The organism is Sphingomonas soli NBRC 100801 (assembly GCF_001591025.1).
GTDB lineage: Bacteria > Pseudomonadota > Alphaproteobacteria > Sphingomonadales > Sphingomonadaceae > Sphingomonas > Sphingomonas soli.
The window spans coordinates 1-56,607 of the sequence record NZ_BCTZ01000012.1; the positions used below are offsets into that span (position 1 = coordinate 1).

Here is a 56,607-nt window from a genome sequence, read left to right on the forward strand (position 1 = left end):
CGCAGCTAATCCCGGATACAGCCGAAACCCCGACCGGCGGGTCGCAGACCCGACCGACGGCGCGGCTTCGCCGCGACGGACCAGCGAAATGAAAAGCCGGGGCAGATGCTCCGGCTTTTTCGCACTGGAAATCGAGGACCGCTCCGCGACGTGGAATAGCGCCACTATTCCCCTGACCGGCCCGCGACGCTGAATAGCGTGGCTATTCCGCTGACCGGTCCGCTGGCCGACCCTTAAACCCCTGCGCGACCACGAACCACTCGACCGAGCCCTTGCGGCTCGAAGGCGGCTTGGCGTGCTTCACCGTGGCGAAATTCCGCTTCAGCTCGGCGACCATCGCCGAATCAGCGCCGCCGGCGAACACCTTGGAGACGAAGGTCCCGCCCTTATCCAGATTGTTCACCGCGAAATCGAGCGCGAGCTCGACCAGCCCCATGGTGCGCAGAGCGTCGGTCTGCGGATGGCCGACGGTGTTCGCGGCCATGTCGGAGATCACCAGATCGGGCGTGCCGCCCAATGCCTCCAGCAGCAGATCGGGCGCGCGATCATCCATGAAATCCATCTGGAAGATGGTGACGCCGTCGATCGGATCGACCGGCAGCAGATCGATGCCGACGATCGCTGCCTTGGGCAGCTTGCGGCGGATCACCTGGCTCCATCCGCCCGGCGCGAGTCCCAGATCGACGACGCGCTTCGAGCCTTTCAGAAAGCCGAACTTCTCGTCGAGCTCGATCAGCTTGTACGCTGCGCGGCTGCGATACCCCTCGGCCTTGGCCTTTTTGACATAGGGATCGTTGAGCTGCCGTTCGAGCCAGCGGTTCGATTGCGGCGTGCGCCCGCGCGAAGTCTTGACGCGCGTATGGCTTCTCGCTCCGCCCCTGCTCACAACATTCTTCCATTCATCAAACGGCGAAGGATGCCCTCGCGGATACCGCGATCGGCGATGCCAAGGCGCGCCGCAGGCCAAAGATCGAGGATCGTTTCGAGGATCGCGCAGCCCGCCACCACCAGATCGGCGCGCTCGGCCCCGATGCACGGCACCTGGCTGCGCTCGGCAAGCGTCATGCCTGAAAGGCGCGTGCTCACATCGCGCATCGCCGCAGTCGGCACGATCAGCCCGTCGATCACCGATCGGTCATAGGCGGCTAGCTCCAGATGGACGCTAGCCAGCGTCGTCACCGTGCCGCTGGTCCCCAAAAGCCGCGGCGTGCCCGCCGGTGCCTGCAACCGGTCGCGGAACGGCGCGAAGCTCGCCTCCACGCGCGCGCGCATATCCGCATAGAGCGCCGCAAGCCCCTCGGAGCCCGGCCCGGGCCGCCCCACCGCCTCGGTGAGCGAGACAACGCCCCACGGCGCGCTGTGCCAGTCGAGGATGCGCGGCACCGGCACTTGCGAATCGACCAGCACCAATTCGGTCGATCCGCCGCCGATATCGAAGACGATCGCGGGGCCGTCGCCGGGCTCTAGCAGGGCATGGCAGCCGAGAACCGCGAGCCGGGCTTCCTCCTCGGCCGTGATGACATCCAGCGCGATGCCGGTCTCGCGATAGACGCGCTCGATAAACTCCGCGCCGTTCGTCGCCTGGCGGCACGCCTCGGTCGCAACCGACCGGGCGAGCGTCACGTTGCGGCGCTTGAGCTTGTCGGCGCACACCTTGAGCGCGACGAGCGTCCGCTCGATCGCGGCATCGGAAAGCCGTCCGGTGGAAGCCAGCCCCTCGCCAAGCCGCACGATTCGCGAAAAGGCGTCGACCACGGCAAACCCGCCGCCCTGGGGCCGGGCGATCAGCAGGCGGCAATTATTGGTTCCCAGATCAAGCGCGGCATAATGGCGCGATTCTGGCCAGCGCGGTCGCGGCTGGCGGTCGTGCGGCGGCGCGGTGGGGCCGTTCGCAGTGCCCGGGCCGCGGGGTATAGTGGCGGAGCCATCCCCCATATATGTCACTCACTCATTCTGGTCGGGTCGCGGACCAAAACGGGCCGTCCCATGCTTGGGGCGAGAGGTAGCGAAGAGTTGCGCCTGCGGCAAGAACGGCTCCCAAAGCGGCGTTGACACGCCGGGCACCCCGCCCTATTTCGCGCGGCCTGCCACCTGCGCACAAGCGCGCTGGCCGATGCCCCGTCGTCTAATGGTAAGACTACGGACTCTGACTCCGTCTATTGAGGTTCGAATCCTCACGGGGCATCCAATCTTCCCGCTGCACTCAGGCCGTTGGCGCGAGATAGTCCGCCGCGTTCGCCATCCAGCCCTTTGCGATGAAGTCGCCGCGCGGCGGGGCGAAGATGTCGAGCAGCAAGTGGCGTCCCGGGCCAACGCCTTCCGTGGTGTGGATCAGATGCGGTGGGATCAGCAACAGGCTGTGCGGCCCCGCTTCAAGATGCGCGTCGTCGACCCAAGCGCTCGCATCCAGACCCCAGGGCGTGCGGAGATGGTGGACATAGTCGCCATGGATCGCGAGCGAGCCCTGCTCGATATCGTCATGCGCATGCGGGCTGAGCGCCTTCTTGCCGCGCGGGCCATCGTACAGGACGATATTGATGCTCATCGTCGCGGTCTGCAGGAAGCGGATGCGCGGGTTTCCCGGCGGCGTCGGTATGCTCTCGACCGGCAGCAGGAGCGGCGCATCGAGCGGCGTGATGCGGGCAAAGGGCTCACCCGGCAGCGCGATCCGTTCATCGCGCGGCGCACCCGCGTTGAGGCCCTCGCCGGGGGCGATATCGCGCCGCCGGGTGGCGATAATCAGCCCGCCGCGCGCCGCGCCGGCGCTGATCGCATGCACGCCGGGCGGAAGGATCGCCACGGTCATTTCCGGCACCGCGACCGAGCCATAGGCCCCGGAGACCTCCCCGCCGGAATCGGCAAAGAGCGCGATGATCTCGTCGGCGCTGTTCACCCCATGCGCATGCCCCGGATGCGCAAGCCATTCGACCGAGAAATTGCCGCCATGCGCGATATCGCGCTGGTCCGCCTGCCCCGCCGGCTCGATCAGCCGCGCGCCGTTTTCCAGTTTCGTGACCGGCATCTTCCAGCTCCCTTGATTGCCCTGCGGGTCTAATCGGAGCGCGGTGCCAGGCGTCCCGCTCCGCCCGGGCGTTTCACGATACGAAACGGCGCACCCGCGCCTGCGCACGCCACCCCCGGCTATCCTAGCGTACCGGCACAACAGGCCGGAGTGACCCGTTCGATGATGAACCTGAATGTGCGCGACCGGCTCGATGCCGGACGGCCGGTGCTCGGTACCTTCGTCAAGGTGGATTCGCCCGCGGTCGTCGAACTGATCGGGCTGGCCGGCTTCGATTTCGTCATCATCGACACCGAACATGGCAATTTCACCCACGCACAGGTCGAAAACCTGATCCGCGCGGCCGAGACGACGGGGATGAGCGCGATCGTCCGAACGCCCAGCGGCGAAGAGAGCCCGATCCTCCACGCGCTCGATAGCGGCGCGGCCGGCGTCCAGGTGCCCGGGCTAAGCAGCGGCGGCGAGGCCGCGCGCGCGGTGCGGCATGCGCGCTATCATCCGCTTGGTCAGCGCGGCTTTGCGCGGGCGAACCGCGCCGCTGACTATGGCGCCGCGCCGCTCGATGCATATTTCGCCCAGGCCGCGCGCACGTTGCTGATCGTCCATGTCGAGAATCGCGAGATGGTGGAGGATATAGAAGCGCTGTGCGCGCTCGACGGGATCGACATGATCTTTCTGGGCGCGGCGGACCTCAGCCAATCCTATGGCGCGCCGGGCGCGCAGGACGATTTGAAGGTGCGCACCGCGCTCGACCGCGTCACCGCCACCGCGCTGGCGGCGGGACGGCATGTCGGCGCGGTCGCGAGCAGCACGGCGGAAATGGACGCCCTGATCGAAAAGGGCGTGCGCTACATCGTGTGGCAATCCGATATCGCGATGCTGCGCGGCGCGCTGCAGACGCCCAGCCGCCATTTCGCGCAGCTTCGCGGCTGATACCCATCTCGACCCAATAGCCGTCATCCCCCGAGAAAGGGGATGACGATTCAAGTTTTCCGGATCCCGCGACGGCCGGCTTTAAGCAAAGCCAGCCCGTCTAACGGAAAGCGGCCCTATTCGCCCTTCCATGCCGATGCGGCCTTGAAGAAGGCATTGGATTCGGCGTTGGCTTCCCGGGCATCGCCCGGCGTGTAGCTGGCCTTCACGATCACGGTGCGGGTCGCGGGATCGATATAGATATATTGCCCGCCTACGCCGTTCGCGCCGTAGGCTGCGGCACCGGGCACGGTCCACCAGGAATGCTGGTATCCGGTCGAAGCATTGGGTACGAGCGGATGGTGCGGCTCGGCGGTCGATTCCTGCACCCAGCGCGCGGACACGATCTGCCGCCCGTTATACTTGCCGTTGTTGAGCATCATCAGGCCGATGCGGGCATAATCGCGCAGCGTCGCGTTGAAGCCGATGCCGGTGAGCGGCCGCTCCTTCCCGCGCTGGCCATCGGTCATCCAGAAGGCCGGACGCTCGGTGCCTAGCGGCTGCCACAGCATCTCGCTGGTATATTCCGTGATCGGCGTCTTGGTCGCGCGCTCGATCACCCAGCCTAGCACCGTGGTGTTGAGCGTCGAATAGTCGAAGCGCTTGCCCGGCGCTTCCTTGCGCCCGACCAGAAAGGCCTCGTCCACCGCCGGCCGCGCGTTGCGGACCAATATGTCCTCCCGCCGCGCGGCACCCGGGCTTCCCGGCTTCTGCTGATCGCCGTCCGACCGATCGACGCCGCTCTTCATGTCCACCAGATCGCGGACCGTGACGCCTTCATAGGCCGATCCCTTTAGCTCCGGCACATAGTCGGTCGCCAGATCGTCGAGCGACCGGATCGACCCCTTGTCGATCGCGATGCCGAGCAGGATTGCCGTGATCGACTTTGACACCGACATCGCCATGAAGCGCGAGTCCGGGCGGGTCAGATTGCGATAGCGCTCATAGACGATGCGGCCGTCCTTGATGATCAGCAGCGCGTTGGTGAAGGTCCGCTCCAGCACCTCCTCGGCCGGCCGCGTCTCGCCCGCGAATGTGTAGCTGAAATTCAGCGGGCGCTCCGCCCTGGGAATCGCCGTCACCGGCCCGCCGCGCGCGATTTCCTGTGTCGGGAACACGCTGTCCATATGATGATACATCAGCGGCATGATCGTCTTGTTGAGCAGGTTGCGGCGCAGTTCGAGCAAGGCGGGCTGATCCGCGTCGGGGCCGGGCACGCCGAGCGGGGGCACGGGTTCGCGGCCCTGCGCCAGTGCCGATCCCGTCGCCAGGGCAGCCAGCGCGATCGCGGCCGACAGTTTCACGGATGCTCGCTTCATCATTGATCCCCTCCTGTTATGGTTATGGGTTGCGGTACGGCGGGGTGCCGGTTCAGGCCGTCTCCCGTTGCCGCACCGTCCGCTGCTCGATGCGCTTCTCGTTGATCGTGCTCAGGACGATCCGGTCGACATAGATGCCGGGCGTGTGGATGTGATCGGGATCGAACGTGCCCAGCGGCACGATCTCCTCGGCCTCGACCACGGTCACCCGTGCCGCCGTCGCCATCACCGGATTGAAGTTGCGCGCCGTCTTGCGGAACATCAGATTGCCCGCAGGATCCGCGCGCCACGCCTTGATGATCGCCAGGTCCGCGCGGAGCCAGGTTTCGCGGATATATTCGTGGCCGTCGAAGGTTTCGCTGGGCTTTCCCTCCGCCACCAGCGTGCCCACGCCGGTCTTGGTGTAAAAGGCCGGGATGCCCGCTCCGCCCGCGCGGACGCGCTCGGCGAGCGTTCCCTGCGGGTTGAGTTCAAGCTCCAGCTCGCCCGCCAGATAGAGCTGCTCGAACAGCTTGTTCTCGCCGACATAGGACGAGACCATCTTCCGGATGCGGCCCGCTTCGAGCAGGAGGTACAGCCCGAAGCCCGTCGCGCCGCAATTGTTCGAGATGACGGTCAGCTCGCGCACGCCCTCGTCGCGGATGGCGGGAATCAGGCTTTCGGGATTGCCGGTCAGCCCGAACCCGCCCGACATGATCGTCATCCCGTCGAACAGCACGCCTTGCAGCGCCGCTTCGGGACTGTCGTAAATCTTGTTCGCCATGCGTCTTGCCTGTCAGAATCTGCGGGCTGGTTCAGGCGACGGCGCGGCGGCGGCCGAAGCTGACCCATGCCGCCCAGACCCCGATCACCGCCATGCCGATGCTGGGGACCCAGAGCGCGGCCGAGGGCGATCCCGAATAAGCGGCGAGCGCGGGCATCAGGTTGAGCGTCGCGACACCCCCCATGTTGCCGATCATGCTGATTGCGCCGATCGAGGCCGCTGCCTTCGCGCCCGAGAAGTAGCGCACCGGAATCGTCCAGTAGCAGGCGATACCGATCGAGAGCGCGGGGATGCCGATCAGCAGCGCCGCGCCCTTCAGCGCCAGCCCGCCCCATGACGCCGCCGCGCCAAAGGCCAGGATCGCCACCACCGCGAGAGCGATCAGCGCCAGCATGATCGCGCGCTGCGAGCGGAGCCGCGGCATGATGATCATCAGCAGGATCGCGTCGAGCGCCCAGGGAATGCCGATGATGAGGCCATTGACGCTGCCGCTCACGCCGAAATCGCGCAGCACCGTGGGCATCCAGTAACTGATCCCGTACACCGAGCCGAGGAAGATGCCGTACATCAGCCCGAAGCCGATCACGCGCGGATCGAGCAAGGATGCCAGCGCGCCGCCGCGATGCCCGGCCTCTGGCCGGTCGCCGAGCAAGGTCTTGATCCGCTGCTTTTCCTCTACGTTCAGGAAGCGCGCGTCGTCCGGGCTGTTCGGCAGATACATCAGGACGAGCACCGTCGTGACCACCGGCATCAGCCCCGTCACGATGAAGATCCATTGCCATCCGGCCAGGTTGAGCACCCCATCCAGATCGAGCAGCGCGCCGCTGATCAGCGCGCTGAAGCCGTTGCCGAACGCGCTGCCCAGCGTCAGCACGCCCATCGCGCGCGGCCGCTCGCTCTCGGGGAACCACAGGGTCAGGTAGAAGATCAGGGCGGGATAGAGTCCCGCCTCGGCCGCGCCAAGGAGGAAGCGCAGCGTGTAGAAGACGGCGGGCGACTGGGTGAAGGTGAGCAGCAACGTGGTGATCGCCCAGGTCACCATGATCCGCGCGAACCAGATCCGCGCGCCATATTTGTAATTGGCCATGGCGCTCGGGATTTCGAACAGCACATAGCCGACGAAGAACAGCGACGCGCCGAACGCGAACACCGCTTCGGTGAACCCCAGATCCTCCAGCATCCCGAGCTTTGCGAAGCCGACATTGGACTTGTCGATCGTCGAGACGACCAGCGACAGCACCAGCAGCGGCATCAGCCGCCACAAAACGCGGGTCATCAGGGCCTTGTCGGCCTTTGTCGTCTCAATCTGCGTCACGATGGGTCCCCGGCCAGCAGCATCAATAAGAGGTCTCGCTTGCGCGGGTGAATTGCCGCGCGAGTTCGAATGACGGCGCCGAGACGGCATATTGGACCCCGCCCAGACGCGCCACCGGCTGCGCTTCCGCAGTGCGGAAATATCCGTCTCCGTCGACGAAGCGCTCCTTGATATGGACGCCGACCACGCGCCCGAAGGTGACGTGCGTGGGGATCTCGTCCGCGCCGTCGCCGAAGCGCACGATCTTGAGGACGCGGCATTCGAGGCTGACCGGCGATGCCGCGACGCGCGGCGGCGACACGTTGATGCAGGGCGCCTTTTCGAGGCCGGCGAAGACGAATTCGTCGGTGCCCGCTGGAAGTGGCGTCGAGGTCGCGTTCACCTGCTCGATCAGGTCGAGGCTGGCCATGTTATAAACGAACTCGCCGGTGGCGCGCGCATTGGCCAGCGTATCCTTGGCCTCGCGATCCTCCGGGCTGTTGCACGAAAAGGCGATGATCGGGGGCAGGCTGGAGAAGAGGTTGAAATAGGAGAAGGGCGCCAGATTGGCGACGCCATTGCCGTCGATCGTGCTGATCCAGCCTATCGGGCGCGGCGCAATGATCGCGTTGAAGATGCCGCGTTTGAAATCCGAGTTAACCGTGAGGTCGATAAACAGGCTGCTATCGTCACTCGCCATCTTTCTCCCCTACCCATGGTCCCGGCCTCAACGCGCCGGGTTGGTCGTCGTGGGGCCATGTTGCGGGAAGGACGGCGGATTCATCCCGGCAATCGCCGACGTTTCGCGTGGCGGAACAAGGGCCGCGCCGCCGTCTCCGGAAAAGTAAAAGGCCATGCCGGTCCGGTCGATCGCGGCGCGCAGCTTTTCGTCGGGCAACAGCGCGCAATAGGATTGCAGCGCCCGGGCATAGGTCATGCCTTGCTCGAATCCGGCAAAGGGCCAGTCGCTTCCCCATAGCAGCCGCTCCGTCCCGCCCGCCGCGAGCAGCCGCGCCATCGCAGCGCGCGCCACTGCCGGCGAGGGCAGGCGGAAATCGGCCGAGACCTTGACCCAGGTGCGCCCGCGCCCGATCGAATCGAGCACGGCGCCAAAGGCCGGCCCGTCGAGCGCCGCCATATCCTCGGGCCGGGCGAAATGATCGATCACCAGCTTAGCCCCCGCATGCTCGACCGCCGCGATCACCGGCGGCAGGCGACCGAGATCGTCGTGAAGCTGCACATGCCACCCAAGATCCGCGACCAGCCCGAGCAGGCGGCTCCACGCCGGATCTCCCAGATCCGGGATCGCCCGGTTGCGCAGTTGCAAGCGTATGCCGACCGCGCCGTCCCCCGCCATCGCCTCCACCGCCGCACGCCCGATATCGGGGTCGACGATCACGGTGGTGCGCAGCGCCGGGGAGCCGCGCGTCGCCGCGAGCGAGTAATCGTTATAGGTGCCATAGAGGCTGGCGGCGGCGAGCACGCCATGGCCGACCCCCGCCGCCTCCAGCTCCGCGAGGAACTGCGCCGCCGTCGCCTCGCCCGGCGGCCGGTGCCACGCATCGGGAGCAAGCGGCATGTCGGCCGTGTAGATATGCGCATGGCAGTCTATCCGGGGGGCGGCGATCGGCGGTTCGGCAGTGTCGGACATGCCCCTGGCATAAGCCTTACCCGGCCGCGGAATAAGCGCTCCGCGTTCCGCATCGTGAAACGGCCGGGATATGCAAGCCGGCGCGCCCTGCCGCCCGGCTAGTCTTGCGGAGCAATAGGGGAGAGGGAGAGGGATGGGCATGCTGGCCGAGGATCTTGCGACCGCGGGCTTCACGCTGCCCGCAGGAAGCTGCGACTCGCATTGCCATGTGTTCGGCCCGCCCGAGATCTTCCCTTATTCCCCCACGCGCAAGTATGAGCCGGCGACGTCGCCCAAAGAGACGCTTGCGGCGCTGCACGCGAGGCTGGGCATCGAGCGCGCGGTGATCGTCCAGGCGAGCGCGCATGGCACGGACAATCGCGCGATGCTCGATGCGATTCGCTGGCGGCCAAAGGCATGGCGCGGCGTGGCGGTGATCGATGACGGGATCAGCGACGCCGAGCTTGAGGCCATGGCGGAAGCCGGGGTTCGCGGCATCCGCTTCAACTTCGTCAAGACGCTGGGCGGCTATCCCGATCCAGATCTGTTCGCGCGATCGGTGGCGCGCGTCGCGCCGCTCGGCTGGCATGTCGTGCTGCACGTGATGGGTGAGGATGTGCTCAACCTGCGCGGCACGATCCGCGCGCTGCGCCTGCCCTTCGTAATCGATCATATGGGCCGCATCGATACCGCGCTCGGCCTGGCGCAACCCGCTTTCGAAACGCTGCTCGAGCTCGTCCGGCTCGACGGCGCATGGGTCAAGCTTTCGGGTGCCGAGCGGATCAGCGATGCGCCCTATGACGGCGCCCTGCCCTTTGCCCGCAGGATCGCCGCCACCCGGCCCGACCGGATCCTGTGGGGCACCGATTTCCCGCATCCCAACCTGCCGGCGCATGTCGAGGAACGCGATCTGGTGGACCTGATCCCATCCTATCTCGGCGATGCCGCCATCCGGCAGGCGATGCTGGTCGACAATCCTGCCCGCCTCTACGGGTTCGACGAAGGCGGAACGGACTGATGGCGAACGGCGCCGCCCGCCGCCTCGTACCTTTCGGGGCCAGGACCGCATGACCGGGATGCAGCCGCTCTCCGGCCGCTTGCAGAGCAGCCACCCAGCGCTTAGCCTTGGCGGCGTGACCAATATTCCGGGCGGGACGGGCACCGCGCAACCCGCCTCCTCGTCTAACATTCAGGCCGTGTCGCGGGCCTTTGCCGTCCTCGAGGCGCTCAACCGCCGGGCGTGGAGCACGATCGGCCAGCTCCATCAGGATACCGGGCTGCCCAAGCCTACTTTGGTCCGCATGCTGCACACGCTGATCCAGTCGGGCTATGCGGCGAAGGATCCGCGGCAGAACGGCTATTGCGTCACGGTTCGCGTGCAGTCGCTGAGTTGCGGCTTCCATGGCGATCCGCTGGTGGTGGAGGCCGCGCGTCCCGGAGCCATCGCGCTCACCCGCGACCTTCATTGGCCGTCGGGCGTGGCGATTCTCGATGGCGATGCCGTGCGCATCCGCTTCAGCACCATCTATGACAGCTCGAACTCGCCCTTTCACGCGACGCTTAACATGCGTCTCAGCCTGTTCTCGAGCGCGCTCGGAATGGCCTATTATGCCTTTTGCCCCGAATCCGAGCGCCGAATGCTGCGCAAGATGGTGGGCGACACGGAGGATGCGCTGCTAAAGGGGCGCGAAAAAGGCTGGCTCGAATGGCGCGTCCAGCGCGCGCGCGAACAGGGCTATGCCGAGCGCGATCCCGGCACCGAGCCGCGCAACTCTGGAACGATCGCGGTTCCGATCATGAAGGGCGATCGGGTCGCCGCGACCATCGGGCTCACCTTCTTTCGCCGGGGCGTTCAGGAAGACGATACGGTGCGCTACGTCGCCGCGCTCCGCCGCACCGCGCTCGCGATCGAGCACCAGATGGCCTCCTTCGAAGCGGTCGGCGCGAGCTAGCATCTGATCCGTCCGGATCGAACCGACGCAAGATGCCCGGAGCCAGCCCTTGCTCCCGCCGGGCTGGCCCCGATTCACCTTTGCTGAAAGTGTCCGCGGCATTCCGGGGAGCCTCACTTGGCCTCCCCGCTTCTCGCTCAGAGGCGCAGCGCCTCGCGATAGACACTGGTATCGATCAACCGCGAAAGCTCCTCGCGTGAGCGGGCCGCTCGGCCCTCGTGCTTCGCCAGCCAGACATCCTCCTCGACCAGCACGTCGAGCATGTCCTCGGCAAAGTTTGCGACATAGGCGTGGTGCTTCCACGAATTCTGGACCTCTTCCAGCGTGAAGTTCCCGCTCTTCGCCATCGCCGCCTGCGCCGCGCTCGGATCGCGATTGAGCGCCGCAGTCGCATCGATGATGCCGCGCACGAACCGGACGATGCTCGCGCGCTTCACCGGATCGTTCAGCGCGCCCGCCGTGGTGTTGAGATTGAACAGCTCGCGATAGATTCCACGGCCGCTGAACTCGATCGCATCGGCGCCGAGCACGCGCGCGGCATTCTCGCTGTGCGGTTCCCAGATCGCAATGGCATCGACCTCCTTGCGGTCGATCGCCTCCACCATCTTCCCAAGCGGATTAAGCTCGACGACGGTAACGTCCTCGATGGTCAGCCCCGCCGTGCGCAACATCTTTTCGAGGAAATAGCCCGACGAGGCGAGCTTCCACGTAGCGACGCGCTTGCCCTTCAGGTCGGCGATCGAATTGATCCCGGCCGATTTGCGCGCGACGACGCGGTACAGGCCCTCGGCGACGGTCATGATGATCCGCACATCGGGATTCTTGACCGAGACGCGCAGCGCCTGGGTCTCGGCATTGGTGGCGATGTCGGCGGGCGGGTTCCAGTACAGGCTGGCCACGCCGCCCATCTTGATCGCCTGATCGGGATATAGCGCCTGCATCGTCATCAGCACCGGCGCGAGTTCCACCACGGTGAGCGCGCCGGAAACGGCGAGCGGCGCGGCCGGGGCGGCGACGGGCGCCACCGGCTGCTCCGCGGTTTTCGCGCATCCGGCGAGCGTGGTCAAAGCGAGCATCAGGCCGATCAGGCCTCGCATCGGGTTTCTCATGCTGCCGTCTCCTGGATGGCGGGTTTCAAATCAAAAAATGTCCGCCGGCGCGCAACCGCGCCAGCGGACAGCAGGGGTACTCAATCAGAACTTGATGCGCACGCCAGCCTTGTACCGGGGGCCGAACGTATCGTGATAGGTCGGGTTGGTCGGGTAGAAGGAACCCAGGTTGAACCCGCCGCCGCCCGGCGCGATCGCCGGATCCTTGGCGAAGATATTGTCGAACACGCCGAACAGCTCGATCCCGTCCTTCCGGTCGAACGCCGGCAGACGATAGGTGAGGCCGAGCGAGAAATAGGCGGCGCTCTTCACGCGGTTGGTCGAAATGCTGTTCACCAGCGAGGTGCTGTAACCGGGATCCTCCGGCCCGATCTTGCCCACATCGAGCTTGCCGCCGCCCACATAGGTCATCCGAAGCGCCGCGGTGAACGGCTCGGTGCTATAGGTGACGAAGCCGTTCCACAGCCATTTCGGCGAGCTCGAGAAATCGCCCGTATCGCGCAGCTGCGCCGCCTGGCCCGCATAGTTGATGGCGGGTACGTCCGGCGCGGCCTGAATCAGGAAATCATATTGGTTCGTGCCCAGAAGCCGCACGTTGAGCTTGCCCGCCCAGTCCGCAACGATGCTGCTCAGCGACATGTCGTAGCTGACTTCGATGTCGAACCCGCGCGATACGAAGCGGCCGAGATTGACGCGGCGAGCATCGATGAACGTGATGTCCGTCGGGCTGTTCGAGGTGATACGATCGCAGAACGTGTTGTTCTTGAAGCAGAAATCTACGATGCGCTGGCCGTTCAGATTGGTCACCGCGTCGCGGATCTGGATCTGGTACCAGTCGACGCCGATGCGCAGGCCGGGGATGAAGCTGGGCGAGAAGACCGCGCCGAGCGTCGTCGTATCCGCCTTTTCCGCGCCCAGCGCGAAGCTGCCGCCGCTCAGGATCGGCGTCGGATCGTCGCCAAGCTGCGGCGAGCCGGGGATATTGGGATTGTCCACCGTGCCTGCCGCCGATCCGGTTTCCGAAGGCACCATCTCGAGGAACAGCTCGCGGAAACCGGCGATGCGGATGTCGCGCGAACGGGTGGCGCGGAAACGCAGCATGTCGAAGGGCTCATAGATCGCACCGGCTTTCCAGCTCAGCGCGGTGGTGACCTTGGTTTCCTTCGTCACGTCGTTGGTACTGCGATTGCGCGTCCACCGAACGGCGCCGTTGAGTTCCAGCCCCTTGCCGAGCACCCAATCCTTGAACACCGGCACATTGGCCTCGCCAAAGCCTTCGAGCACCTGGATCGAGCCTGCATAATCGAGACCGAAGTTCGAGTTGTAATCGGCGTAATCGGTGATGTTGCCATGGACGACATTACCGCCCTCTGAGCGCCAGTCGATGCCCGCCGCGACGCCGATCCCGCCTGCGGAGCGGCCGCTGAACAGCTCGCCGCGGATGTTGGCCGAGGCAGCATGCTGCTTGAAGAAAAAGTCCTCCATCACCGGGCGGTAGACATAGTCGATCGCCGCCTGGCTGAGATTGTTGAGGCCGAACATGTTCATCGGCTCGCAGCCCTTGGAGCGCGGATCGGGGTTCGCCTTCAGCGTTTCCGCGCAGACGATCTTGCCCCCCGGCCCGACGACCGCATCGAGCGCGAAGACGAACGGCGTGTTCACGCGCGAGCGCGACGCGGTCTGGTGGCGGCGGTTCTCGCCATATTGGTAATAGGCTTCGACAACCCAGCTCGAGCCGATCTCACCCTTCAGGCCGGCCATCCCGCGAAACACCTTCGCGTCGACCGTGTTGAGCGACTTGATCTGACCGTCCAGATCCTTGCCGAGGCTGAACTCGGTGCCGTTGAGCAACGCGCGCAGATCGGCAGGGACGAACGGGTTGGTGGGCTTCACGAAATAGGTCGAGCGCGGTCCGGCCGTCGATCCCACCGAAGACGCGTCGCGCGTGGCATAGGTGAACTCGCCGGAGAGTTCCCAGCTCGGCGTCAGCTCGTAATGGCCGAACGCATAGGCGACCTTGCGGGTGACCGGGGTGCGCAGCAGCGAATCGGCATAGGTCGATGCGCCGTCACCGCCCTGCCGCGCGCCCAGTCCTGCGTTCGAAACGTACAGGCCGGGATCGAAATCGAGCACGCCGGTGCCGGCGTCGTTGAAGCGCTTGTTGCGGGCGGCCAGCGCCGCGGGCGCGCGGTTGCGCACCACGCCGCGCGGATCGTTGAACGCCTGGCGCGAGTTCGGGCCGACGATGAAGTTGGGCAGGCCATAGCCCGGCGATCCGGGGATATTATATCCCGAAAGCGTGCCGTTGGGCAGGATCGTCTGGGCGTTGGTGTAGAAATCCCAGCCTTCCGCGCACCATGGGCGCACATCGGAGCAGGCACCGATGCCTTCCTGCTTCTGATATTCGAACGCCGCCGCGATATGGCCGCGATCGCCCGCGAAGCGCGTCCCCCATGCTACCGAGCCGTGATAGTTCTTGCCGTCGCCATAGGTGGTCTGCCCATAGTCGATCTCGGCCTTGAAGCCGGTGAACTTGCGGTTGAGGATGACGTTGACGACGCCCGCCACCGCGTCCGAGCCATAGGCGGCCGATGCGCCGCCGGTGACCGTCTCGACCCGCTCGATCAGCGCCGAGGGGATGACGTTGAGATCGACCGAGCCGCCATCCGAGCTGGGGATGAACCGGCGAGTGTTGACCAGCGTCAGCGTGCGGGTGCCTGAGGTCGGATTGAGTCCACGAAGGTTGACGAAGGAGGAGCCGACATTGGCGCTCGCGCCATAGCCGACATTGGCATCCGACTGGGAGGCGATGTTCTGCGGCACGAAGCGGATCGCTTCGGCGATATTGGACTGGCCCAGGCTTTCCAGAAGGTCCGAACCGACCACGGTGCGCGGGGTGGGGGCGTCCATGCCGGTGCGCGCCACGCGCGATCCGGTGACCAGGATCTCCTGGCTGTCCATCTGCGGCTCTTCGGCGGTCGCGGTCTGCGGTACGGTGGCGGGTTCCTCTGCAACCTGCGCCTGCGCGGCCAGCGGGAACGCGAAAATCGTGAGAGCGGAGCTCAGCAAAATTGCACGGATTTCAGGCTTGCGCATTCTAGTCCTCCCCATTCGTTCTTATCAATTGCCTTTGGGGTAGCCGCGACCCGCCACGTTGCTCCCGCCTTATTTGGCGCAGTTTCACATCGTGGAATATCCTGAGAGCCATGAGCCTCAATCGATTGCATAAATCGCCGATCGATGCTTTCTTCGTGTCGGCCGAGACGCGCCACGAGAGGAGTCCCATGCATTTGAAAGCGATCCCGCGCTCCGGCGCGTTCCTGTTTGCCATTCTGACGATCGCCGCCGCACCGGCCGCCGCCGCGCAGGATCGCTGGGTCGGCGCATGGGGTACCGCGCAGCAGCTTGCCCCCATGCCCGCGCCGCCGCCGATGCCGCGCCCCGCCGGTGCGGACAAGCCCGCGCCGTCCCCGCCCTCTGCCCCCTCGCCGATCGTGCCCACGCCCGCCAGCCTCAAGGATCAGACGGTGCGGATGGTCATCCGCCCGACCATCGGCGGCAGCGTGGTGCGCGCGCAATTCTCCAACGCCTCGGGCGGCGCACCGGTCACGATCGGGCGCGCGCGACTGGCCAAGAGCGTGAGCGGGGGCGGCATCGCCCCCGGCAGCGACCGCGCGCTCAGCTTCTCCGGCGCGGCATCGGTCACCATCCCCGCAGGCGCGGTAGCGGTCAGCGATCCCGTCGCGCTGGAAGTCGCGCCTTTCGAGCTGCTCGCGGTCTCGATCCACCTGCCCGAGGAGACCGCGGTGAATACGCTTCACCCGCTCGGCCTGCGCACCACCTATATCGCCGCGGGCGACCGCACGGCAGACGCGGCGCTGCCCGGCGCGGAGACCAACCGCTCCTATTTCTGGCTGACCGGGGTGGAAGTGCAGGCACCCGAGACCGCCGGCGCGATCGTCACCTTCGGCGATTCGATCACCGACGGCTATGGCACCACCCCCGATACCGGCCGCGCCTGGCCCGATCTGCTCGCCGGGCGGCTGCAGGCCGACCCGCGCACCCGGGGGCTCTCGGTCCTCAACATGGGCATTTCGGGCAACCGCGTGCGCCGCGACGGCGCGGGGCTGTCCGCGCTCGCCCGCTTCGACCGCGACGTGCTGGCGCGCCCGGGCGTGCGCTGGGTGGTACTGCTCGAAGGGATCAACGACATCAACATCGCGGCGATCCCCGGCATCCCCGCGACCGAGGCGGTGACGGCAGAGCAGCTCATCGCCGCTTATTCGCAATTCGTCGATCGCGCGCATCTGCACGGCATCAAGGTGGCGGGCGCGACGATCACGCCGACCGAAGGCCTGTGGCTCTACAGCGACAAGACCGAGGCGATCCGCCAGGCGGTCAATGCGTGGATCCGCACCGGCGGCGAGTTCGACGCCGTAATCGATTTCGACGCGGCGGTCCGCGATCCCGCACAGCCCACGCGGATGAAGCCCGCCTTCGATCCCGGCGACCATGTCCACCCCAATGACGCAGGCAATGCGGCAATGGCTGCGGCGATCGACATCGGCATCTTCGCCCGCTGATCCACCTGAACGACACCGGCTGCAACTCGCCGATCGGCTGGTTGCAATGCAGTTGCAGCCGACTTACCTCGTGACGCGCTTGGGGGAGAGAGCGGTTGGCCGGAAAGATTCGCACCATTTATGATCTGGCCGAGCTCGCCGGGGTTTCGGCGGCGACGGTCTCGCGTGCGCTGGCCGGCAAGAACATCGTCAATTCCAAGACGTCCGAGCGCATCCGCAAGCTCGCCGAGCAGCATGATTTCCGCCCGAGCGCGCTGGCGCGCAACCTGCGCACCCGCCAGCGCGGTGCGATCGGCGTTGTCGTGCCGCTGGGCCATGATCGCGGCCAGCACCTGTCCGATCCATTTTTCATGACGTTGATCGGCTATCTGGCCGACGAGCTTACCGAGCGCGGCTTCGATCTGATGCTGTCGCGCGTCATTCCCAATCAGGACAATTGGCTTTCCAAGCTGATCGATGCCGATCGCGTCGACGGCTTCATCGTCGTCGGCCAGTCCGATCAGTCGGAGGTGCTCGATCGGATCGCGGCGGATTATCTGCCGCTGGTCGCCTGGGGCGGGTTCGTCCAGGGCCAGGTCCATTGCTCGGTCGGCACCGACAATTTTCTCGGCGGCAAGATCGCCACCCAGCATCTGATCGACCGCGGATGCCGCCGGATCGCGTTTCTTGGCAACACCCAGGCGATCGAGCCGTCGCTGCGCCTCGAAGGGGCAAAGGCCGCGATCCGCGCCCGCGACGATATCGTGCTGGTCGATGCCACCGCGCATTTCGATTCCGAAGTCAGCGGCTCCGATATCGACGATTTCCTGAGCGCATCGGAACTGCCGCCCGACGGGATCTTCGCAGCCTCGGATCTGATCGCGCTCACCGTGATCCAGGTGCTCGCGGCGCGCGGACTATCGGTGCCCGGCGACGTCAAGGTGGTCGGCTATGACGATCTCTATCTCGCGCAGACCAGCGTCCCGCCGCTCACCACGGTGCGCCAGAACATCGCCGCAGGCGCATCGCATCTGGTGGACAGCCTGATGCAGCGCATCGCCGGCAAGCCCACCGGATCGGTGATCCTCAATCCCGAACTGATCGTCCGCGGCACCAGTTGACCCCGGCAGCGGGGAAGACTTGGCGCCAAGCGATCCCGGTTGACTTGCAATCGATTGCTAATACGGTGCCGTGCACCAGCCAGGGGATGGCGCCGCGGCCCTGCCGACTGCGCACAGGGGAGGACACGCATTTTGACCGAGCGCGAAGCCGATGAACGCCTGCACCGGATCGCGGAGGACCCGCGCTATCAATCGCTGGTCCGGCGCCGGAACCGGACCTCGTGGATCCTCAGCGCCATCATGGTGACGATCTTCATCGGCTATATGCTGCTCGTCGCCTTCGCGGGCCCATTGCTGGCAACCCCGATCGGCGCGATGACCACGACGATCGGCATCCCCATCGGGCTGTTCGTGATCCTTTCGGGGATCGCCCTGACGGGCATCTATGTCGCCATCGCCAATCGCCGCTTCGATGCGGAAGCCGCCGCATTGCTCAAGGACCATCAGGCATGAGCCGCGCCCCTGCCCGCGCCGCCATGCTGCTGGCCGCAATCGGATCGCCGGGGATCGCGCACGCCGCCGATGGCGCGCATTCGGCCGCGAACTGGCCCGCGATCATCACCTTCGGCATCTTCATCGCGATCACGCTCGGTATCACCTGGTGGGCCGCGCGGCGCACGCGCACCACTTCCGATTTCTATTCGGCGGGCGGCGGGATCACCGGGCGTCAGAACGGGCTGGCGATCGCAGGCGACTATATGTCGGCGGCATCGTTCCTCGGCATCTCCGCGCTGATCTTCGCGGATGGCTATGACGGGTTGATCTATTCCACCGGCTTCCTGGTCGGCTGGCCGATCATCCTGTTCCTGCTGGCCGAGCGGTTGCGCAATCTCGGCCGCTACACCTTCGCCGATGCCGCCGCCTTCCGCTTCGGCCAGGCGCCGGTGCGGCTCTCCTCGACCTTCAGTTCGCTCACCGTGATCCTCTTCTATCTGATCGCGCAGATGGTCGGGGCGGGGCAGCTCATCCAGTTGCTGTTCGGCATTCCCTACACCTATGCGGTGGGCTCGGTCGGGCTGGCGATGACGATCTATGTGCTGTTCGGCGGGATGATCGCGACCACTTGGGTCCAGATCATCAAGGCGGTGATGCTGCTCGGCTGCGCCACCTTCATGAGCCTCGCCGTGCTCTATCATGTCGGCTTCCCGTTCGACGCTTTGTTCTCGCAGGCTGTGGCGGTCAAGGAATCGCTCGCGCTGAAAGGCGGGGCGAGCGAGGCGGCGGCGGCGGAGTCCGCGCTCTCGATCCTCGCGCCCGGCGGCTTCATCAAGGATCCGGCCTCGGCCGTGTCGCTCGGCATGGCGCTGATGTTCGGCACGGCGGGACTGCCGCATATCCTGATGCGCTTCTTCACCGTGCCCGACGCGCGAACCGCGCGCACCTCGGTTTTGTGGGCAACCGGCTGGATCGGCTATTTCTACCTGCTCACCTTCGTGATCGGATTCGGCGCGATCATCCTGGTCGGTGCCAACCCCGCTTTCTTCGATTCCGCAACGGGCGCGATGCTGGGCGGCAACAACATGGCGGCGATCCATCTGGCCGAAGCCGTGGGCGGCGACATGTTCATGGGGTTCGTCTCGGCGGTGGCCTTCGCCACGATCCTCGCGGTCGTCTCCGGGCTCACGCTTTCGGGCGCGTCGACGATCAGCCACGATCTCTATGCGTCGGTGCTGCGCAAGGGGAATCCCGATCCCGCCGCCGAACTGCGACTGTCCCGGATCACCGTGCTCGCGCTGGCCATCCTCGCCGTCGCGCTGGGAATCGCGTTCGAAAAGCAGAATGTGGCGTTCATGGTCAGCCTGGCCTTCGCCGTCGCCGCGTCCAGCAACTTCCCGGCGCTGTTGCTGTCGATGCTTTGGAAGGGTTGCGCGACGCGCGGCGTCGCCTGGGGCGCTGCGATCGGCGCGGTCACGGCGTTGGTGCTCACCGTGCTGTCGCCCACCATCTGGGTGGCCCAATTGGGCGCGGCGGAGCCGATCTTCCCGCTGGGATCACCCACGCTCGTCTCGATGCCGTTGGGCTTCCTCGCGATCTGGCTGATCTCGCGGTTCGACCGGAGCCCGCGCGCCGCGCTCGATCGCGCCGGCTATGTCGCGCAGCGCGTGCGCTCCGAAACCGGCATCGGCGCCAGCAAGGCATCGAACCACTAAGATGAATCCAAGCAGGAGAAACCTATGACACGCAAGATGATTGCCCTGGCCGGGGCGGCGCTGCTCGCGCTCGCGCCCGCTCCCGCCGCTTATGCCCAGGGCCAGCCGCCCGCCCAGGCCCCTGCAATGCCCGCGCTCACTGCCGAGGACGAAGCCAAGCTCGCCCCGATCGCCCCTGAGCTGCACGAGGCCGCACGCAAGGCGATGGGCTTCTCCAAGATGATGGGCACGATCGACGAAGCCAGGGTGCTTGCGTCGCGCAAGCGCGGTGGCGGCCCCACGCCGGCCCCGCGCCATGCCGATATTCCGGTCACCGAGCAGATGATCCCCGGCGCGAAGGGCGCGCCCAATGTGAAGCTGTTCGTGATCAACGCAAAGGCGGGCACGAGCCGTCCCGGCATCCTGCACACGCATGGCGGCGGCTTCATCCTCGGCACTGCGGCCACCGATGTCCGCCGCCTTCAGGAGATGGCGCGCGAGCTGGATTGCGTGATTGTGTCGGTCGAGTACCGCCTTGCCCCGGAGACCGATTATACCGGCTCGATCGAGGATAATTATGCCGGCCTGAGCTGGATGTACCGCAACGCCGCCGGGCTGGGGCTCGATCGCAGCCGGATCGCAGTGACCGGCGAGAGCGCGGGCGGCGGCCACGCCGCCTTGCTCGCGATCACCGCGCGCGATCGCGGCGAGATCCCGATCCTGTTCCAGGCATTGGTCTACCCGATGCTCGACGATCGCACCGGCGGCGTGGTCCAGGTGCCCCCGCACATCGCCACCGTCGGCTGGAGCGCGTCGGAAAACCAATATGGCTGGCAGGCATTCCTGCGCCAGAAGCCCGGCACCGATGCGGTCCCGGCGCGTGCGGTCCCCGCACGCACCAAGGATCTTGCCGGCCTGCCGCCCGCCTTCATCGAAGTCGGCGGGATCGATTTGTTCGCCAGCGAAGACATCGAATATGCGCGCCGCCTGAACGATGCGGGGGTTCCCACCGAGCTGCTCGTGATCCCCGGTGCCTTTCATGGCTTCGATCAGCTCGCGCCCGAAAGCCCCCAGGCGCGGCAGTTCACCGGAGCGAAGATCGAGGCGCTGCGCCGCGCCTTCGCGCGCGGCAGCAAGTAGCGCCGGCTCGGAGCAGAACTGAAGCGGCCCGGCCCGCTCCCCTCCCGTCGCGCATGTTCTCACCCATCGCGCGGCACGGCAGGGGAGCGGGCTGCCCCAACCGTCATCCCAGCGAAAGCGGGCACCCCGGGGGCTGCACACCGGTAACAGCCCCCTTCCCCCGTCATCCCCGCGAAAGCGGGGACCCAGGGCCAAACGGCGTCACCGCGCAACCCCGGATCCCCGCGTTCGCACGAACGACGATTCGACGTACCGGATAGCGCGCTGCCCCCGCGCCGCACCCGCCCGTCTTGCCGCGGGCGGGCACCACCGCAGCAATGCCGCTACGGCATCGAGGATCTGCACGCTTCTTGATGACAACCGATTGCAGCGCATTGCGCCGATAAACGATCACCAGGCGGAACAAGTCCTTACTTTGCTTGACGAGCGAATATCAAAACTTTATGCAATCGATTGAAATCATAACCTCAGGGGAGGCCAAATTGAAAAAATTCTATAGCGGTGCCGCTGCGTTCGCGATCGCTGCGGCCATGGTCCCGTCGGCAGCCTGGGCGCAGACCCAGGCCGGGCAATCCGATCCGGTCGCCGCCGAGCCGGCTTCCGCCGAAGACGATATCGTCGTCACCGCGCAAAAGGGCGGCGCGCAGGCGTTGCAGCAGGTGCCGCTCGCGATCCAGGCATTCGACGGCGAAGATCTGAAAGAACGCAACATCACCTCGATCGGCGATCTGGTCTCGAGCGTGCCCGGCGCATTCGAAGGCTTCCGCCAGTCGAACGGTTCGCGCTTCTACAATCTGCGCGGCAGCGTGACGCAGAACGGCGATTCGCCGATCGGCTATTATCTCGACGACGCGCCCTTCATCGTCACCAATTTCGGCATCGCGCCGCCGGTCCGCTTCCTCGACATCGACCGCGTCGAAGTGCTTCGCGGGCCCCAGGGCACGCTGTACGGCCAGGGCTCGTCGGGCGGCGTCTTCATCTTCCGCACCCGCGATCCGAACCTCAAGGAAATCGACTATGCCTTTGAGGCCGAGGCGTCGCAGACGCGCGGCGCGGAGGGCCTGAACTATGGCGCCGCGGCTGCCTTCTCGGTCCCGATCGTCAAGGACGTGCTCGGCGTTCGCGTCAGCGGCGGCTTCTCGCGCGATGCGGGCTGGGCCGATGCCTATTTCGGCGCCTATGACGGCACCCCGGATCAAAAGGGCGTCAACAAGGCCAAGAATGACGACATCCGCGTCGTCGCGCTGTTCAAGCCGGCCGACAACGTCAACATCCGCGCCCAATATTGGAATTTCCGGCCGCGGCAGGACTTCACCGGCTTCACCGCGTCGGTAAAGCCGCCCTATTTCGAGAACACCGCCGGGCAGAAGGGCTTCTCGAACGGCGATTTCACGCTCTACAGCCTCACCGCGAGCGTCGATTTCGACGCCTTCACCGTGACCAGCGCGACGAGCCATCTGGAAGGCGTGTTCGGGATCAACATCCCGCTTTCGCCGTCCGGCTCCTTCTCGAGCCAGTTCCTGCCCAAGATGTTCGCGCAGGAACTTCGCGCGAACTCAAACGGTCCGGGGCCGCTGCACTGGGTTATCGGTGCTTCCTATCAGGACGGCTCGGGCCCGCAGGTGAACGCGCTGACGCTGCCGGGCGTGCTGATCAATGCGGACAATGATACGCTGACTGAGAATTACGCGTTCTTCGGCGAGGTCAGCTATGATCTGTTCGGCGGCAAGCTCGTGCCGTTGGTAGGTCTGCGCACCTATCATGACGACCGCGCCTTTGCGGACAGCACGGGCAAGGTGCCGACCACCGAGAACGTCACCACCTGGCGTCTCAACCTGTCCTATCTGCCGACCGACGACCTCACCATGTTCGTCTCGGCATCGACCGGCTTCCGCCCCGGAATCGTCCAGTCGCGCGTCCAGGTTCAGTCGCTTGAACTCGCCGGCGTGCCCGCTCAGGTCGCTCTCAGCCCCGAATCCTCCAAGAATTATGAATTCGGCCTCAAATGGCGCAGCCCGAGCCGAGCTGTGACCGTCGGCCTGAACCTTTACCAGCTCGAATATACCAATCTGCAGACTTCCGTCACCGGCGCCATCACCAGCGTCAATGGCTTCGCCAACTTCGGCGACGCAACGACCAAGGGCGTCGACATCGAACTGCACTGGCGCACCCCGGTCAAGGGCCTGAACCTTGGCTTTGTCGGCAACTTCAACGACAGCAAGTACGACAAGATCAACCCGGTGGTGGGCGCGGCGCAGCCGCTGCTCAAGCCCGGCGCCCGCCTGACCAACACGCTGTCGAACAACTACCGCATCGACGCGAACTACAACCGCGACATCGGTTCGGACATGAACCTGTTCGGCAACGTCTCGTTCAGCCACAGCGGCGATCGTCTGCAGGGCAACGGCATCACGGCGCGGCCGTATAACGTGGTCGCTCTGACGGCGGGCATCCGCCGCGGTGACTATGAGCTCGCGTTGATCGCCAACAACCTCACCGACGAGCGCGGGCCGACCTTTGTCGGCACCAATGGCCCGCTTTCGGGCTCGGGCCCGACCCCGCGGACGATCGGCCTGCGGTTCCGCGTCACCCCCCGGTAAGACGCGGCCAGTCCGAACAAAAAAGGGGCGGAAGCGCAGATGCGCTTCCGCCCCTTTCATTTGACCATGGCTCAGCGCTTGGGGACGCGGCACTCGAAGCTTCCGGCGCGCGCCGTGTCGCCGCCCACGTAATGGGCATAGCTTGGATGCGGGCACATAGGACGCTCGGCCTTTGCGGGCGTCTGACGCCATGCAGGAATCGTCTCAGGCGCCTTCCCCTTCTCCACCCAGTCCATCACCGGGCCGAGCAGATCGAAATTGTCGAACGCGTTGCCGCCGGCGCAATGCGCCATTCCCGGCACCATGTAGAAGCGGCTGGCGTCATCCCATGCAGCGCCGTTCGCGGTGCGGGCGCGCTGCCAATAGTCCCACGTCGCCTCGGACGAGAACCACGCGTCGCTGACGCCGTGATAGAAGAGGATCTTGCCGCCACGCCCCAGGAAGGTGTTGAGGTTGGTCCAGACATGGGTGTCGGTCAGCCGCTGGACCGCATCGGCGCGAACCGCCTGCACCTGCGCGTCGAGATCCATCGTCAGCTCGCGCGGCGCCGGGCCGAATATCCCCGGCGCGCCGGTGGGCAAATAGCCCGGCACCGGGGCACCCGTATAGACGATGCCGGTGTCATAGGGCACGGGCGCATAAACCGGATAGCCCGCCGCATCCTTCGGCCCGGCAAAGGCGCGGTCGAGCGCGGTGACCTGGGCCTTGCTCAGGCATCCGTCGGCCTTGCCCGACTTACACTGCAGCTTGGCGGGCTGAAAATTGCACTGCGCACGGTTCATGATCATCCCGTCGGCCAGGCCGTCCAGCGCGTCGCACTGATCGAGCATGCCCTTGAGGATCAGCTTGCGATCAGACGCGGAGAAGATCTGCGAGACAATCGCCAACCCGTCCTTGTCGCGCGGCGCGGCCTGGTTGAACTGCACCTGCGCCCAGTGGATGGCGAGGTTGGAATCGCCGGTGCGCATCGCAGGCGCGCCGACGACAATGCCGTCGAACAGCTCCGGGTAACGCTGCGAGGCGAGCATGCCCTCGCGCCCGCCGGTCGAGCAGCCGGTCATATAGCTGTGGGCGATCGGCTTGCCGTAAAAGCTGGTGGTGATCGCCTTGCCGGCCAGCGCGACGGTACGCACCGATGCCTCGGCGAAATCGAGCGCGGCGCGCTGGTCCGCCATGAAGCTGCTGTCGAACACCGCGCCCTTATGGCCGCTGTCATGGGCGATGACCGCGAAGCCGCGCGCGATCGCAGGCAGATCGCCCGCCGCGACATTGCCGAGCGGCACCGGCACGCTGCCGTTCAGCCCGCCGCCGCCCTGCAGCAGGAAGCGGCCGTTCCAGTCATCGGGCAGCGCGATCGCGAAGCCGATGCCATAGGGCTTGCCGTCCGCCCCCTTGCGCGCGTCGATCATGCCCTCGACCCGGCAATGCGCAGGAACGCCGGACGCGATGAAGCCGCCAAACCCGTTAGACACCGTCCCGGGTGCTGCGGCCCCGACATGCGCGGCGCCACGAATCTCGATCCCGTCGCCCAGGCGCTGCCCGGCCAGCGCAGCGCAGCGGCCGGCGGGTCCAGCCTGCGCCGCTTGCGGCCGCGCGCCGAACGCGTCGGGCATCGCGGCGGATGTCAGCAGCAGCGCCGCCAAGCTCAACATCTTCATCGACATTTTGATCTCCCTGTCCGATCGGCATTTGCCCGGCTTCGGTCTGACCGTTCCAGTGATAAATCGCAATCGATTGCGTTTATCCGCGCGTCCCGCAATAAGAGTTGTTCGCCGGTTCGGCCAATACGATAGGGGAGAGCGTGATGGAAACCCAAGTCCGATCGGCGGCAGCAGGCGGAACGACGCTGCTGAAGGCGCTGGTCTTTCTGATGTTCGCGATGTTCGCGATGACCACCGATTCGGTCGGCACCGTCATTCCCGAGGTGATCCGCGAGTTCGAGCTCGGCCTCACTGCGGGGGGCTCGTTCCAATACGCCACCATGTCCGGCATCGGCATTTCCGCGATTGCGCTGGGCTTTCTTGCGGACCGGATCGGGCGCAAGGCGACGATCCTGATCGGCCTCCTTCTCTTCGGCATCAGCTCAGCCTTGTTCGCCGCCGGCCATTCCTTCCTGTTCTTCGTCGCGCTGCTTTTCGTCTCGGGCCTTGGCATCGGCATCTTCAAGGCAGGCGCGCTGGCGCTGATCGGCGATCTCTCACGCTCGACCCAGGAACATGCCCGCACGATGAACCTGATCGAGGGCTTTTTCGGTATCGGCGCGATCGTCGGTCCAGCGATCGTCGCCTATATGCTCCACACCGGCGCGAGCTGGAAATGGGTGTATCTGATCGCGGCGGTGCTGTGCGGCCTGCTCGTGCTCGGCTCGGCTATCGCCCGCTTCCCCAAGCCGATCGTCGCGCGCGAGGAACCCGCCCATGCCAGCGAGGCGATCCGCATGGCCGGCGATCCCGCCGCGCTGTTCTTCGGCAGCGCCCTGATGCTGTATGTCGGCGCGGAAGCGGCGATCTATGTCTGGGCGCCGACCTATCTGGCCGGATATTCGGGCTCGTGGCTGTGGCTGGCCGCCTATGTCGTCTCGATCTTCTTCGTCCTGCGCGCGGTCGGGCGGTTCCTCGGCGTATGGCTGCTGTCGCGCTTCGAATGGAGCACGGTGCTGCTCGCATGCAGCGGCGGCATGGCGCTGCTCTTCTGGATCGCCGTGATCGGCGGGCGCGAGGCGGCGATCTTCGCGCTCCCCGCGACCGGCCTGTTCATGTCGGTGCTCTATCCCACAATCAACTCCACCGGCATCAGCTGCTATGACAAGGGCCGCCACGGCTCGATCGCCGGGCTGCTGCTCTTCTTCACCTGCGTCAGCGCGGTACTCGCGCCGATGGCGATGGGCGCGCTCGGCGAATGGCTGAACAACAGCGCCTATAGCATCGTGCTCGGCGCGGTGTTCGCGACGATGCTGACCATTTTGTGCGGATGGAATGTCGCGCGCCAGCCCTTCGCGGCGATGCTCGCGAAGCGGAATCTCGATGATTACAGCCACGAAAGCGAGACGGCGGCCATAGCGAGCTGACCGGCAGCGAAAAGCGGCCGGCGCAGCGCGCGCCGGCCGCAGCGCTCAGCCCTTGCCGGTCATGTGCCGATCGAGCCAGGCAGCGAACAGCGCGGGCCACTGGCCGCACGGCTTGTCCTTGGGCCCCACGCCGAAGCCGTGCCCGCCTTCCTCGAACAGATGTATCTCAAGCGGGCGCTTCGCGGCCTGCAACGCGCGCATCATGATCAGGCTGTTCTCGACGGGCACAGCCTTGTCGTCGAGCGCATGGACGATGAACACCGGCGGAGTCTGCGCGGTAACATGAAACTCAGGCGAGCGGCGGGCGATGCTCTCCGCTGAGGGATTTTCTCCGAGCAGCCGCAACGCCGATTCGCCGTGGGTGATCGGTGCGGTGAATCTGATCACCGGATAGATCAGCGCCATGGCCGCGGGGCGCGCATCGAGCGCGTCGATCGCGTCGCGGGCGGGATAGACGCGCTCGGCAAAGTCCGTTGCCAGCGTCGCGCCCAGGTGTCCGCCGGCCGAGAATCCAACTGCGGCGACCAGATCGGGATCATAGCCATAGCGCTTTGCATTGGCGCGGATGACGCGCACCGCGCGCTGCGCATCCTGCAGCGGAACATCGGCGCGCCCCGCCCAGCCTTCATCGGGTAGGCGATAGGTCAATACGAAGACGGTATAGCCCTGCGCCGTCATCGCACGCGCAACATCGACACCCTCATTGAGGATCGAGACGAAGGTATAGGCACCGCCTGGGATCGACAACAATGCGCGGCCATTGGACTTTTCCGGCCGGAACACGCGCAGCAACGGGCGGTCGATGTTGCGAACCATGATGTCGGGCCAATTCGCGGGCAGCGGCTTGGCGGCGAAGCCGCCCGTCGGGGTGCCATTGGGCCACAAGGCGATCTGCTCGGCATCGATCCACGCTTTGGGCATGGGCGGCAGCTTTGGGAAATCCTGTGCCTGCGCCGTCAGGCTAAGGGTCGCCAGACCGGCGGTACCGGCCAGAAACGACCTGCGCCCGATCCGCCTGGCGAAACGATCCATATTCGAACTCATCCAACCTCTCCCGGCGTGCGATCAGCCGATATGGCGGCCGTCAGTCCGCGAGATAAGAGCCGTTGCATGGCCGTAACTCAAGCGTAATCTACAATCGATTGCGTCAAGCGTTGCGGACCAGCGGGACCAAGGGGAGAGGCAAATGGATCGACTTTCCATCGTGAGTGCGCCAAGCCGCCGCAATATGCTCAAGGGCGCGGCGCTCGCGCTGGGCGGGGCCACGCTTCCGCTGCTGCCCGAGGCGTCTGCAGGCGAGAGTCCGGCTCCGGCCGCCGATGCCCTGACCGCCGGCGCTGGCAAGGCCGAAGCGCAAACCCGCGCCGGCAGGGTCGCCGGCTACCGGCGTGGCGACGTCTTCACCTTCAAGGGCATCCCCTACGGCGACACGACGGCGGGTGCCAACCGATTCCTCCCGCCGCGCCCTCCCAAGGCCTGGTCCGGCGTGCGCAGTTCGCGGAGCTACGGACCGGTCGCACCGCAGGACAAGGGCACCGGGCGCCTCAATGACGAGGAAGCCTTCCTCTTCCAATGGAACGACAGCGTTGAGGGCGAAGACTGCCTGCGCGTCAATGTGTGGACCCGGGGGATAGCCGATGGCGGCAAACGCCCGGTAATGGTCTGGCTCCACGGGGGCGGGTTCGCGGCGGGATCAGGCAATGATCTCCCGGCGTTTGACGGGCACAATCTCGCAAAGCGCGGCGATGTCGTCGTCGTGACGCTCAATCACCGGCTAAACCTGCTCGGCTTCCTCGATCTTTCAGCGCACGATCCGGCCTTTGCGCGCTCGGGCAATGTCGGCATGCTCGATATCGTCGCCGCGCTCGAATGGGTACGCGACAATATCGCCGCTTTCGGTGGCGATCCGGATTGCGTCACGATCTTCGGCCAGTCGGGCGGCGGCGCGAAGGTCAGCACGCTGATGGGCATGCCGGCAGCGAAGGGGTTGTTCCACCGCGCGATCGTGCAGAGCGGGTCGTTCCGGCTTTCCAACACAAGCGAGCGGTCGCAGCAACTGGCCGGACTGCTGCTGAAGGAGCTTGGGCTCACGGGTGCCGACATCGCGCGGCTCCAGGCGCTTCCCTATGCCGAGCTGCGCCGCGCCAGCGAAGCGGTTCTGGCACGCGTGAACACGCCCATGGGCCCGATTTTCGACACGCGCCGCCTGAGCCGGAATCTGGGCTTCGGACCGGTGCTGGACGGTGACGTCCTGCCCGCCGCGCCCTTCGCTCCCGATGCGCCCGGCGTCACCGCGGACGTACCGATGCTGATCGGGACGACGCTCAACGAGTTCGCGACCGGGATCAACCATCCCGAATATGAGGCGATGACGATCGACGAGGTGCGCGCCCGGCTTGCCAGCGCGCTGCCGGGCAAGGCCGACGCCGTCCTCGCCGCGTTCCGCAAGCGCACGCCCGATATCAGCCCCTTCGATCTATGGTCGCGCATCGCCAGCGCCCGCGTGCGGATCGGGGCGATCGAGCAGGCCACGTCCAAGGCCGCACAGCGGCGGGCGCCCGCCTATCTATACTGGTTCACCTGGCAGACGCGGGTTCTCGACGGCCGCCCGCGCGCATTCCATTGCGCCGAAATCCCATTTATCTTCGCCAATGCGGAAATCTGCGAGAACATGACCGGGGGAGGCAAGCGCGCGGCGGCGCTGGAGGCCCGGATTGCAGACGCCTGGATCGCATTTGCGCGCACCGGCAGCCCCAATCATCGCGGCCTTCCCGAATGGCGGCCCTTTCAGGGAGATTCGCGCGCGACGATGCTGCTCGACGATAATTGCAGCCTCGTCGAGAACTTGGATAGCGAGGAGTTGGCCAGCCTTGCCTGAGCGCGCTGCGTTCCATCATGCGGAGCGCAGACAAAAAAGTGGTGCAATCGATTGTGAACGGAGCTGCGGCGCGATAGAAGTTGGCCAAACACAGGAGGATCGATTGGGCCCGGATACGCGCGCACGCGCCACTGGAAAGCAGGTTACCGGGATCACGGTCATCTTCGCATCGCTGGGGCGGGCGGCAGCTTGACCCAACCGCATCTTTTTACCGACCGCATCGTCGCGGCGACGGCTCCGAGTGTCTGGACGGCGGCGCAGCTTCGCGGAATTGCCGGCGGGCATGACAGCGCCCCGCTGATCGGCGCGCAGCACGTCGTACGGGTATCACCCGATCTCGATATCTGGGATGCCTGGCCGATCCAGGATGCCGATGGCGCGCCGTCCGCGCTGCCGAGCGGCGAGGCTTTGTGGATGGCGCTGGGAGCACCCCGGTTCCCCGATCCCGACGAGCGCCACGGACATGCACGGATTCATCTGCTCTCGCATGGCCCGCATGGATGGCAGCATCTCGGTCCGGCGCTGGCGGACGGCTTCTCCCCCGGCAGCCGCGAATGGTCCGGCTCGGCGGTGCTGGGCAAAGATCGCACGTCTTTGACGCTGTTCTTCACCGCAACCGGGCGACGTGGCGAGGCGACGCTCACGTTCGAGCAGCGGCTCTTCCGCGCCGAGGCGAACCTGGTGCAAACCGGAAGCGGGTACCGACTCGTCAACTGGCGGGCGCTCAGCGAGATCGCACGGCGCGATCCCGCGCATTACATGGCCAGCGATGCGGGCTCCGGCGCGGTCGGGACGATCAAGGCCTACCGCGATCCCGCTTATTTCCGCGATCCCAGGGATGGCAGCCATCACATCTTCTTCGCCGCGTCGCTGGCCGGATCGGATTCGGCGTTCAACGGCGTGGTCGGCACCGCAGTCGCGCGCGACCCCAGCCTCGAGAAGTGGGAAATCCGTCCGCCCGTGATCAGCGCGGACACGCTCAACAACGAGCTTGAGCGGCCCCACGCCATCTTCCATCAGGGCCTATATTATTTGTTCTGGTCGACGCAGAGCCATGTCTTCAATCCCGGGGGCCCGATCGGCCCCACCGGACTGTATGGTATGGTCGCGGAAGCGTTGGAGGGGCCCTGGCGGCCGCTGAACGGCACCGGGCTGGTCTTCGCCAATCCGGCCGCCGCGCCGAAGCAGGCATATAGCTGGCTGGTGCTGCCCGATCTGCAGGTCACCAGCTTCATCGACGCTTGGGGAAGCGACGGGGCCGACGCAAATGCGAAGCGTTTCGGCGCAACCTTCGCCCCGATGCTGCGCCTCCGCCTGGACGGCGACAGCGCCGGCCTGGCGCAGTAAAGCGTGACCCAGCGTTTCGCCGGCATCGAGCTTGGCGGCACCAAGGCGATCGCGGTGCTGGCGCAGGGCGACCAGATCGTCGATCGCAGCGTGATCGCCACCGGCGCTCCCGGCGCCACCCTCCCGGCGCTGCGCGAGCGCCTGGATGCATGGGCCAGCCAGGCCCCGCTTGCCGGGTTGGGCATCGCGTCGTTCGGACCGGTCCAGCTCAATCCCGCGCACCCGGATTTCGGAAGCATCCTGGCCACGCCCAAGCCCGGCTGGAGCGGCGCGCAGGTCGCCTCGACGCTGACCGATGGCCTTGCCTGCCCGTGGCGGATCGACACCGACGTCAACGGCGCGGCGCTGGCGGAGTATCGCTGGGGCGCAGGCGCAGGGTGCGACAGCCTCTGCTACGTCACCATCGGCACCGGGCTTGGCGGCGGCGTGCTGGTCAATGGCGAGCCGGTGCACGGAGCGATGCATCCCGAGATCGGCCATCTTCGCTTGCGCCGCGCCCCCGGCGATAGCTTCGCCGGGGCTTGCCGCTTCCACGGCGACTGTATCGAGGGGCTGGTGTCGGGGCCCGCGCTCGCCGCGCGCTTCGGCATGGACGCCGCCGCGGCGCCCGATTCGCATCCCGTCTGGCAGGATGCCGCAGCCGACATCGCCGAACTGTGCGGCGCGATCCTGCTCACCACTTCGGCGCAGCGCATCCTGTTCGGCGGCAGCGTCGCTTTGTCGCGTGCCTTTCTCCTGCCCCGGGTCCGCGCGCTGGCGGTCGAGCGGATGGGGGCATATCTGCCGTTCCTCGACATCGGTTCCGCAGACGCGATCATCCGGCCCGCATCGCTGGGATCGGAGGCGGGGCCGCTGGGCGCGATCGCGCTCGCGCAGGCCGCGTATCGCGCTGCGCAGGCCACCGGTTGAGGCGCCGCACCGGGCGACCCCGATGCGGCGCGTTCACCTGAGCCAAGAAGGCGCAGCCGCTTACTTGGCGTCCGCCTTTTCGATCAGGTCGAGCAAACCATCGACGATCGCGGCCTCGGCGCATCCGGGCTTGAGCCGCGACGAGACCACCTCGAACGTGTGATAGCCGAAAGCGGCTTCGTTCGGGATATAGCCCGAATTGGCGATGCCGTTGGTCAGCGTCGTCATCATCGTGTGCTTGAACGGCGACTCGCGCTTGAAGCGCTGGGCGATCGTCGTGAACACTTCGGCGTCCACCCCGCCGATCACCGTGTCGCCGAGCTTGAGCAGGCTGAGCCGGATGTTGACCGGATCGGAATCCTCATAGGTGCCGGCATAGCCCGCGCGGCCCTTGTCGAGCCGCTTGCGGCCCGGGCACACCACCGTCGACTGCGCGCCCTGGATCCGCGCGTCGGTCACCGGACGCTCCAGGCTCGCGCGCCCGACATGCAGCACCTCTTCGCCCAGCATCTGGCCCATCGAAAGGATCATCTGCGCCTGCTGCTTCATCAGCTTGGCGACCTGCGGATTCTTGCGGTCCATGCCCGTGCCGCCCGGGGGCATGGCGTTGCTGATATCCTCGCCGCGCTTGGCATAGTCGGCGGTGCGGATCGCGCGCAGGTCGTAGGTCTGCTGGAAATAGATCGGGTTCTGGTCGCCCGCCGCGCCGTTCGAATAGACCGCTACGGCATCGTTGCCGAGCGACTCCTCGATATAGTTGGACGCAGCACCCGGAAGGTCGGCGCTGACCAGGTCGAGATTGCCGGTCAGCACGGCATGGACACCATAATTATAATAGACCGCGATCGGCGCGCCGCCGAGCGTGTCGAAGCGCACCACCGCGACCGTCTTGTCCGAAACGCCCTCATAATTCGGGCCTTCCCACCAGCGATTGGTCTTGCGATCGATGATGTTGCGGTTGACGTTGATGTACGAAACGCCGGTGCCATAGGCCATCCGCGCGGGCTGCACTGCGGCGGCCGCCTTGCGGATCGCGCCGAATATCTGCGCCTCATAGGCTTCGCCGCGCATCCAGGGCGCGCTGTGGGTATGGGTGGCGGTAAGCAGCAGCTGCGAGGCGGGGATTCCCAGTTCGCGCTCGGCGCGCGCGCTCACCTTTTGCCAGGTCTCCGTTGCTATCGCCCCCGCGTCGACCGTCACCATCGCCGCGCGCGTCTTGCCATCCTCGATGACGATCGCGCGAACGTTGAGAGGATCGAGCACGCCCAGCATGTTCTTGGGGAGATCCTTGGCCGCGGGGGTGACGTCGACTTTCGCGGCACCGACCTTCAGCGCCTGCGCCGACGCCGGCACAGCGGCAAAGGCAAGACAGGCTGCGGTCACGGAATAAGCGTGCAACTTCATACGCATTCTGTTTCCTCTCCGATGCAATCGATTGCTGCTCGATACCGGGCCGCGCTTTCGAGCACAACCACTATTAGGCGCGGGAAGGGCCTCGGGGGTTCAGCTCGATCGCGTCGGATCGGTCACGGGGTCGAGCTGGCGCGCATCCGGGCTGCGCATCGTCGGCAGCGAGCCGGTCTGCCGTTCGATCCGGCGATGCACCACGGGTTCGGCGGCATCGATCCGCAACCGGCCAAGCGCTTCGCTGTTCGCGTCGTCGGCATGTGTGCGCCGCTGGTTGTGGCGCACATAATCGAGCCAGGTCGAGACATGGTAGCGCTCGATCCAGAGCAGGGGATCGCCCAGATCGCGCAACAGCGCCCATTCGCGCGCGCCATCGCGCATGCGGATCCGCCGCCGCTCGCTCATCACCGCCAGAAAGGCGCTGATATTCTCCTCCGCGATGCGATGCTCAATCGTGATCACGATCGGACCGCTGCGTGGCTCGATCGGCACGGCGGTCTCCGGCTCGTGCCACGTCTCGCGCAGGTCCAGGTTGAGGTGGTTGATCGCGGGAACGCGCCATATCAGGCCGGCGGCGACGCTCAGCAACTGGCAGCATCCGGCGGCGATCAGCGCCGTTTCCACGCCATGCCCGCTCGCGACCGCGCCGAAGACCCAGCTCCCCGCCGCCATGCCGCCGAATGCGGACATCTGGTAGAGCGACAGCGCGCGGGCAACGACCCATCGCGGCGACGCCATCTGGACGCCCACGTTGAAAGTGGAGAGCGCCAGCACCCAGCCGGCGCCGCACAGCCCCAGCGCAACCAGCGTGAGCGGCAGCCATCCGGTTGCCGCAGACGCCGCCCCGCCGATCGCGAGTCCGATCGCGGACCATCGCACCAGCCATTCGGTGGAAAGGCGGTCGCGGAGCCGCCCGCTGCTAAAGGCGCCGCTGACCGCCCCCACGCCGAATCCGCCCAGCAAAAGGCCGTAGGTGAGCGGACCGCCGCCGATGATATCGCGCGCGATCAGCGGCATCAGCGCGGGCACCGCGCTGGCGGCGAACCCGAACAAGGCGGCGCGGATCAGCACGATGCGAATAGCCGGTGACAGCGCGACATAGCGAACGCCCGCCGCCATCGCGACGCCGATGCGTTCGCGCGGCAGCCGCGACGCGGGTATATCGGGCTTCCAGCGCAGCAACACCACGATAAGCCCGACATAGCTGACCGCGTTGACGAGGAACGCCGCCGCCGCGCCTGCGGCCGCAACGATCGCCCCGCCGATCGCAGGGCCCGCGCTGCGCGCCACGTTGAAGCCCATGCTGTTCACCGCCACCGCATCGGGCAGCATCGCGCGCGGGACCATATCGCCCACCGACGCCTGCCAGGCGGGGCCGTTGATCGCGGTGCCGCAGCCGATCAGGAAGGTGAAGACCAGCAGCAGCCACGGCGTGAGAAGCCCCGCCCAGGTGCCCAGCGCCAGCAGGGCCGAGATGATCAGCATGAAGGTCTGCGCGGCGAGCATCACGCGGCGGCGATCGAGATTATCGGCAACCGCGCCCGCCCACAGCGACAGCAGCATGATCGGCAGGCTGGTCGATGCCTGCACCAGAGCGATCATCTGCGGCGAGCTGCTGAGGCTCGTCATCATCCAGGACGCGCCCACCGCCTGGATCAGCCCGCCGAAATTGGAGAAGAGGCTCGCTGCCCAGACGCCGCGAAACAGCGGTATGCGAAGCGGCGAGGGGGATTGGGAGGAAGCGTTCATTATCGGCTCAATCCCTGGTCCCGCCGGGCGATCCACCGCAGGAGCGATTATCCCCGATTATTGCGCTTCCGCTACCAGCGCCGCCGCCTTGGCGCCCATCCAGTCCATGTCGCCCGCGACGCGCCAGATCTCCTTGCCGTCCTTGCCGTAGAGAATCGTCATCGGCAGGTTGGCCCCCAGCGTCATGCTCCACGCGATATCGGGATCGAGATAGGGCTGGAGCTTCTTGAACTTCGCCTTGTCGAAGAATGGCGTGACGATCTCCGCGCCTTTCAGGTCCTGGCTGATCGTGATCACCTGCAGCGCGTCGCCCTTCGCCACCGCGAGCGCATCGAGCGTGGGCATTTCATGGACGCACGGTGCGCACCAGGTGGCCCAGAGGTTGAGCAGCACCGGCTTGCCCGCGAAATCGGCGAGCGTGACCTGTTTCCCCGAGGGGTCGGTGAAGGGAATGGCGGGCGCGGCCTCTCCCTTGTGGCTGCGGTCAAGCGTGCCCTTGTCGGCGGACGCGGCGGCATTGGAGGCGGGCAAGCTTTCGTTTGCTTGTCCCGGCGCGCCGGATTGCCTATCGCAGCCGCCGATTGCGAGTGCTGCAGACAGGAGAATTACGATAGTCGGGCGCAAGGACAGCTCCAATGCCATGTGGGGTGGGCGCTTCGCGGAGGGCCCTTCTGCAGTGATGCGTGAGATAAACGCGTCCATCCCCTTCGACAAGCGGATGTGGCGACAGGATCTTGCTGGCTCGCAGGCGCATGTCGCGATGCTCGGCAAGCAGGGCATCATTCCCGCCGAGGACGCGGCCCGGATTTCGGCCGGGCTGGACGATGTGGCGGCGCAGTTCGAAGCCGATGGCGTGCCCGACGATCTGGCGCTCGAGGACATCCATATGCTCGCCGAGGCTCGGCTGGCCGACGGGATCGGGCCGAGCGCCGGGCGTCTCCACACAGCACGCTCGCGCAACGATCAGGTCGCGACCGATTTCCGCCTCTGGGTGCGCGATGCGATCGACCAGGCCGAAGCTGCATTGGGCGCGCTCCAGGATGCATTGCTGACGCGCGCCGAAGAGCATGCCGATAGCGTGATGCCGGGCTTCACGCATCTGCAGGTCGCCCAGCCGGTGACGCTGGGGCATCATCTGATGGCCTATTTCGAGATGTTCGCGCGCGATCGTTCGCGGCTGCGCGATGCGCGGGCGCGGATGAACCTGTGCCCGCTGGGCTCGGCGGCGCTTGCGGGCACCGGCTTCAACCTCGATCGCGAGGCGACGGCTGCGGCGCTCGGCTTCGACGGGCCAACCCGCAATTCGCTCGACTCGGTATCGGACCGCGATTTCGCGATCGAATATCTCACCTGCGCCGCGCAGACCGCTTTGCATCTCAGCCGGCTGGCCGAGGAATTCGTGATCTGGGCAAGCCAGCCCTTCGGCTTCGTGTCATTGAGCGATCAATGGTCCACCGGGTCGTCGATCATGCCGCAGAAGCGCAACCCCGACGCGGCGGAGCTGGTGCGCGGCCATTCGGGGCGGATCACCGGCGCGCTTGTCAGCCTGATGATCACGATGAAGGGGCTGCCGCTCGCTTATTCGAAAGACATGCAGGACGATAAGCCGCCCGTGTTCGAGGCGCATGACCTGCTCGGACTGAGCATCGCCGCGATGACCGGCATGGTCGAAAGCGCGTCATTCCGCCTCGATCGCATGCGCGCGGCGGCCGAAACCGGCTTCTCCACCGCCACCGACCTCGCCGACTGGCTGGTGCGCGAAGCGGGCGTGCCATTTCGGGAGGCGCATCATATCACCGGGCGCACGGTGGCGGCGGCGGAAGCGGCGGGCATCCGGCTCGATCAGCTCGATATCGCGCAGCTCAAGGCAATTGACGACAGGATCGATGCGCGGGTGTACGACGTTCTGAGTGTCGACGCGTCGGTATCGAGCCGTACCAGCTTTGGCGGTACTGCGCCCGCCCGGGTGCGCGAAAGCGTGGCGGCGGCGCGTCGGGCGCGCGAGGAGGAAGGGCGATGAAGCGATTTGCGATAGGCGCTCTGGCCGCGCTTGGCCTGGCTTTGGCGCTGGCGGGCTGCGGCGCGCGCGAAGAGCTGAAACCCGTGCAGGGCGCGTCGCTGCCCCCCGCGCCTTATGGCGCGACGGCGACACCCACGGCAGACGACCTGCTCAAGGCGCCCGTGCAGACCCGCCCCGCCCGCAGCGACGATCTGATCGAAAGCTCTGATAAACGGCGCACCGACGAATTCGATCTGCCGCCTCCCAACTGACGCAAAGACACTCTCTCCATGAACCATTTCGAAGTCATCGGTGGCGAACTGCACGCCGAGCAAGTACCGCTTTCCGCAATCGCCGAAGCTGTCGGCACACCCGTCTATGTTTATTCGACCGCGGCGCTCCAGCAGCGCGCCCGCGCGTATAAGGCCGGCGTCGCGAAGGTCGGCGGACGCACGCATGTCGCCTTCGCGGTGAAGGCCAATCCCAACCTCGCCGTGCTCCGCGTGCTCGCCAATGAAGGCTTTGGCGCCGACGTGGTCTCGGGCGGCGAGATGACCCGCGCGATGGCGGGCGGGATCGCCGCCAGGGACATCGTCTTCTCCGGCGTGGGCAAGACCCGCGCCGAGCTGGCGCAGGGGCTCGAGGCCGGGATCGGCCAGTTCAATCTCGAGCTGGAGGAAGAGGGCGTCGTGCTGGCTGAGATCGCTGCGGCGAAGGGCCTGCGCGCGCCCGCCGTGCTGCGCGTGAACCCCGATGTCGATGCCGGAACGCATGACAAGATTTCGACCGGCAAGGCCGAGAACAAGTTCGGCCTGCCGATCGATCAGGCGCCCGCCATCTTCGATCGGCTCGCCCCGCTCGAAGGGCTGAACCTGCGCGGCGTGGCGGTACATATCGGCAGCCAGCTGAGCAGCCTCGCGCCGCTCGAAGCCGCGTTCGAGCGCATCGGACGGCTGGTGGCCGAGCTGCGCGCGAACGGGCACGTGATCACCCATGTCGATCTGGGCGGCGGTCTGGGCGTCCCCTATCGCAAGGGCGAAGTTATGCCCTCGCCCGAGGCGTTCGGCGAGATGGTCGCGCGGGTAACGCAGGGCTGGGACGTCGAACTCCAGTTCGAGCCGGGCCGCGCCATCGCCGCCAATGCCGGGGTGCTGGTCACCGAAGTCCTGTGGGTGAAGCCCGGCGTCACCAATCCCTGGGTGATCGTCGACGCCGCGATGAACGACCTCGCCCGCGTCGCCCTGTACGACGCGCACCACGATTTCTCCGCGGTGAAGCCAAGCGGCGAGACCTTCGTCGCCAATGTCGCGGGGCCGGTCTGCGAAAGCAGCGACGTCTTCGCCAAGGGGCGCGAGATCGATCTGGTCAAGGCCGGCGATCTGGCCGTGCTCCATTCGGCGGGCGCCTATGGCGCGACGATGGCGAGCATGTACAACAGCCGCCCGCTGGTGCCCGAAGTGCTCGTCTCGGGAGACCGGTTCGAAGTGGTCGCCCGGCGCGTCTCGGCCGAGGCGATCATGGGCGAAGAACAAGTGCCGGACTGGCTCGGATGAGCCTCGCTGCCCTGCCGGTCTATCTGCGGCTGGAGGGACGGCCGGTGATCCTGATCGGCAGCGGCGATGCGGCGGACGCCAAGCGGCGGCTGCTGACGCGTGCCGGTGCCCGGATCGCCGGTGAGGACGCGGACGCCGCGCTGGCGATCGTGATCGATGACGATGCCGCGGTCGAGCGGCTCAGGGCGCGCGGCGTGCTGGTCAACGCCGTCGACAAGCCCGATCTGTGCGATTTCACGCTCCCGGCAATCGTCGATCGCGATCCCGTGCTGATCGCGATCGGCACCGGCGGCATATCGGCCGGGCTGGCAGCGTCGCTCCGGCAGAAGCTCGAAACGATGCTGCCCGGTGATCTGGGACGGATCGCGCGCGACCTCCACGCCGCGCGCCCCGCGATCCGCGAACGCTGGCCCGACATGGCCGATCGGCGGCAAGCCATCGGCGCGGCGCTCGAAAGCCTTGAGGGCGATGTCATCGCCCGCATCCTCGCACCCGGCGAGCCCGCGCCCGAACTGCTGCGCTTCACCCTCGCCTCGCCCGATCCCGACGATCTCACCCTGCGCCAGGCGCGCGCGCTGGCCTCCGCCGAGCGCATCTATCATCGCGCGAACGTGCCCGCCGCGATCCTCGATCGCTCCCGCGCCGATGCCCGGCGGATCTGCGCCATCCCCCCCGCCGATCCGGGCGCGGGGCTTTCGATCGATCTGGAAATGGCGTCATGAGCGGGTTTGCCTATGTGGTGCGCGGCGGCAAGGCGGAGGAGACGTCGCTCAAGCAGGCGCTGGGGCTAAAGGCCGATCTGTGCTGGGTTCACCTCAACACCAATGACGAACGCGCCAAGGCCTGGCTCGAGGGGGCGGCCGGGCTCTCGCCCTATGTCATCGAGGCGCTGACCGCGGCCGAGACGCGTCCGCGGTGCGACGCCGCCGCCGCCGGCGCGGTAATCAACCTGCGCGGGCTTTCCTCCGAACAGATGGCCGCCTCCGATCCGCTCGCCTCGATCCGGATATATGCGCTGGAGGGCCGCGTCTTTTCCGTCACCCGCAAGCGGCTGAACGCCATTCCCGTGGTGCAGGACCAGATCAAGGCCAGCGCCATCCTCGACCCCGGCGATCTGATCGCGGCGCTCGCTTTGGCGATCACTGAGGAGCTCGATCCGGTCGTTGCCGATCTCGGCGATTCACTCGACGATTGCGAGGAGCAGATCGTGACCAGCCGGGCTTTCGCCCTGCGCCGCCTCGTCAATCAGGCGCGCGTCCAGGCGATCGGCTTTCGCCGCTTCCTCGCGCCACAGCGGGCCGCTTTGGAAAAGCTCGCCAATCTCGGCGTTCCCTGGCTGGGCGGTGACGACCGCCTGCACCTGAACGCCGCCGCAGACCGCGCCGCGCGGATGGCCGAGGAACTGGAGAGCATTCGCGAGCGCGCCGCGCTGGTGCACGAAACGCTGACCGATCTTCGCGCCGAGCAGATCGACCAGCGCTCGCTGATGATCGCCGTCGTCGCGATGGTCTTCCTGCCGCTCACCTTCATCACCGGGCTGCTGGGAATGAATGTCGCGGGCATCCCCTTCGCGCACGAGCCTTGGGCGTTCTGGGGCGTTTTCTGGCTATGTGCGGGGATCGGCGTGGGGGTGACGGGTTATTTCGTGATGCGACACTGGTTCGAGCGCTAGGGTCGGATCCTGGCCGCTTCGGTGGGGAGCGCGCTGGTGCCGTCCAACGGAAAGCGGCGCTAGATGCCCAGGCGCGCGCACTCCGCTTTGGCGATGGCGAGTTCGGTGCGGACTTCGCCCAGTTCGATCGCGCGCGCGGCGATGCGGCCGTCCAGCGCAAGGTTCGATCGCTTGAGCTCCTCGATCCGGTCCGAACGGGCGAGCACGCGTTGGATCCGCGCGGCCAGCACTTCAAACTCGAAGGGGCGCGTAACATAATCGTCCGCGCCGGCGGTGAACGCATCGACCGCCCCCAGCGGATCGGTCTGCGCGGTCAGCAGGATCACCGGCAGATCGGCGGTGCCCCGCGCGCTGCGGATTTCCTGAAGAACATGGATTCCGGAAAGCTCGGGCATCACCTTGTCGAGCAGGACCAGATCAAAGCCTCGCGCTGAAATCAGCTCCAGCGCCTGCGCCCCGCTATCCGCAAGCACCACAAGATAGCCGAGATTTCCCAGCCGGTGCGCAAGGACGTTCAGATTGGTGCGGCTGTCGTCCACGGCCAATATGGTCCGCACCGCGCGGCGGCGAAGGGCGATATTGGAGGGCGACGCCTGATCCATCCTGCAAGATTAGACCGGATGCGTCACGAAATGGTAAATGGCCGGATCAGGATGCCTGGCGAACGCTCGACCATGCCCCGGCCACATCCTGAAGCGAATCCGCGGCGTCGCGAAGCGGTGCCGGATCGGAGCCCAGGCTTGCATTGAGGATCTGCTGGCGCAGGCCATGATAGAAGGTCGCGAGCGTGCGAGAGACTTCGCCGCCAAGTTCGAAATCGAGTCCCGCCTCCAGCGCGAAAAGCACAGCGGTGGCGCGGGCGATACGTTCGCTCTTGATGCTCGGCTGCCCGCGTTCAAGCGCGCAGGCAGCGGCGCGCAGCGCGGACACGGCTTCCTGATAGAGCAGGTCGACCAGGCCATGCGAATCCTGGCCGCTGGTGCGTCCCGCAACGTCGATCTGGCGATAGGTCGCGGCGGGATCGCGGGCGAGGGCAGTGGCGTAACGCATCACGAACTCTTGTTCCATGCAGCAATCTGGTTGGTCAGGAAGCTTTGGGTGCTCTTGTAGGCGGCGACGCGCGAATCCATCGCGGCGAACTGGCGCGTCATCCGCAGGCGCAATTTCTCGGCGGCGGCGGCAGCGTCCTCGCGGTCGATGTCGATATCGGTCTGCTGCTTGCTGTAGGTCGCCTCGCTCGCGCCCAGGCCGGTGACCCTGCTCACCGCCTTGTCCGAAATCGCCGACATCACGCGGGTCAGCCCCGCATTGGCGGCGAACATGGCTTCGAGCTGCGCGGGATAATTGGTGAGCACGCTCGTCAATCGCGCTGTATCCACGCTCAGCGTGCCGTCGCGCTGGGTCGCCACGCCGATGCCGGACAAAGTGGAGGGCACGCCCTCTGCCGGATTGTCGATCAGCTGGCCCATCGTGATCGCCTTTAGCGAGCGGAGCAGCTCCTTTGCCGCCGCATCGCCGCGCAGCGGGCCGGTGGTCGGATCCACCGCGGCCTTCACCACCTTGTAGACCTCGTTATAGGTCTCGACGAAATTGGCGACGGTCTGCTTGATCGCTTCGGTCGGCGCCTTGGTGCCGATATTGACCGTGGTTCCGGGCGACGCCGAAACCAGATCGATCTTCACGCCTTCGATCAGGCCATAGATGCTGTTGGTCGGCCGCGTGGTCTGCACGCCGTCGAGCGCGACGATCGCGTCCTGCGCCTTTGTGTTGATCGTGGAGCCGGACGCGGCCGGGCCGATATCGAGATCGCCAAGCGATCCCCCGCTTCCCTGCAGCGTGAACGCCTGGGTTGCGCCGGTCGCGCCCTTGACGACCAGGCGGGAGCCCGAACTATCGGTCATCACCGACGCGGTCACCCCGGCATTGGCGGCGTTGATTGCCTGCGCGACACCGGCGAGCGTACTGTTCGACGAATCGATCGTGATCTCGACCGGCGCCGCGCCGCCTGCGGTAAAGCCGATCATGTCGCCGTCGGCGACCGTCGCCGTGCCAAAGGTCAGCGTCAGGGTGCCCGTTCCGAAATCATGCGCCGGGCCATCGATGAACGGATCGGTGCTGGCGACCTGCGACTGAGCGAGCTGGCGCACTTCCAGATTCGCGCTGAAGCCGTTGAGCTTGGCGCCGGCGAGTCCGGTGACGTTCAGGATGCCGGTGTTCGAGCTGCTGGGCTGGGTGCTGAGCGACGTGCCGCTGGTCAGCGACGCGAGCGCGCGGGCGAATTCGGTGAGGTTGCTCTTCACTTCGGCCGCCGTGGAGATCTTTGCGGCGAGCGCATCGGCTTTCTCGGTCAATGCGGCGTTCTTCACCGCATATTGCGCTTCGACGAGCTGGGTCACGAGCGCCGAAATATCGATGCCCGATCCCGTCCCCAACGTCTTTGCAATCGACTCGATGGCCATGAAATCCCCCTGTCCCGATAAGCGGCAGAAGCGTCGCGGAATTTAGGTCGCGCGCGCCATTTTCTGCCCGTGTTCGTCGAAAAGCGCGGTCTCGGGCACGGTGACCGGCGGCAGGCTTCCGCCCGCCTGCTTGTTGACCTGGAAAACGAAGGCCAGGACGATCGCGATCGCCTGATACAGGTCGTCGCGGACCTCCTGCCCCTCGCGGCTGGTGAAATAGACGGCGCGGGCGAGGCTCGGATATTCGAGCATCGGCACGTCCATCTCGGCGGCCAGCTCGCGGATCGCCAATGCGGTCTGGCCGCGCCCCTTGGCGACGACCACCGGCACCTGGTCCTTGCCCGAATCATAGCGCAGCGCGACCGAGAAGTGCGTCGGATTGGTGAGCACGACGTGCGCGGTCGCAACCGATTTGCGAAAGCCGCCCTTCAATATCTCGCGCTGGCGCTGGCGTTGCGCGCCCTTCAGCTCGGGCGAGCCTTCGGTTTCCTTGTGCTCGTCCTTCACTTCCTGCTTGCTCATGCGAAGCTGGCGGAAGTGCCGAACCATCTGGATCGGCAGGTCGATGCTCGCGATGATCAGCAGCCCGGCCGCCATCACGAACAGCAAGGTGACGAACTGGGTCCCGAGCGTGCCCACCGCGCCCTGGATATCGAGCGCCATCAGCCCCAGCGAACTGTGGGTGAGCGACCAGAGCATCCAACCGCCCATGCTGCCCAGCAGGATGACCTTGAGCAGCGACTTGCCGAGTTCGATCCAGCCATTGGAGCCGAACATGCGCTTGATCCCGGCACCCGGATTCACGCGCGACGCCTTGGGCATCAGATTCTTGTTGTTCCAGCCGATCGAGCCAAGCGCCGCCTGGCTCAAGAACGCGCCCAGAAGCGCGATCGCGAGCAGGCTTCCGAGCGGCAGGAGCAGTTGCCAGCCCGCCGCCTGGAGCGGGCGCAGCGGCTCGAAATGCTCGACATCGGCATGGTTGAACGAGAAAGCGGCGGTCATCACGCCCTTGCATGCCGTCATCAACCCGCCGCCGAAGAAGGCCATCCAGGCGCAGCCCAGCAGGATGATCACGGCGGTGCCGAAATCCTTGGATTTGAGTATTTGCCCTTCTTCTACCGCCTTGCGCTTGCGCTTGGGGGTTGGGGCTTCTGTCTTTTCGCCGGCGCTCTCCGACATCAGCCGAACACCAGTTTCGGCGCGGTATCGAGCGCGGTGCGGATGATCACGAGCAGATAATCGCCCATGGCGGGAAGCGCGAGCAGGATGGCGACCACGCCCACCGCAAGGCTGGCGGGCAGGCCGACCGCGAAGAGGTTGAGCGCGGGCGCGGCGCGGCTGAGCATGCCGACCACGACGTTCAGGCAGAGCAGAAGGAAGCCGACCGGGAGCGCGAGCAGCAGCCCGGCGAGAAAGGCATAGCCGCCGAACATCGCGATGCCCATCAGCCGCTCGGGCGCGACCCATTCGCCGGGCGGCATCGCCGCATAGCTGCGCACGATCAGGTCGACCAGGACGAGATGGCCGTCGACGGCGAGGAACAACAGGGTCAGCAGCAGCGAGAGGAACTGGCCGAGCGCGGGCGTGGACGTGCCGCTATTGGGATCGACCGCGTTGGCGAAGCCCAGCCCCATCGACATGCCGATGACCTCCGACGCGATCATCGGCGCCGAGAAGGCGATCTGGAGGATGAAGCCGATCGCGAGCCCGATCAGCGCCTCGGCTGCGACCGCTAGGAAGGTGGAGAGCGCGAAGATCTCGGCCGGCGGGGTGATGTTGGTCGTGCCGAGCACCAGCACGCCGATCGCGCCGGTCAGGCCGATGCGCGCGGGCAGCGGCACCGATACGGCGCTGAAGATCGGCGCTGCGACAAAGGCCGCGCCGACGCGCACCATCGCGAACAGCAGGGCCCAGAGCTGCGGCTCGATCGAGAGGCCGAAGCCCATCATCGCGACGTTATTTCACCAGATCCGGGATGCGCTCGAAGACGCTCGTCGTGAAATCGCCGAGCAGACCGAGGATCATGCCGCCAAAGATCACGATGCTCACCGCGACGACGATCAGCTTGGGGACGAAGGTGAGCGTCTGCTCCTGGATCGACGTGGCCGCCTGGACCATGCCGAGGATGAGTCCCGACAGGAGCGCGGGGATCAGGATCGGCGCGGTTGTCAGCGCAAGTACCCAGATCGCCTCGCGGGCGACGGTCAGGAAATAGTCTGCGTCCATGTCCCGCTAACTCGCGAAGCTGGTGGCAAGCGAACCCATCGTCAGCGCCCAGCCGTCCACCAGGACGAACAGCAGCAGCTTGAAGGGCAGCGATATGATCGTCGGCGACATCATCATCATGCCCAGCGACATGAGCACGGTGGCGACGACGAGATCGATGATGATGAAGGGCAGGAAGATCAGGAATCCGATCTGGAATGCGGTCTTCAATTCGCTGGTGATGAACGCGGGAAGCAAGACAGCGAAGGGGACATCCGCAGGGCTGGCGAAAGGAGGCGCCTTCGCCATGTCCGCAAACATCTTCACATCTTTGTTCCGCGTCTGCTTGATCATAAATCCATGCAGCGCCTCCCCCGCCGTGGAGATCATCTGCGTCGCATCGATCCGTCCAGCGGCATAGGGCTGGATCGCGTTGGTGTTCATCTGGTTGATCGTTGGTGCCATCACGAAGAAGCTGAGGAACAGCGCCAGGCCGATCAGCACCTGATTGGGCGGAGTCTGCTGGAGCCCCAGCGCCTGGCGCAGCAGCGAGAGAACGATGATGATCCGCGTGAAGCTGGTCATCATCAGCAGGATGCCGGGGAGCACCGTGAGGAGCCCCATGATGATCAGCACCTGGAGCGACAGGCTCAAGGGTGCGTCCCCGCCGCCAAGCTGGCCGAGCGCGCGATCGAGCGCCTGTCCTGCGCCCGGTGCGGCCGGCGCAACCGGCGCCGCACTCTGCGCGAACGCCGGGAAGGCGAACAGCACGAGGAAAGCGAGAATGCCGACGAATAAAGCCGCGCGGCCACCCACGGTGCGCGGCGCGGAGACCAGGGTGCGCATCAGCCGGCCTTCTTGTCCACGAGCGTGACGCCCGTGCGGCTGACCGAGCAGAGCAATTTCTGCCCCTCAAACTCGATTACCGCGAGGCGCAGACCCGGGGCGAGCATCATCGTTTCGGTGACCTGCACCATCCGCGTGCCCTGGTTCTTCGGCAGCCGCGCCTCAAGCTTGCGCCAGGCATAGAGGCAACCGATGAGCAACCCGCAAACGAGCGGGAGGAGGATCACCAGCTTCAGGATGTAAGACCACATCATTTTATTTGGCCGCGCGTTTTTCGGGCGAAACCAGCTCGGTCATCCGCACGCCGAACTTCTCACCGACGGTGACGACTTCGCCGCGACCGATCAGCGTCCCGTTGACGAACACGTCGAGCAGTTCGTTGGCCTCTCGATCGAGTTCAATCACCGAAGATTCGCCGAGCGCCAGCAATTCGCGCAGCGTAAGCTGGGTCGAACCGATTTCCACGGTCAGCTTGACGTCCACATCCTGCAGCAGGTGAAAATTGGTCGTCACCGCCGCTTCGACGGGAAAGCTCCCGGTCATTTCGTTCATCGGAAATCCTCTGGATTGATCGGTTCAAGCGAAGAAAGGCGGACCGCCGCGCGGCCGTTGGATGTGCCGACCTGGCCGGTGCCGAGGCGGCGATGTGCCACCATCACGGGCACTTCGGTGCCGAAATCGACGGGGATGATATCGCCCGCCTTGAGCTCCATGAGCCTGGCGAGTGAAATGCTGGGCTCGCACAGGACAGAGCGCACCGGCAGCGAAACGCCCATCACGGCACGCGTGAGGCCCGAGCGCCATTGCGGCTCTACCTCTTCGGGCTTGTCATGCACCTTGACCATGAGCGACGCCGTGTGCGGCTTCAGCGCCGAGACAGGGTAGAGGATGTCGATGAAGCTCGGCTTGTCGTCACCTTCCGCGACGCCAAAACGCGAGACGACCACAGGATCGTCGCCGCTCATATCGAACGGCTGCGCGATGCTGGCTGGCACCTCGGGCCGAAATGCGATGCGGGTAAGCGGTTCCCAAGCGCTTTCGAGCGGGGAAACAAATGACTGGGCGATGCGTGCGGCGAGCGCTTCTGCTGCAGGTGTGAATTCCGCCGGCAACGGGTTCGGCGCTTCGCCGTCGCCGCCGAAAAATGCATCCAGCATCGCCAGCATGAGCTCGCCATCAAGCACGATCTGCGCGCGCTGGCGGGCCCCTCCCATCGCCAGCGGCAGCCACCCTACGAGCGCGCCGCCGCGCTCCACGCGGTAATCAGCGTAACGCTGCACCGAGAGCGGTTCCGCCCAGGTGCGAAGCTCCCGGCGCGCAACATCTTCCAACACCGGCTTCAGCCCCTTCGCCAGCCGCGCGCAGAGGTGCTGCAGCGTGACGAGGTCGCCGAACGGATTCGGGTTTACGCTGCCCAAAGCCGGCGCGTGCTCGGCGCTGGCCCTGGGGCGCTCCCGCCGGTCGGCGGCAATCTCTGAAGAGGCGTTAACCATGCCTCACTGAACAATGAAATTGGTAAAGTAAACGTTACCGATGCCGCCAAAACCTTCCTTTTCCTTAAGGATGGCGTTGATCGATTTGGTCAGCCGGTCCTGCATACTCTTCTTGCCGGCGGCGGTGAAAACCTCGTCCTCGGTCGTCTCGCCAAGCGCCATCAGGATCGCAGAACGGATCGCGATCTCGTGCGTCTTGACGTTCTCGATGACCTTACCATCATAAGGCGTGGACACCGCGACCCCGACCTGGATGAAATGGACGCTGTCCTGCAGGTTGGATGTGAATTCCTTTTCCAGCGCGTAATAGCTCGAGGCATATTTGTCGCCGCCTTCGCCCTGCGGCGTGGCCTTGCCACCTGCTTCGCCGCTCTCGCCCGCGCGCTTCTGCTCGCTCTTCGGCAATAATTGCGGTTCATTGGACTTGGCGGCGGCACCCGCGCTGCCACCTGCCATGTTCAGCCAACCCATCGCATAGGCCGCGCCACCACCGCCGCCCGCGAGCAGCAGGGGGGCGACGACGAAAAGGAGCAATTTGCCCTTCTTCTTTTTCTTCGGCGCAGGGTTCGTATCGTCGTTCAGCGTTTCCATCTTGGCCTCCATGCGTCTCAGGCGACGCGTTCATCGGTGTTGGATTGATCCTTCGCCGCGTGTGCGCTGGCGGGAGCGGAAGGGGTGTGCGGACGCGGCGCATCGTTCTGGCGCTGGCCCGACCCGGCGCCCGCCCCTTGCGCATCGACGCTGGTCTGGCCGAGCCGAATACCGCGAGCCTCGGCGATTTCGTTCAGGCGGACCTGGGCATCGGTCAGGATCTGGCGCGCAGCCTGGGTTTCTGTTGTGAAGTGCACATGCACGCGGTCGCCATCCTGGCGCACCGCGATATCCACCTTGCCCAGCGCATCGGGCATCAGGCTGATGCGCGTTTCCTTGATCGGCGCGCTCTCTCGCATCGCTTCGATCATCTCAATCATCTTCCCTGTCCATTCCTGGCGGCGCATGTCGAGCGCACCGTGCTGGGCGCCGGGGCTGGCGGCCACCTGCTGCAGGATCGAAGCACCGGGCGCGGCGAAGCCCATGGATGGCGCCTGTTCGATCTCGCCAAAGCTGCGGTGCAGAGTTGATACGACCGGATGCGCAACGCCCGGCACAGATGCCTGGGCGATCAGCGACGCCACCGTCAGCGGCGCGGTTTGCGGAGCGCTTGCCGGAACGGGCTGCGCCGCCGGCACCGCCATTTGCACGCGCGGCGCAAGCACATCTACCGTCGCGGGAGCCGCTTCGCGCGGCGGTGCCACTGCCGGTTTAGCGTCGGGTGTACTTTGGGCGTTCTGCTGCGAGGTCGCGGCTACCATCGGCGCTAGAGGCTGGCCGGCGGGCGTCGCGGGGACGGTACCAGCCGGCGGTGCCGACGCGGCGGACGGCGCAGGGATGGTGGCCGACGCCGGCTCGGATGGGAGCACAGCAATCGTATCGGTGTCAGACACCACCTTAGTCACGGTGGCGAGCGCGGGTGCGATGGCCCCCCCCAAAATCGGCGCGCGGACCTCCGTCAAATCCGGTTCGACACCATGCACCGCCACCGGCATGATCCCGACAAGCAACGGATTCTGCGCTGCGGACCTCAACGCGCGCTCGATTGGGGCAGTCCGCTCTGCGAGCGGGGCAGTATCCGGCATCGATGCGGCGGGCACTTCGCTCGTATCTATGGGAACGGCAGCGCGTGGCGCGACGAGGATGGGACGTTCCACCGGTTTGCGCGCCAAGGGCGCAGCGCGCGCTCCGGCGTCTGCGTCCGCCAGTGTCATCGCATCCACGATCGGCATGGCTTCCCCCGGAAGTGCCGAGGGAGATTCCTGCTGAGGCGCAGCCTCGTGCGAAGGTGCGGCTGGAAGTCCGGGTTGTAGCGCGACGACGGGCTTGGTCGTGACCGTCGCCATGGCAGGTCCATCCGCCGGTGCGGCGGCGGGAAGCGCGAACCAGGCGAAGGGTACCTCATCATCAGTTGGCGCTTCGCCATCGGCGCTCGCTTGCTGTTCCGCAGCGGCATCATCATCCGTCAGCGCGCGGCCTGCTTCCGGCAAATCCTTGCCGGGTCCGGCAACGATCTGCAGTCCCGGGATGGGAAGGCCCGGCAACGATAAGTCGTCCGGCAGTTCGATAGGCATGGTGCCGGGCGCGAGCACCGAGCCCATGGCAAGCGCGAAATTGCTTGTGCCGCTCTCGGCGGCAAGCGCACTCGGGCGCGTCGGCCCGCCAGTATTGGGAAGAGTTGCAGCAATCTGGATCAACGAAACGCCCCCGCTGAGATGTTCTCACGCGGAACTCAGCAAGGATCGTGCCGATTTCTTCCGGCAGGAGGCAATTCCTCAAGCGAACGAAGGAATTTCAGCGCCGCTTCGGCACGCTCGCGCGCCATCAGCTTCTCGATCGCGTTCTGGTCGCGGCGCGCCTCTCGCGTCGCGGCGCGGGCATGTTCAAGCCCTTGTTCGGCCACTTCAACGCGGCGTGCCGCGGCCTGCGCCGATTGGTGGAGCCGGTCGCGATAATGTGCAGCGGCAATCATCGATGAGGCAAAGGCCTCGCAGCTCTTCACGGGTGCGATATTGTCGGCAAGCGTGGAAATGCGTTCGCGCAATTGTGCTTCCTGGTTGACCCGGGCGTGCGCGCGCACTTCCTCGGCGCGAACCTGGTCGAGCTGGAGCGTACGCACCCGGTGCAGGCGCGAGAGCTTCTTGGCGCTCCTAGGCATGCCGGCCTCTCACCGGATCACGCATCGCCAAACACGCCGGTGAGCTCCGCCACGGCGTCGCCCAACGTCACGACCTCATCGGCACCCTGCTTGATATATTCCATCACGGCGGGGTGGCAGGCGATCGCCGCATCGATCTCGGCGTCCGCACCGGGGCGGTAGGCCCCCATCAGCACGAGGTCGCGATTTTCCTCATATGTTGCAAGATGGCGGCGCAGCACGCGTGCAGCATTTACGTGATCGCGCGCGGCAATGTCGGTCATCACACGGCTGACCGACGGACCAAGATCGATCGCGGGATATACGCCGCGCTCGGCAAGCGGCCGGCTGAGCACGATGTGGCCATCGAGGATCGAACGGGCCGAATCCACCACCGGATCATTGCCGTCATCGCCATCCGCCAGCACCGTGTAGATCGCAGTGATGGATCCACCGCTCGACACGCATGTGCCGGCGCGTTCGATCAGGCTGGGCAGCATCGCAATGGCCGACGGCGGATAGCCGCGTGCCGAGGCCGGCTCGCCCAGCGCAAGGCCGATCTCGCGGCCCGCATGGGCGACGCGGGTAAGCGAATCCATGATGAGCAGCACCTTCTTGCCTTCGGCGCGGAAAGCCTCGGCGATCGCCGTCGCACGCAGCGCGCCGCGGATGCGCAGCACTGGCGAGTGATTGGCCGGAACCGCGACGACGACCGAACGCTTGCGCGCTTCGCCGAACACCTTGGTCTCGAGGAAGTCGGCGACTTCGCGCGAGCGTTCGCCGATCAAGCCGACGACCACGACATCGGCTTCGGCGGCGCGGACGATCATGCCCAGCAGGACCGACTTGCCGACACCCGAACCCGCCATGATGCCCACGCGCTGGCCCTGCCCGATGGTGAGCAGACCGTTTATCGCGCGCACGCCGACGTCGAGCGGTTTGAGCACGCGGCCGCGATCCAGTGGAGACTGAAGCTTGCCCGAAAGCGGCCATTTGCCCGCTCCCCGGATCGGACCCAACCCGTCAATCGGCTTGCCGGCGCCGTCCACAACGCGTCCGAGCAACGCCGCGCCAACCTCTGCCTCTCCGGGAGGGCCGATCGGGCGCACGGGCGCATTGGGAAGCAAGGCTGCGGGGCCGCCCAGATTCATCATCAGCGTCCTGCCCGCGCGGAAGCCGATCACTTCCGCCTCGACGCGGCCCACGCCGCTACCGATCGCGCAGACGGTTCCAACCGGCAGCGAGAGGCCAACGGCTTCCATCAGCAGCCCGTCATAGGACGAAAGGCGGCCCGAGACGCGCGGCTTGGCGGCGAAATCTCCGCAGCTTAGCCCATCGATATAGTCTTCGGTGAAGCGGTTCAGCATGCGGGGGGAATCGGCACGCGATCAATCGCTTGCGCCAGCTGTTCGAGCCAGAGATCGGGGCCGTCCTCCACCACCGTCGAAGCGCTTTCGATGACAAAGCCGCCGCGCTGGACCTGGGGATCGCCGACCGGGAAAACGCTGGCCGGAAGTTTTCCTTCGACAAGCGCGACATCGTCGGGATGCAGGCGGAGCAACGCCGATTCGGCATTGTCCGCAAGCAGATCGACCGCGGCGTTGATCCGCGACGAAAGCACGTCGGGCGCTATGCCGACTTCGCCAACCATCTTGGTGACAAGATGGAGCACGGTCTGGCGCAGATGCCCGGCCATGCGCTCGCGATCGAAATGTGCGCCCTTGGTGAGCGCGTCGGAAACCTGTTCGAGCAGTGCCGCTTCGCGGTCCTTCGCCGCATCGAGTTCGGCGAGCGCTGCGGCGCGACCCTCGGCGACCCCGGCGGAGCGGGCTGCAGCGATCGGATCGGCTGCAGCGAACGGGTCCCAGCCCTCGTTCGGGTTCGACGAGGAACTCGCAGGCGAATAATGGCGCGGGCCCGACTCGGGCCCATGGCGGCGGCCGATATGGCTGACTTCCGCTGGCGCGAAATGGACCGGTTCGCCAAACGCGCGCCGGAGCACCGTCTCCGCGACGCGGACATGGCCGGCGAGGCCAGGCGTAAATGCGCGTGCCGCATCAGACATAATCGTCGTCTCCGCTACCCTTGCTCGGCATCTGGAGCGTGCCGTCCTTCACCAGCCCGCGCGCAACGGCGATCATCACCTTCTGCGCTTCAAGCACATCGGAGAGCTTCATCGGCCCTAGCGATTCCATCTCATCGCGGATGCCGTCCGCCGCGCGGCTCGACATGCAGGCCAGGAAGCGCTCGCGGACATTCTCCTCAACACCCTTGAGCGACTTGACCAGGATGTTGGAATCCACGTTGCGGATGAGCGTCGAGAGGTTCTTGTCGTCGAGCTCGAGCAGATTGTCGAAGACGAACATCGCCTCTTCGATCGCCCGGGCGACTTCCTTGTCGATCTTGGCGAGCTTGGGCATGACGCGCTGCTCGGTGACCCGGCGCGCGCTCGACAGGATCTTGGCCGCTTCACGGGTCCCGCCCAGCTGCAGACCGGGGGATTTCTTCGCCACAGTCGCGCGGGCGACGATCATTTCCTTCAGCGTCTCGATAGCCTCGGGCGTCACCGGGCCGAGCTTGGCGATGCGGCGGAGGATTTGGGGTTGGACTGCTTCGGGGAGATGTTCAAATACCTTGGCGGCGAGGTCGGGATCGAGGTTAACGAGCAGGACCGCGGCGATTTGCGGATGTTCGGTCTCGACCATGCGCGCAATTTCCTCGGGCTCGAACCAGGCGAGCATTTCCAGCCCGTTGCTGGCCTGGGTCGGCGCGATGCGGGCGAGCACGCTCTCCGCCCGCTCGGTGCCCAGCGCGCGGTTCATGATCCCTTCGATGCGCGGCGCAGGATCGAACTGCACCGAGGTGCGCTCGCGCGCCTTGTAGGTGAAATCGTCGAGCACCTGCTCGACCTCCGCCTCGCTGACATCGGCGACGGTGAACATCGCCTTGCCCAGATTGCGGACTTCCTCCGGATCGAGCTGCTGGAGGATGGCCGCAGCCTCCTCCTCGCCCACCAGCATCATCAGCACGGCAGCGCGCTCGGTGCCGTTGAAGTTGCGGATCGGCGCGCTCACCGGCCGTCTGCCTTGATCATGTCGCGCACCGCCAGCGCCGCACGCGCCGGATTGTCGCGCGTGAAGCCGCGGACCAGGCCGACCCGGTCGTCATAGCTATGGCCATTGCGCTCGAGCATATCGATCGACACCGCCGGAGCCGGCCCGCCATTGGGGCTGCCGATCGCCAGCGCGTGGCGAACCGTGGCGTCCTCGCGCTTCTTGAGCAGCGCCTTGGCGAGCGGACGCACACCCAGGAACAACACCAGCAGCGCGATCACCAGCGCCGTCAGGTTGCGCGCGACCAGCGGCACCCATCCGGCATCGTACCAGGAAGGGCCGGCGGAAATGCTCTCGGCGGGCGGCGTGAACTTGCGGCTGATTACCGTCACCTGATCCTGGCGCGCGGCATTGTAGCCGACAGCGGCCTGGACGAGCTGGGTGATCTGCTGGATCTCCACCTGGCCGCGCGGCTTGCCCGCATCCTCGCGCAGCAAGACTGCGACCGAAAGGCGCTTGACCCCGCCGGGGGCGGCGCGCGTGACCGAGATTTCCTTGCCCGTCTCATAGGTGCGGGTGAAGCTGTCGCTCTGCTTCTGCGCCACCGGCGGCGTGCCGGCAGGCGCTGCGCCAGGCGCAGCAGCCGCGGCAGCAGCAGCCGGAGCGCCCTCTGCATTCGGAGCGGCCATGGTGCTGGCAGGCGGCGGCGTGTTCGAAAGCGCGCCGGGAATACCCCCGGGAGCCGCGCCATCCTTGGACGTGCCGGTCCAGTTGCCCTGCTCGGCGCGGATCACCTGCCCGGCCTTGTCATAGCTTTCGCGGGTCGCCTGGCTCTCATCGAGATCGACATCCGCCGCGACTTCGGTGGTGAAATTGCCTGCGCCGACCATCGGGGTCAGCAATTGGACGAGCTGATCGCGATACTTGTCCTCGACGCGGCGCTGAAACTCGATGCGCGCATCGCCCGCCGCCGCGGTCGGATCGCCGGCCTTGCCCGATTTGGAGAGCAAGGCGCCCATCTGATCGACGATGGTCACCGCCTGCGGCGTCATCCCCGGCACCGAGGAGGCGACGAGGTTCACGATCGCGCGGATCTGCGGCTCGGCCAGCGCGCGGCCAGGCTGGAGCTTGAGGATCACCGAGGCCGAAGGCGCCGCCTGATCGCGAACGAAAGCGCTGGCTTCGGGCGTGGCGAGGTGGACGCGGGCTTCGGCGACCGAATCGATCTCCTGGATCGAACGCGCCAGTTCGGTCTCGCGCGCCTGGCGGAGGCGTTCGCCCTCCACCGCGCGGCTCACCCCCATGGGGAGTTGATCGAGGATCGCATAGCCGCCGGGCGCGGCCTTGGGCAGGCCCTGGCCAGCGAGCAGCATCCGCGCCTTGTGATAATCATCCTCAGCCACGGTGATTGAGCCGGCACTGTCGATGCTCGACTTGATGTTCGCGCCCTGAAGCGCGGTGCTGACCGCCTGCTTGTCGGCGTCGGTCACGTTGGCGAAGAGGATGCGCTGCGGCGCGCTGGCGATCATCGACCAGGCGATGAAGCCTGCGGCGACCAGGCCGATCAGGAAGAGCAAGGGCATGGCGCGCCGTACGGCGGGCTGCGCCAGAATGCCGCTCATCTGCTTCAGCGGATTGAGGCTGACCGGGCTTGCCGCGCCTTCTGTGGTGGTGAGAGCGTTCATCGATTACACCGGCATGCTCATGATGTCCTTGTAGGCGGACAGGAGTTTGTTGCGGACCTGGAGCGTCGCTTCGAAGCCGACCGACGCCTGCTGGCGCGCCAGCATCACCTTGGCGATGTCCACGGTCTCGCCGCGCTCATAAGCGGACGAAAGCTCGCTCGCATTCTGCTGGGCCTGATTGACCGACTTGAGCGCCTCTTCCATCGTCGAGGCGAAGCTGGCCGGCTTGGCCGCAGCGGGGCTAGCGCCCGCAGGAGTTTCATTGGCGCGGCTGAGCGCGGCATTGCGCTCAAGGATCTGCTGCCGGAGCTGCATCACCCGATCCACGCCCATGGCGCCGCCGATTCCGCTGACCCCGCTCATGCCGGGATCGCCCGGCTGATGGTGATATCCTCACCCTGCTCGCGCGCCTTGGCGAGCCGGTAGCGCAGCGTGCGCTCCGAAATCCCGAGCCGCCGTGCGGTCTCGATCCGGCTGCCATTGCACTCGGCAAGCACTTCGCGGATCGCGGCGAATTCGTGGATCTGGACGATGTTGCTGAGCGTCCCCGAAGCCTGGGCCTGCGTCTCGACGCGCGTTTCCGGGCGGCGATCGAAAATCAGATGCTCTGGCGTAATCGTGTGCCCGCCGCACAGCAGCAGCGCGCGCTGCATGACATTTTCCAGCTCGCGGACATTGCCCGGCCAATCATGATCGGTGAGCACGTCCAGTGCGTCGGCGGAAATCCAGGGCAGCGTCGAACGTTCGCCGGAATGTCGCACGACCATCGCGGCGGCGAGCGCGGCGATATCGCCCGGACGCTCGGCAAGCGGCCTGGTCGAAAGCGGGAAGACCGAGAGGCGGTAGTAAAGATCGGCGCGGAAGCGGCCGGCCATCACTTCGCCCTGCAGGTCGCGGTTGGCACAGGCGATGACGCGCACGTCGACCTTTTCGGGCTGCGTCGCGCCGATCGGAACGACTTCGCGCTCCTGCAGCGCGCGGAGCAGCTTGGCCTGGAGATTGATCGGCATCTCGGCGACTTCGTCGAGCAGCAAGGTGCCGCCGTGCGCCGCACGGAAAAAGCCCTGCCCGCCCGACGATGCGCCGGTGAACGCGCCCTTGTGGTGGCCGAACAGCATGGCTTCGAGCATGGTTTCGGGAAGCGCTGCGCAGTTGATGGCCACGAACGGGCCATCGCGCCGCGACGAGCCCATATGGATCGCGCGCGCCAGCACTTCCTTGCCGGTGCCGGTTGGGCCGTTGATCAGCACGGTGATGTCCGACGCCGCGACGCGCTCGGCAAGCGCCAGCAGCGCGAGGCTCTCGGGATCGGCAGCCACGGGCTCGCCGGGGCCGCGCATCAGCGCGCTGACGAAGCCGCTGCCGACTGCCGCGTCTTCGGGCGGAAAGGAAATGCGCGCCGGATTGCCGTCGCGAAAGGGAATGACCGCAGGCTCGCCGTCGCCGATCGTCAGCGTGCGCGACGGCGCCGGCGGAGTCTCGCCATCAGCGACCAGATACAGGCCACCCGGCGCCGGCTTGCCGTCTTCGCACGAAGCGATCGCGAAACCCTGCGCCCGCAGCGACGAAACGAGTGCGTATTTCTGCCTGAGAATCGCGGCCGACGGAACGATGGATCGCATGGACTTCCCCCTTGAGAAGCCCTTGATGCGCGAATTCTGGTTAATGAGCCGTAAATCATCGTGTTCGGCCTGCTTCCTCCTTCCGGGCGCACGCGAGGCGCGCGCGCGAGGGGCTAATTTTTTTGCTTAAGCCGGATCGCGCATGGCCGTTCCTTGGCTTGGCGGCTCCGGGCTCCTGGTCTCAGGGGGGTACACGGGAAGCCGGCAAGCATGGAGTAATGACATGAGTGTTATCGGAACCAACATTGCGGCAATCCGGGCGGGCAACGCTTCGAACGCTGCGAACAAAATGCTCGGCACCGCGATGGAGCGTCTGTCGACC

General features: G+C 66.2%; 53 protein-coding genes and 1 tRNA gene (1 of these 54 only partly in view). 20 read left to right on the plus strand and 34 right to left on the minus strand.

Annotated features, from left to right (window positions below; translation table 11 throughout):
* Positions 1-202: 202 nt before the first annotated feature.
* Both SSO01S_RS07895 and SSO01S_RS07900 read right to left on the minus strand, forming a co-directional pair.
* The gene (locus SSO01S_RS07895; RefSeq protein WP_066797831.1) at positions 203-886 is read right to left on the minus strand and encodes an RlmE family RNA methyltransferase; all 684 of its coding nucleotides are present in this window, start codon (positions 884-886) and stop codon (positions 203-205) included.
* The gene (locus SSO01S_RS07900; RefSeq protein WP_083942912.1) at positions 883-1,935 is read right to left on the minus strand and encodes a Ppx/GppA phosphatase family protein; all 1,053 of its coding nucleotides are present in this window, start codon (positions 1,933-1,935) and stop codon (positions 883-885) included. Before SSO01S_RS07900 ends, SSO01S_RS07895 begins: the two co-directional genes overlap by 4 nt.
* Before the next feature lie 179 nt (positions 1,936-2,114).
* On the opposite strand from SSO01S_RS07900, the gene SSO01S_RS07905 reads away from it, so the two are divergent.
* A tRNA-Gln gene (locus SSO01S_RS07905) sits at positions 2,115-2,188 on the plus strand.
* A 15-nt stretch (positions 2,189-2,203) separates the two neighbouring features.
* Here the strand turns inward: SSO01S_RS07905 and SSO01S_RS07910 are convergent.
* A complete protein-coding gene (locus SSO01S_RS07910; protein WP_066797833.1) occupies positions 2,204-3,022 on the minus strand; it encodes a cupin domain-containing protein in 819 nt (272 codons plus the stop codon).
* A 162-nt stretch (positions 3,023-3,184) separates the two neighbouring features.
* Between SSO01S_RS07910 and SSO01S_RS07915 the strand changes: the two genes are divergently transcribed.
* Complete coding sequence (locus tag SSO01S_RS07915) at positions 3,185-3,955, plus strand: HpcH/HpaI aldolase family protein (RefSeq protein WP_157073689.1); 771 nt, start codon at positions 3,185-3,187, stop codon at positions 3,953-3,955.
* Between the two features lie 116 nt (positions 3,956-4,071).
* On the opposite strand, the gene SSO01S_RS07920 is transcribed toward SSO01S_RS07915, so the two are convergent.
* Genes SSO01S_RS07920 through SSO01S_RS07940 form a run of 5 tightly spaced genes read right to left on the minus strand, consistent with a single transcriptional unit; the run spans position 4,072 to position 9,021 of the window.
* Positions 4,072-5,316 carry a serine hydrolase domain-containing protein gene (locus tag SSO01S_RS07920; protein ID WP_066797837.1) on the minus strand — a complete coding sequence of 415 codons (1,245 nt, stop codon included), beginning with the start codon at positions 5,314-5,316 and terminating at the stop codon, positions 4,072-4,074.
* Between the two features lie 49 nt (positions 5,317-5,365).
* Positions 5,366-6,076, minus strand: coding sequence for a CoA transferase subunit A (locus tag SSO01S_RS07925; protein WP_066797839.1), 711 nt, complete (start codon positions 6,074-6,076; stop codon positions 5,366-5,368).
* Between the two features lie 31 nt (positions 6,077-6,107).
* On the minus strand, positions 6,108-7,391 hold the full coding sequence (locus SSO01S_RS07930) for an MFS transporter (protein WP_218000351.1): 1,284 nt from the start codon (positions 7,389-7,391) through the stop codon (positions 6,108-6,110).
* 22 nt (positions 7,392-7,413) lie between these two features.
* Positions 7,414-8,070, minus strand: a complete 657-nt coding sequence (locus SSO01S_RS07935) for a flavin reductase family protein (RefSeq protein ID WP_083942914.1) — start codon at positions 8,068-8,070, stop codon at positions 7,414-7,416.
* Between the two features lie 27 nt (positions 8,071-8,097).
* Entirely contained in the window at positions 8,098-9,021 is a 924-nt protein-coding gene (locus SSO01S_RS07940; protein WP_066797840.1) for an amidohydrolase family protein, read from the minus strand.
* A 139-nt stretch (positions 9,022-9,160) separates the two neighbouring features.
* Here SSO01S_RS07940 and SSO01S_RS07945 point away from each other — a divergent pair, with 139 nt between their 5' ends.
* Both SSO01S_RS07945 and SSO01S_RS07950 read left to right on the plus strand, forming a co-directional pair.
* Positions 9,161-10,018 (plus strand): amidohydrolase family protein, encoded by an 858-nt coding sequence (locus SSO01S_RS07945; RefSeq protein ID WP_174520769.1) that lies wholly within the window; start codon positions 9,161-9,163, stop codon positions 10,016-10,018.
* Between the two features lie 115 nt (positions 10,019-10,133).
* Complete coding sequence (locus SSO01S_RS07950; RefSeq protein ID WP_169798339.1) at positions 10,134-10,952, plus strand: helix-turn-helix domain-containing protein; 819 nt, start codon at positions 10,134-10,136, stop codon at positions 10,950-10,952.
* Positions 10,953-11,089: 137 nt separating this feature from the next.
* On the opposite strand, the gene SSO01S_RS07955 is transcribed toward SSO01S_RS07950, so the two are convergent.
* Together SSO01S_RS07955 and SSO01S_RS07960 are read right to left on the minus strand one after the other, a co-directional pair.
* Positions 11,090-12,061, minus strand: a complete 972-nt coding sequence (locus SSO01S_RS07955) for an ABC transporter substrate-binding protein (protein ID WP_083942917.1) — start codon at positions 12,059-12,061, stop codon at positions 11,090-11,092.
* Positions 12,062-12,145: 84 nt separating this feature from the next.
* Positions 12,146-15,157: a TonB-dependent receptor plug domain-containing protein gene (locus tag SSO01S_RS07960; protein ID WP_066797846.1), complete on the minus strand. Its 3,012-nt coding sequence runs from the start codon at positions 15,155-15,157 to the stop codon at positions 12,146-12,148.
* Between the two features lie 188 nt (positions 15,158-15,345).
* Between SSO01S_RS07960 and SSO01S_RS07965 the strand changes: the two genes are divergently transcribed.
* From SSO01S_RS07965 to SSO01S_RS07990, 6 genes are all read left to right on the plus strand, one after another.
* Positions 15,346-16,644, plus strand: a complete 1,299-nt coding sequence (locus SSO01S_RS07965; RefSeq protein WP_083942931.1) for an SGNH/GDSL hydrolase family protein — start codon at positions 15,346-15,348, stop codon at positions 16,642-16,644.
* A gap of 95 nt (positions 16,645-16,739) precedes the next feature.
* Complete coding sequence (locus SSO01S_RS07970; protein WP_066797848.1) at positions 16,740-17,744, plus strand: LacI family DNA-binding transcriptional regulator; 1,005 nt, start codon at positions 16,740-16,742, stop codon at positions 17,742-17,744.
* Positions 17,745-17,876: 132 nt separating this feature from the next.
* A complete protein-coding gene (locus SSO01S_RS07975; RefSeq protein WP_066797850.1) occupies positions 17,877-18,197 on the plus strand; it encodes a DUF485 domain-containing protein in 321 nt (106 codons plus the stop codon).
* On the plus strand, positions 18,194-19,894 hold the full coding sequence (locus tag SSO01S_RS07980; protein ID WP_066797852.1) for a cation acetate symporter: 1,701 nt from the start codon (positions 18,194-18,196) through the stop codon (positions 19,892-19,894). Before SSO01S_RS07975 ends, SSO01S_RS07980 begins: the two co-directional genes overlap by 4 nt.
* Positions 19,895-19,918: 24 nt before the next feature.
* Positions 19,919-21,013: an alpha/beta hydrolase gene (locus SSO01S_RS07985; RefSeq protein WP_083942918.1), complete on the plus strand. Its 1,095-nt coding sequence runs from the start codon at positions 19,919-19,921 to the stop codon at positions 21,011-21,013.
* Between the two features lie 482 nt (positions 21,014-21,495).
* Entirely contained in the window at positions 21,496-23,613 is a 2,118-nt protein-coding gene (locus SSO01S_RS07990; protein WP_218000352.1) for a TonB-dependent receptor, read from the plus strand.
* A 71-nt stretch (positions 23,614-23,684) separates the two neighbouring features.
* On the opposite strand, the gene SSO01S_RS07995 is transcribed toward SSO01S_RS07990, so the two are convergent.
* Positions 23,685-25,271 (minus strand): tannase/feruloyl esterase family alpha/beta hydrolase, encoded by a 1,587-nt coding sequence (locus tag SSO01S_RS07995; protein WP_218000353.1) that lies wholly within the window; start codon positions 25,269-25,271, stop codon positions 23,685-23,687.
* Positions 25,272-25,417: 146 nt separating this feature from the next.
* On the opposite strand from SSO01S_RS07995, the gene SSO01S_RS08000 reads away from it, so the two are divergent.
* Positions 25,418-26,680, plus strand: a complete 1,263-nt coding sequence (locus SSO01S_RS08000; RefSeq protein WP_066798398.1) for an MFS transporter — start codon at positions 25,418-25,420, stop codon at positions 26,678-26,680.
* A gap of 45 nt (positions 26,681-26,725) precedes the next feature.
* Here SSO01S_RS08000 and SSO01S_RS08005 read toward each other — a convergent pair whose 3' ends face one another.
* Positions 26,726-27,724: an alpha/beta hydrolase gene (locus tag SSO01S_RS08005; protein WP_245646667.1), complete on the minus strand. Its 999-nt coding sequence runs from the start codon at positions 27,722-27,724 to the stop codon at positions 26,726-26,728.
* Between the two features lie 142 nt (positions 27,725-27,866).
* Here SSO01S_RS08005 and SSO01S_RS08010 point away from each other — a divergent pair, with 142 nt between their 5' ends.
* The 3 genes from SSO01S_RS08010 (at position 27,867) to SSO01S_RS08020 (ending at position 31,814) form a co-directional block, all read left to right on the plus strand.
* On the plus strand, positions 27,867-29,558 hold the full coding sequence (locus SSO01S_RS08010) for a carboxylesterase/lipase family protein (protein ID WP_066797860.1): 1,692 nt from the start codon (positions 27,867-27,869) through the stop codon (positions 29,556-29,558).
* A gap of 189 nt (positions 29,559-29,747) precedes the next feature.
* Positions 29,748-30,905, plus strand: coding sequence for a glycoside hydrolase family 68 protein (locus SSO01S_RS08015; protein ID WP_157073691.1), 1,158 nt, complete (start codon positions 29,748-29,750; stop codon positions 30,903-30,905).
* A gap of 3 nt (positions 30,906-30,908) precedes the next feature.
* A complete protein-coding gene (locus tag SSO01S_RS08020; protein ID WP_066797863.1) occupies positions 30,909-31,814 on the plus strand; it encodes an ROK family protein in 906 nt (301 codons plus the stop codon).
* A 60-nt stretch (positions 31,815-31,874) separates the two neighbouring features.
* On the opposite strand, the gene SSO01S_RS08025 is transcribed toward SSO01S_RS08020, so the two are convergent.
* The 3 genes from SSO01S_RS08025 to SSO01S_RS08035 all read right to left on the minus strand — a co-directional run bounded on the left by SSO01S_RS08025 (position 31,875) and on the right by SSO01S_RS08035 (position 35,501).
* Positions 31,875-33,224 (minus strand): neutral/alkaline non-lysosomal ceramidase N-terminal domain-containing protein, encoded by a 1,350-nt coding sequence (locus tag SSO01S_RS08025; RefSeq protein WP_157073692.1) that lies wholly within the window; start codon positions 33,222-33,224, stop codon positions 31,875-31,877.
* 93 nt (positions 33,225-33,317) lie between these two features.
* Complete coding sequence (locus SSO01S_RS08030; protein WP_066797869.1) at positions 33,318-34,970, minus strand: MFS transporter; 1,653 nt, start codon at positions 34,968-34,970, stop codon at positions 33,318-33,320.
* 57 nt (positions 34,971-35,027) lie between these two features.
* Entirely contained in the window at positions 35,028-35,501 is a 474-nt protein-coding gene (locus tag SSO01S_RS08035) for a TlpA family protein disulfide reductase (protein WP_369404243.1), read from the minus strand.
* A 109-nt stretch (positions 35,502-35,610) separates the two neighbouring features.
* On the opposite strand from SSO01S_RS08035, the gene argH reads away from it, so the two are divergent.
* The 5 genes from argH to SSO01S_RS08060 are packed head-to-tail and all read left to right on the plus strand — an operon-like array spanning position 35,611 to position 40,194.
* Entirely contained in the window at positions 35,611-36,990 is a 1,380-nt protein-coding gene (gene argH / locus SSO01S_RS08040) for an argininosuccinate lyase (protein ID WP_066797875.1), read from the plus strand.
* Positions 36,987-37,241, plus strand: coding sequence for a hypothetical protein (locus SSO01S_RS08045; RefSeq protein ID WP_066797877.1), 255 nt, complete (start codon positions 36,987-36,989; stop codon positions 37,239-37,241). The genes argH and SSO01S_RS08045 overlap by 4 nt, the downstream gene beginning before the upstream one ends.
* 18 nt (positions 37,242-37,259) lie before the next feature.
* Entirely contained in the window at positions 37,260-38,522 is a 1,263-nt protein-coding gene (lysA, locus tag SSO01S_RS08050) for a diaminopimelate decarboxylase (protein ID WP_066797881.1), read from the plus strand.
* Entirely contained in the window at positions 38,519-39,244 is a 726-nt protein-coding gene (locus SSO01S_RS08055) for a precorrin-2 dehydrogenase/sirohydrochlorin ferrochelatase family protein (protein ID WP_066797884.1), read from the plus strand. The genes lysA and SSO01S_RS08055 overlap by 4 nt, the downstream gene beginning before the upstream one ends.
* Positions 39,241-40,194 (plus strand): zinc transporter ZntB, encoded by a 954-nt coding sequence (locus SSO01S_RS08060; protein WP_066797886.1) that lies wholly within the window; start codon positions 39,241-39,243, stop codon positions 40,192-40,194. Before SSO01S_RS08055 ends, SSO01S_RS08060 begins: the two co-directional genes overlap by 4 nt.
* Before the next feature lie 59 nt (positions 40,195-40,253).
* Here SSO01S_RS08060 and SSO01S_RS08065 read toward each other — a convergent pair whose 3' ends face one another.
* From SSO01S_RS08065 to SSO01S_RS08155, 19 genes are all read right to left on the minus strand, one after another.
* Positions 40,254-40,796, minus strand: a complete 543-nt coding sequence (locus SSO01S_RS08065; protein ID WP_066797888.1) for a response regulator — start codon at positions 40,794-40,796, stop codon at positions 40,254-40,256.
* Between the two features lie 46 nt (positions 40,797-40,842).
* The gene (locus tag SSO01S_RS08070; protein WP_066797890.1) at positions 40,843-41,244 is read right to left on the minus strand and encodes a flagellar export chaperone FliS; all 402 of its coding nucleotides are present in this window, start codon (positions 41,242-41,244) and stop codon (positions 40,843-40,845) included.
* Entirely contained in the window at positions 41,244-42,653 is a 1,410-nt protein-coding gene (fliD, locus tag SSO01S_RS08075; RefSeq protein ID WP_066797892.1) for a flagellar filament capping protein FliD, read from the minus strand. Before fliD ends, SSO01S_RS08070 begins: the two co-directional genes overlap by 1 nt.
* A gap of 42 nt (positions 42,654-42,695) precedes the next feature.
* On the minus strand, positions 42,696-43,832 hold the full coding sequence (gene flhB / locus SSO01S_RS08080) for a flagellar type III secretion system protein FlhB (protein WP_066797893.1): 1,137 nt from the start codon (positions 43,830-43,832) through the stop codon (positions 42,696-42,698).
* Complete coding sequence (gene fliR / locus SSO01S_RS08085) at positions 43,832-44,602, minus strand: flagellar biosynthetic protein FliR (protein WP_066797896.1); 771 nt, start codon at positions 44,600-44,602, stop codon at positions 43,832-43,834. Before fliR ends, flhB begins: the two co-directional genes overlap by 1 nt.
* 7 nt (positions 44,603-44,609) lie before the next feature.
* Positions 44,610-44,879 (minus strand): flagellar biosynthesis protein FliQ, encoded by a 270-nt coding sequence (gene fliQ / locus SSO01S_RS08090; RefSeq protein ID WP_066797899.1) that lies wholly within the window; start codon positions 44,877-44,879, stop codon positions 44,610-44,612.
* Between the two features lie 6 nt (positions 44,880-44,885).
* Complete coding sequence (gene fliP, locus SSO01S_RS08095) at positions 44,886-45,704, minus strand: flagellar type III secretion system pore protein FliP (RefSeq protein WP_066797902.1); 819 nt, start codon at positions 45,702-45,704, stop codon at positions 44,886-44,888.
* On the minus strand, positions 45,704-45,955 hold the full coding sequence (locus tag SSO01S_RS08100) for a flagellar biosynthetic protein FliO (RefSeq protein ID WP_245646669.1): 252 nt from the start codon (positions 45,953-45,955) through the stop codon (positions 45,704-45,706). The genes fliP and SSO01S_RS08100 overlap by 1 nt, the downstream gene beginning before the upstream one ends.
* Before the next feature lie 4 nt (positions 45,956-45,959).
* On the minus strand, positions 45,960-46,256 hold the full coding sequence (gene fliN, locus SSO01S_RS08105) for a flagellar motor switch protein FliN (RefSeq protein WP_066797907.1): 297 nt from the start codon (positions 46,254-46,256) through the stop codon (positions 45,960-45,962).
* The gene (locus SSO01S_RS08110) at positions 46,253-47,197 is read right to left on the minus strand and encodes a FliM/FliN family flagellar motor switch protein (protein ID WP_066797909.1); all 945 of its coding nucleotides are present in this window, start codon (positions 47,195-47,197) and stop codon (positions 46,253-46,255) included. The genes fliN and SSO01S_RS08110 overlap by 4 nt, the downstream gene beginning before the upstream one ends.
* A gap of 3 nt (positions 47,198-47,200) precedes the next feature.
* Complete coding sequence (locus SSO01S_RS08115; protein ID WP_066798403.1) at positions 47,201-47,788, minus strand: flagellar basal body-associated FliL family protein; 588 nt, start codon at positions 47,786-47,788, stop codon at positions 47,201-47,203.
* Between the two features lie 17 nt (positions 47,789-47,805).
* Positions 47,806-49,332: a flagellar hook-length control protein FliK gene (locus SSO01S_RS08120; RefSeq protein ID WP_218000354.1), complete on the minus strand. Its 1,527-nt coding sequence runs from the start codon at positions 49,330-49,332 to the stop codon at positions 47,806-47,808.
* A 188-nt stretch (positions 49,333-49,520) separates the two neighbouring features.
* Entirely contained in the window at positions 49,521-49,946 is a 426-nt protein-coding gene (locus SSO01S_RS08125) for a hypothetical protein (protein WP_066797913.1), read from the minus strand.
* Positions 49,947-49,963: 17 nt separating this feature from the next.
* Positions 49,964-51,292, minus strand: a complete 1,329-nt coding sequence (locus tag SSO01S_RS08130) for a FliI/YscN family ATPase (RefSeq protein WP_066797915.1) — start codon at positions 51,290-51,292, stop codon at positions 49,964-49,966.
* A complete protein-coding gene (locus SSO01S_RS08135) occupies positions 51,286-51,990 on the minus strand; it encodes a FliH/SctL family protein (RefSeq protein WP_066797917.1) in 705 nt (234 codons plus the stop codon). The genes SSO01S_RS08130 and SSO01S_RS08135 overlap by 7 nt, the downstream gene beginning before the upstream one ends.
* Positions 51,983-52,999, minus strand: coding sequence for a flagellar motor switch protein FliG (fliG, locus tag SSO01S_RS08140; RefSeq protein WP_066797919.1), 1,017 nt, complete (start codon positions 52,997-52,999; stop codon positions 51,983-51,985). Before fliG ends, SSO01S_RS08135 begins: the two co-directional genes overlap by 8 nt.
* On the minus strand, positions 52,996-54,663 hold the full coding sequence (fliF, locus tag SSO01S_RS08145) for a flagellar basal-body MS-ring/collar protein FliF (protein ID WP_066797921.1): 1,668 nt from the start codon (positions 54,661-54,663) through the stop codon (positions 52,996-52,998). Before fliF ends, fliG begins: the two co-directional genes overlap by 4 nt.
* 3 nt (positions 54,664-54,666) lie before the next feature.
* Positions 54,667-55,026: a flagellar hook-basal body complex protein FliE gene (fliE, locus tag SSO01S_RS08150; RefSeq protein WP_066797924.1), complete on the minus strand. Its 360-nt coding sequence runs from the start codon at positions 55,024-55,026 to the stop codon at positions 54,667-54,669.
* Complete coding sequence (locus SSO01S_RS08155; RefSeq protein ID WP_066797927.1) at positions 55,023-56,285, minus strand: sigma-54 interaction domain-containing protein; 1,263 nt, start codon at positions 56,283-56,285, stop codon at positions 55,023-55,025. Before SSO01S_RS08155 ends, fliE begins: the two co-directional genes overlap by 4 nt.
* Positions 56,286-56,508: 223 nt before the next feature.
* On the opposite strand from SSO01S_RS08155, the gene SSO01S_RS08160 reads away from it, so the two are divergent.
* Positions 56,509-56,607, plus strand: the 5' end (the start) of a protein-coding gene (locus SSO01S_RS08160; protein ID WP_066797936.1) for a flagellin N-terminal helical domain-containing protein. The gene runs 744 nt beyond the window's last position; 99 of the gene's 843 nt are visible here — the first part of the coding sequence; the start codon lies at positions 56,509-56,511; its stop codon lies beyond the right edge, outside the window.

What these genes read in the sequence shown, in the direction of transcription:
- SSO01S_RS07900 (WP_083942912.1), bottom strand. Translation starts at nt 1,935, where the DNA reads ATGGGGGATGGCTCCGCCACTATACCCCGCGGCCCGGGCACTGCGAAC.
- SSO01S_RS07910 (WP_066797833.1), bottom strand. Translation starts at nt 3,022, where the DNA reads ATGCCGGTCACGAAACTGGAAAACGGCGCGCGGCTGATCGAGCCGGCG.
- SSO01S_RS07915 (WP_157073689.1), top strand. Translation starts at nt 3,185, where the DNA reads ATGATGAACCTGAATGTGCGCGACCGGCTCGATGCCGGACGGCCGGTG.
- SSO01S_RS07920 (WP_066797837.1), bottom strand. Translation starts at nt 5,316, where the DNA reads ATGATGAAGCGAGCATCCGTGAAACTGTCGGCCGCGATCGCGCTGGCT.
- SSO01S_RS07925 (WP_066797839.1), bottom strand. Translation starts at nt 6,076, where the DNA reads ATGGCGAACAAGATTTACGACAGTCCCGAAGCGGCGCTGCAAGGCGTG.
- SSO01S_RS07935 (WP_083942914.1), bottom strand. Translation starts at nt 8,070, where the DNA reads ATGGCGAGTGACGATAGCAGCCTGTTTATCGACCTCACGGTTAACTCG.
- SSO01S_RS07940 (WP_066797840.1), bottom strand. Translation starts at nt 9,021, where the DNA reads ATGTCCGACACTGCCGAACCGCCGATCGCCGCCCCCCGGATAGACTGC.
- SSO01S_RS07945 (WP_174520769.1), top strand. Translation starts at nt 9,161, where the DNA reads ATGCTGGCCGAGGATCTTGCGACCGCGGGCTTCACGCTGCCCGCAGGA.
- SSO01S_RS07955 (WP_083942917.1), bottom strand. Translation starts at nt 12,061, where the DNA reads ATGAGAAACCCGATGCGAGGCCTGATCGGCCTGATGCTCGCTTTGACC.
- SSO01S_RS07960 (WP_066797846.1), bottom strand. Translation starts at nt 15,157, where the DNA reads ATGCGCAAGCCTGAAATCCGTGCAATTTTGCTGAGCTCCGCTCTCACG.
- SSO01S_RS07965 (WP_083942931.1), top strand. Translation starts at nt 15,346, where the DNA reads ATGCATTTGAAAGCGATCCCGCGCTCCGGCGCGTTCCTGTTTGCCATT.
- SSO01S_RS07980 (WP_066797852.1), top strand. Translation starts at nt 18,194, where the DNA reads ATGAGCCGCGCCCCTGCCCGCGCCGCCATGCTGCTGGCCGCAATCGGA.
- SSO01S_RS07985 (WP_083942918.1), top strand. Translation starts at nt 19,919, where the DNA reads ATGACACGCAAGATGATTGCCCTGGCCGGGGCGGCGCTGCTCGCGCTC.
- SSO01S_RS07995 (WP_218000353.1), bottom strand. Translation starts at nt 25,271, where the DNA reads ATGAAGATGTTGAGCTTGGCGGCGCTGCTGCTGACATCCGCCGCGATG.
- SSO01S_RS08000 (WP_066798398.1), top strand. Translation starts at nt 25,418, where the DNA reads ATGGAAACCCAAGTCCGATCGGCGGCAGCAGGCGGAACGACGCTGCTG.
- SSO01S_RS08005 (WP_245646667.1), bottom strand. Translation starts at nt 27,724, where the DNA reads ATGAGTTCGAATATGGATCGTTTCGCCAGGCGGATCGGGCGCAGGTCG.
- SSO01S_RS08010 (WP_066797860.1), top strand. Translation starts at nt 27,867, where the DNA reads ATGGATCGACTTTCCATCGTGAGTGCGCCAAGCCGCCGCAATATGCTC.
- SSO01S_RS08025 (WP_157073692.1), bottom strand. Translation starts at nt 33,224, where the DNA reads ATGCGTATGAAGTTGCACGCTTATTCCGTGACCGCAGCCTGTCTTGCC.
- SSO01S_RS08030 (WP_066797869.1), bottom strand. Translation starts at nt 34,970, where the DNA reads ATGAACGCTTCCTCCCAATCCCCCTCGCCGCTTCGCATACCGCTGTTT.
- argH (WP_066797875.1), top strand. Translation starts at nt 35,611, where the DNA reads ATGTGGGGTGGGCGCTTCGCGGAGGGCCCTTCTGCAGTGATGCGTGAG.
- SSO01S_RS08045 (WP_066797877.1), top strand. Translation starts at nt 36,987, where the DNA reads ATGAAGCGATTTGCGATAGGCGCTCTGGCCGCGCTTGGCCTGGCTTTG.
- lysA (WP_066797881.1), top strand. Translation starts at nt 37,260, where the DNA reads ATGAACCATTTCGAAGTCATCGGTGGCGAACTGCACGCCGAGCAAGTA.
- SSO01S_RS08055 (WP_066797884.1), top strand. Translation starts at nt 38,519, where the DNA reads ATGAGCCTCGCTGCCCTGCCGGTCTATCTGCGGCTGGAGGGACGGCCG.
- SSO01S_RS08060 (WP_066797886.1), top strand. Translation starts at nt 39,241, where the DNA reads ATGAGCGGGTTTGCCTATGTGGTGCGCGGCGGCAAGGCGGAGGAGACG.
- SSO01S_RS08065 (WP_066797888.1), bottom strand. Translation starts at nt 40,796, where the DNA reads ATGGATCAGGCGTCGCCCTCCAATATCGCCCTTCGCCGCCGCGCGGTG.
- SSO01S_RS08070 (WP_066797890.1), bottom strand. Translation starts at nt 41,244, where the DNA reads ATGCGTTACGCCACTGCCCTCGCCCGCGATCCCGCCGCGACCTATCGC.
- fliD (WP_066797892.1), bottom strand. Translation starts at nt 42,653, where the DNA reads ATGGCCATCGAGTCGATTGCAAAGACGTTGGGGACGGGATCGGGCATC.
- flhB (WP_066797893.1), bottom strand. Translation starts at nt 43,832, where the DNA reads ATGTCGGAGAGCGCCGGCGAAAAGACAGAAGCCCCAACCCCCAAGCGC.
- fliR (WP_066797896.1), bottom strand. Translation starts at nt 44,602, where the DNA reads ATGATGGGCTTCGGCCTCTCGATCGAGCCGCAGCTCTGGGCCCTGCTG.
- fliQ (WP_066797899.1), bottom strand. Translation starts at nt 44,879, where the DNA reads ATGGACGCAGACTATTTCCTGACCGTCGCCCGCGAGGCGATCTGGGTA.
- fliP (WP_066797902.1), bottom strand. Translation starts at nt 45,704, where the DNA reads ATGCGCACCCTGGTCTCCGCGCCGCGCACCGTGGGTGGCCGCGCGGCT.
- SSO01S_RS08100 (WP_245646669.1), bottom strand. Translation starts at nt 45,955, where the DNA reads ATGTGGTCTTACATCCTGAAGCTGGTGATCCTCCTCCCGCTCGTTTGC.
- fliN (WP_066797907.1), bottom strand. Translation starts at nt 46,256, where the DNA reads ATGAACGAAATGACCGGGAGCTTTCCCGTCGAAGCGGCGGTGACGACC.
- SSO01S_RS08110 (WP_066797909.1), bottom strand. Translation starts at nt 47,197, where the DNA reads ATGGTTAACGCCTCTTCAGAGATTGCCGCCGACCGGCGGGAGCGCCCC.
- SSO01S_RS08115 (WP_066798403.1), bottom strand. Translation starts at nt 47,788, where the DNA reads ATGGAAACGCTGAACGACGATACGAACCCTGCGCCGAAGAAAAAGAAG.
- SSO01S_RS08125 (WP_066797913.1), bottom strand. Translation starts at nt 49,946, where the DNA reads ATGCCTAGGAGCGCCAAGAAGCTCTCGCGCCTGCACCGGGTGCGTACG.
- SSO01S_RS08130 (WP_066797915.1), bottom strand. Translation starts at nt 51,292, where the DNA reads ATGCTGAACCGCTTCACCGAAGACTATATCGATGGGCTAAGCTGCGGA.
- SSO01S_RS08135 (WP_066797917.1), bottom strand. Translation starts at nt 51,990, where the DNA reads ATGTCTGATGCGGCACGCGCATTTACGCCTGGCCTCGCCGGCCATGTC.
- fliF (WP_066797921.1), bottom strand. Translation starts at nt 54,663, where the DNA reads ATGAACGCTCTCACCACCACAGAAGGCGCGGCAAGCCCGGTCAGCCTC.
- fliE (WP_066797924.1), bottom strand. Translation starts at nt 55,026, where the DNA reads ATGAGCGGGGTCAGCGGAATCGGCGGCGCCATGGGCGTGGATCGGGTG.
- SSO01S_RS08155 (WP_066797927.1), bottom strand. Translation starts at nt 56,285, where the DNA reads ATGCGATCCATCGTTCCGTCGGCCGCGATTCTCAGGCAGAAATACGCA.